The sequence below is a fragment of the Stenotrophomonas sp. STK17_22 genome (genome assembly GCF_051983905.1).
Lineage (GTDB): Bacteria > Pseudomonadota > Gammaproteobacteria > Xanthomonadales > Xanthomonadaceae > Stenotrophomonas > Stenotrophomonas maltophilia_A.
This window is the reverse complement of sequence record NZ_CP197010.1, coordinates 5180001-5236738: the sequence shown is the minus strand read 5'-3', so window position 1 is coordinate 5236738 and position 56738 is coordinate 5180001. Positions and strand designations below refer to the sequence as shown.

Below are 56738 nucleotides of genomic sequence, written 5' to 3'. Positions count from 1 at the left end.
CAGCAATAATCGTCCGGTGGCCGGGGCATGGACGCGACAAGGCGCCCAAACACAGGCCGGAAAGGGGGGAAATGGATGGCTCAGACTACCACCGAGCGCCCGCCTTCGGAATGCTTGTCCCCTACTTATTCACAAAAACATCCACAGCTATTGCACAGCCCGGTGAATTCGCGTAGCTGCCAAGGGTTGACTTGGGGCGGGGTACCTCTCTAGAATTTCCGGTTCTTTCCGTCCCATTCATACGAGAGGCCCCCAATGGCCACGAAGCGCACCTACCAGCCCAGCAACCTCAAGCGTAAGCGCGACCACGGCTTCCGTGCCCGTATGAAGACCGCTGACGGCCGCAAGATCCTGTCGCGTCGCCGCGCCAAGGGCCGCAAAGTCCTGAGCGCCTGATTGCCATGCCGCACATCGCGGCAGACGCAATCCCTTCGACAGTGAATACTGCAGACCCGCGCAAGCGATTCCCTCGCTCTGCGCGGGTTCGCACGCGTGCCGAATACTCAACGGTCTTCAACGGCGCCCGCCGTGTGTCCGATCCGCTGATGACCCTGCACTGGCTGCCGGCTGACCGGCAGGCCAGGCTGGGTCTGGCGGTTTCCCGCAAGGTTGATCCGAACGCCGTCGGGCGTAACCGGATCAAGCGCGTCCTGCGCGACATCCTGCGTCAGACACGTACCGACATCCAGCCAGGCGACTTTGTCGTCGTGGCTCGTAGTGCTGCGCGTTCCGCCAGCAACGACGAAATCCGCCAGGCCTTCCTGCGCCTGCTGCGTCGCCTGCGTGCATTGCCCACGCCGGGCGTGGACGGCACAATGCCGCCGCCTGATGGCATCGCAACTCCTTCTTTGACCGAGCCGGCATCGCGTCCCGGCCCCGCCGAGCCTGTCCGCTGATGAACCAGACCCGCGTATTCCTCATTTTTGCCTGGCTGATGGTGGCCGTGCTGCTGTGGATGGAGTGGAGCCGTGAAAAGGCTGCTCCGACCCCGGCACCAACCACCACGTCGGCCCCGGCCGCCGCACAGAGTGTTCCGGGCGCGAACCCCGGCGCCATCCCCAGCGCCCAGGTGCCGGGCGCCCCCGGCCAGGCCGCCGCACAGGCCCAGGCCAGCGCTACCCCGGCCAGCCAGCGCGTGACCGTCACCACCGACGTGCTGCGCCTGGTGCTCGACGGCGGCCGCGTGCTTGATGCCGAGCTGCTGCAGTTCCCGCAGACCAAGGACGAAGGCAGCCCGCCGGTCCGCCTGCTGACCGAAGACCCCGCGCACCCGTACAGCGCGATCAGTGGCTGGGCGAGCGAAGACAAGAACACCCCGGTCCCCGGCGCTGACGGCTTCAAGCTGGTGGGTGACACCAAGGACTTCGTGCTGGCCAAGGGCCAGAACGAGCTGCAGATCCCGTTCGTGTGGACCGCCGACAACGGCGTGACCATCAAGCGCACGCTGACCGTCTCGCGCAACGAGTATGCCGTGCGCTTCAAGGATGAAGTCAGCAACGCCGGCGCCGCGCCGTGGAACGGCTACGTCTACCGCACCCTGGACCGCACCCCGACCATCCTGTCGCGGAGCATGACCAACCCCGATTCCTTCAGCTTCAACGGTGCCACCTGGTACGACAACGACAAGAAGTACCAGCGTCGTGCGTTCAAGGACTACCTGGAAGACGGCACGCTGAACCAGAACATCACCGGCGGCTGGCTGGCGATGCTGCAGCACCACTTCTTCACCGCCTGGATCCCGCAGAAGGACCAGACCGCGCACTACGTGCTGTCGCAGGTGGCCGGTCGTGACCTGATCGAAGCGCGTGGTCCGGCCTTCACTGTGGCCCCGGGTCAGTCCACCAGCACCGAAGCCCGCCTGTGGGTCGGCCCGAAGCTGGTCAACCTGATCGCCAAGGAAGACGTGCCGGGCCTGGACCGCGTGGTCGACTACAGCCGCTTCTCGATGATGGCGGTGATCGGCCAGGGCCTGTTCTGGGTGCTGAACCAGGTGCACAAGCTGGTCGGCAACTGGGGCTGGGCGATCGTCGGCCTGGTGGTGCTGCTGAAGCTGGTGCTGTACCCGCTGTCGGCGACCCAGTACAAGAGCGGCGCCAAGATGCGTCGTTTCCAGCCGCGCATCGCGCAGCTGAAGGAACGCTATGGCGATGACCGCCAGAAGTTCCAGACCGCGATGATGGAGCTGTACAAGAAGGAAAAGATCAATCCGATGGGCGGCTGCCTGCCGATCCTCATCCAGATGCCGATCTTCTTCGCCCTGTACTGGGTGCTGGTGGAATCGGTCGAACTGCGCCAGGCGCCCTGGTTCGGCTGGATCCAGGACCTGACCGCACGCGACCCGTACTTCATCCTGCCGGTGATCAACGTGGCGGTGATGTGGTTCACGCAGAAGCTGACCCCGGCACCGGGCATGGACCCGATGCAGCAGAAGATGATGCAGTTCATGCCGCTGGTGTTCGGCGTCATGATGGCCTTCATGCCGTCCGGCCTGGTTCTGTACTGGGTGGTCAACGGCGGCCTGGGCCTGCTGCAGCAGTGGTGGATGACCAAGCGCCATGGCGGCGAGCCAGTCCCGGCCACCACCGCCCCGGCCCCGGTCAAAAAGAAGTAATCCGACCGGCAGGTCGCCGGCTTCGTAGAGTCGACCTTGGTCGACTGCCATTGAGCCCCGACCGACCCGCAGAAGCCCGCCGCAAGGCGGGCTTTTCGCATGCGGCGTTAGAATCGCCGGCACACCGTTCCTCCATCCATCGAGTCCGCCATGCCGCGTGCGTCGTCGTTCCGCCTGTTCCTGCCGTCGCTGTTGTTGACCCTGGTCGTTGCCGGCTGTGGCGACAAGGACGCGAAGGCGCCGGCGACCACGGTCACCCAGCCCAGCGCGCAGGCCGCGGCCGCCGCCGATCCTGCCGCTGCACCGTTGCTGGCCGCGCTGCAGAAGCAGCTCGACGGCTACCGCCGCATCATCGTGCTGCTGGCCGACGAGGAACAGCAGTCGGCTGCCGACCGCGGTACCTCCACGCGCGTGGGCCAGCAGCTGTTCCACGATGGCCTGGAACAGCGCAGGGCCATCGCCGCGCAGTTCGACACGCTGCTGCGCGGCTCCAGTCCGCAGCGCTTCGCCACCCTCGGCACCGTGCTGGACTACATCGAGTCGGCGCCGGAACTGTTCGACGCCGACCGCCTGGCCTTCCGTGAAGTGCTGCGTGACCTGCATGAGCGGGTCGGCACCGATTCCTCGCTGCCAGCGGTGAAGCTGCACCAGCGCATCGGTGAGGATCTGGAAGCGCTCGATGAGATCGAGCGCAACTACAACCAGGAACTGACCCGCATCTTCAGCCGCTTCGAGCGCACCCGCGCCATCGAGTTGAAGCGTGAGAAGTGGGACGACTACATCGCGCACCTGCACAAGGACTACAGCCGCGAAGCGATCCTGCGCGACTATGGCGTGATCGAGCCGTACCCGATGTCGATGAAGGACAGCGACCGCGAGATCTTCGGCCGCGACCTGCCGGCCAAGACCGTGGTGCTGACCTTCGACGATGGCCCGCACAAGGCCTACACCGATGAAGTGGTGGCCATCCTCAAGCGCTACGACGTGCCGGGCGTGTTCTTCGAAGTGGGCCGAAACCTGGGCAAGGTCGAGGCCGATGGGAAGGTCAGCCTGGGCCCGATGGCGAAGATCAGCCGCAACCTGATGGAGGAGGGCTACGCTGTGGGCAACCACAGCCTGACCCATGCCCAGCTGTCGCGCACCACCGGTGATGCGCTGCGCCAGCAGGTACTCGACACCGACACGCTGCTGAAGGACGTGGACAGCAAACGCGCGCCGCTGTTCCGCTTCCCGTACGGCGCGCGCAACGCCGAAGGCCTGCAGCTGCTCAACGAGGCCGGGCTGAAGTCGATCATGTGGAACATCGACTCGATGGACTGGGCCGACCCGGTACCGGAGTCGATCGTGCAGCGCGTGCTCGACCAGGTGAACAAGGAACAGCGCGGCATCATCCTGTTCCACGACATCCACGATCGTGCGGTGAAGGCGCTGCCGCAGATCCTCGACCGGCTGATCGCCGATGGCTACCAGTTCGCCGGCTGGAATGGCCGCGACTTCACCGTCGCCCGTGCGCGAAAGGGCGACGCCGGTGCCGCCACCGTCACCACCGGCTACGAGAAGTCGTGGGCGATCGTGGTCGGCATCGACAACTACGCCAAGTGGCCGAAGCTGGAATACGCCAGCCATGATGCTCAGGCAGTGGCCGATACCTTGACCGGGCAGTTCGGCTTCCCGTCCTCGCAGGTGATCGTGCTGAAGAACGAGCAGGCCACCCGCAACAACATCCTGGCCGCCTTCCACGACCGCCTGGCCGACGACCGCACCGGCAAGAACGATCGCGTGTTCGTGTTCTTCGCCGGTCATGGCGCGACCCGCCAGCTCGCCTCCGGGCGCGACCTCGGCTACATCATTCCGGTCGATTCGGATCCGAAGGAATTCGCCACCGACGCGATCGCGATGACCGACATCCAGAACATCGCCGAAAGCATGCAGGCCAAGCATGTGATGTTCGTGATGGATGCCTGCTACAGCGGCCTGGGCCTGACCCGTGGCGGTCCCTCGTCGTCGTCGTTCCTGCGCGAGAACGCGCGACGCAGCGCGCGGCAGATGCTGACCGCCGGTGGTGCCGACCAGCAGGTGGCCGACGCCGGCCCGAACGGCCACTCGGTGTTCACCTGGGTGCTGCTGCAGGCATTGGCCGGCAAGGGCGACCTCAACGGCGATGGCCTGATCACCGGTACCGAACTGGCCGCCTACGTGGCGCCGGCGGTCTCGGCGGTCTCGCACCAGACCCCGGCCTTCGGCAGCCTGCCCGGTTCGCAGGGCGGCGAGTTCGTGTTCCAGGTGCCGGACAGCCAGGAATTCCTCAACGCCGATACGCGCCAGCTGACCGCCGATGCGATCGCGCTGAACAACAAGGTTGATGCTGCCAGCGAAGCAAAGGGCAGCCAGGCGCCGGTGACCGTGGCCGACCTGCAGGGCGGCAAGGCCAAGCTGGTGGTGCCCACCGCCGGCCCGGCGTCCGACCGCCAGCGCGCGCAGCAGGCCAATGACCGTGGCCTGCAGCTGTACCGCGAGAAGCAGTACGACGAAGCGGTAGCCCAGTTCACCGAGGCGCTGAAGCTGCGCCCGGACTTCGCCCAGGCCGCCAACAACCTCGGCTTCGTCTACTACCGCCAGCAGCGCTATGCCGAAGCGGCGCGCTGGCTGGAGAACACACTGAAGATCGACCCCTCGCGCGCCGTGGCCTATCTCAACCTGGGCGACGCCTACTTCAACGCCGGCGACAAGGCCAAGGCCAAACAGGCCTACACCACCTACCTGGCCCTGCAGCCGCAGGGCAGCGGCGCGGCCCAGGCACGTGCGCAGCTGGAGAAACTCTGAGCCATGAACGACGCGATCCGCACCGACACCATCGTGGCCATCGCCAGTGCGCCCGGCGCGGGTGGTGTTGGCCTGCTGCGCCTGTCCGGCCCGCGTGCCGCAGCGATTGCCAATGCGCTGGGTGCACCTGCACTGCGCCCGCGCCACGCGCACTACGCGCGCCTGCGTGATGCCGACGGCGAGGTCATCGACGATGGCATCGTGCTGTGGTTCCCGGCACCGAACAGCTTCACCGGCGAAGAGGTGGTGGAACTGCAGGGCCATGGCAGCCCGGTGCTGCTGCAGCAGCTGGTCGCGCGCTGCATCGCGCTCGGTGCGCGCCAGGCGCGGCCGGGTGAGTTCAGCGAACGGGCGTTCCTCAACGGCAAGCTGGACCTGGCCCAGGCCGAGGCCATCGCCGACCTGATCGCCGCGGGCGACAACCGTGCCGCGCGCGCTGCACGCCGTTCGCTGGATGGTGTGTTCTCGCGCCGCATCGACGCGGTGGTCGAGCAGTTGGTGCTGCTGCGCATCCATGTGGAAGCAGCGATCGACTTCGCCGACGAACCGCTGGATACGCTTGGTGGGGCACAGGTGCGGCGTGGCCTGGAGCAGGCGCGCGGCGATCTTGCCCTGCTGCGGCGGGATGCCGAGCGCGGCCGCCGCCTGCGCGATGGCCTGCATGCGGTGCTGATCGGGCCGCCGAATGCCGGCAAGAGTTCATTGCTCAATGCGCTGGCCGGCAGCGAACGCGCCATCGTCACCGACATCGCCGGCACCACCCGCGACACCCTGCGCGAGACCATCCGCCTGGACGGCTTGGAGCTGACCCTGGTCGACACCGCCGGCCTGCGCGACGGCGGCGACGCCATCGAACGCGAAGGCATGCGCCGCGCGCATGTGGAAATCGAGCGTACGGACCTGGCGCTGATCGTGCTGGATGCGCGCGATCCAGCGGCCGGCAAAGCGGCGCTGGGCGATGCCGTGGCGGCGGTGCCGCACAAGGTCTACATCCACAACAAGTCAGACCTGCTGACGGCGCTGCCGACACTGGACGATCCGGATCGGGTGTTCGTTTCGGCCGCCACCGGCGCCGGGCTCGACGATCTGCATGCGCGTCTGCGTTCGATTGCTTCGGCCGGGGCAGGGGAGCAGGTGGATGGCGAGTTTTCCGCGCGCACGCGGCATGTGGATGCAATCGAGCGTGCGCAGGAGCACGCGCAGCGCGCCGACGGCGAGCTGGCGCACGAGCACCTGGAGCTGGCCGCCGAGGAACTACGGCTGGCGCATGACGCGCTGGGTGAGATCACCGGGCAGATGAGTGCCGATGACCTGCTGGGGAGGATCTTCTCCAGTTTCTGCATCGGCAAGTAAGGCGGAGCTCTGGTAGGTGCCAACCTTGGTTGGCACAGGGCGTCCGGGTCATCGACGCCCGCTGGCAGAGCGCCGACCAAGGTCGGCGACTACCAGATACATGGGTCGGAGCCCCTGCGGGGATCCGACCCCAGGTCCCCCACCTGTCACATTGCCGCCGCATACTGACGCCCATCACATACCGCTTGGGGAAGTCGCAGTGAAGTCGTGGGGTTGTGCGTTGCTGTTGTCGCTGGCCGTGGCACCATCGGTGGCCATGAGTGCTGAATCCTCCACCCCGGCCGCGCACAAGGTGTCGGTCTATGGCCACCGCGGGGCAAGCGCACTGCTGCCCGAGCACACCCTGGCGGCCTATGCGCAGGCCATCGCCGATGGCGCCGACTACATCGAGCCGGACCTGGTGATGACCAGGGACGGAGTGATGGTGGCCCGCCACGAGAACGAGATCAGTGGCACCACCGATGTCGCCTCGCATCCGGAATTCGCCAGCCGCCGCACCAGCAAGGTCATCGACGGGCAGAAGGTCGATGGCTGGTTCACCGAAGACTTCACCCTGGCCGAGCTGAAGACGCTGTACGCGCGTGAGCGCCTGCCGGAACTGCGCAGCACCGCCTACGATGGCCAGTTCCGCATCGCCAGCCTGGACGAGATCCTCGCATTCCTTGTCCAGCAGGCCGGGCGTGCCAACCGTGGCATCGGCCTGGTGCCGGAGATCAAGCACCCGACCTACTTCCAGTCGATCGGCCTGCCGATGGAAGACAAGCTCCTGACCGCGCTGCGTGGCAATGCCTATACCAACGTCGGCCCGGTCACCATCCAGTCGTTCGAGACCGCCAACCTGCGCTACCTGCGCGGCAAGATCCCGCGCGGCAGCAACATCCGCCTGCTGCAACTGCTGTGGAAGGGCGACACCCAGCCGGCCGACATCGCCAAGGCCGGTGGCACGCTGACCTACGCGCAGATGATGACGCCGGCAGGACTGAAGGACATTGCCAGCTACGCCGACAGCATCGGCCCGGAACTGCGCTCGATCATTCCGCTGGACGCCAAGGGCGCGCTGAGCACTCCGACCACGCTGGTACAGGACGCACATGCTGTGGGCCTGATGGTGATTCCGTACACCTTCCGTCCGGAGAACCACTTCCAGGCCAGCAACCTGCGCAAGGGCGCCGACAACGCGCGCAATGCCGAGGGTTCGATTGCCGAGATGCGTGCCTATCTGGCTATCGGCATCGATGCCTTCTTCACCGATGACCCGGCACTGGGCCGGCAGGCGGTGGATGGGATGGGCGCGGCAGGGAATGCGGCGAACTGACGGACTCTGGTAGGTGCCAACCTTGGTTGGCGCACAACAACCGCGCCGACCAAGGTCGGCTACTACCGGTTCATGAGGGTGCCGGCCAGCGGCCGGCACTACCGGGGCATTTTCAGCCGCGCGGCTCGTCCGGCCGGCGGAACGGGATCACCACGTAGTCCTGGCCCTCGCGCGGCTGCCACAGCACCGGCACGCGCTGCGGTGACGGCGGCTCCAGCTCGTCGTCGGCCAGCGGTTCGACGTCTTCTTCTTCGTCTTCCCAGCTGTAGCGCGGGCGCGGCGGCAGCGGGTCGGCGTTGCGGAACAGCAGCGCAGCAATGATGCCGGCGAAGGCGCCGCCCATGTGCGACTGCCAGGACACACCATCGGCGTGCGGCAGGATGGTCATCAGCATGCCGCCGTAGAACAGCATGCCGATCAGGCCGGTGGCGATGGCCGCGCGGTCGCGGCGCAGCAGGCCCAGGCTGGCCAGCAGGAACATCAGGCCGTGGGTCACGCCGCTGGCGCCCAGGTGCACGCTGCCCGGATTGCCCAGCATCCACGCACCGATGCCCGAGCCCAGCCACAGCAGGGGCAGGGCGCGCACGGTGGCTTTCGGGTAGACGCTGCCGGCCAGCGTGCCGAGGATCAGGATCGCGATGCTGTTGGCGGCGATGTGCTCGACCGAGGCATGCAGCATCGGGCCGCCGATCAGGCCAAGCAGGCCCTTGGCTTCCAGCGGCGCGACCGCCCAGGGCCGCCAGTCGAAGGTGCCCTGCAGGGCGAACACGGCCACCAGCACCAGCACGGCGGCCAGGCTGACATTGAACGCCCGCAGGATGCGCGAGCGGTCATTGCGGGGGGCCGGTACGTCGCCGGCGGGCAGGGGCGCGTTGTTGTCCATACCTCAGCAATGGCGGTGACTGGCGCGAAACCAAGGCCACCGCAACGGGAGAGTGGGTGCGGCCGGCGGGACAATCCCGCCGGCCGGCCATGATCAGGCGTGGCCGGAGCCTTCCTTCGGCGGATACTTCAGGCTCAGTACCACGGTGGCGGCGATGATCACCGCGACCACGCCCAGCGACACCGGGGTCGGGATCTTGAACAGGTCGATGATCATCATCTTGATGCCGATGAAGCCCAGCACCAGCGCCAGGCCATACGGCAGCAGGTGGAAGCGGTCGGCCATGCCGGCCAGCAGGAAGAACATCGCGCGCAGGCCCAGCACCGCGAACACGTTGGAGGTGAGCACGATGAACGGGTCGGTGGTGATCGCGAAGATCGCCGGGATGCTGTCCACGGCGAAGATCACGTCGGTGACCGCGATCAGGATCAGCACCGCGAACAGCGGGGTGAACCAGCGCACGCCGTCGCGCTTCACGCTCAGTGCGTTGCCGGCATAGTCCGGCAGCAGGCGCAGGTGCTTGCGCATCCAGCGCAGGGCGGGATTGGTTTCCAGGTCCGGCTCCTGGCCGGCGGCGAACCACATCTTCCAGCCGGTGAACAGCAGGAAGGCGCCGAACACGTAGAGCAGCCAATGGAACTGGCTGATCAGCACGCTGCCGGCGAAGATCATGATCGTACGCAGCACGATCGCACCCAGGATGCCGATGATCAGCACCTTCTGGCGCTGCTCCTCCGGCACCGCGAAGTAGCTCATGATCATCAGGAACACAAAGATGTTGTCGACCGCCAGCGCCTTCTCGACCAGGTAGCCGGTCAGGAACTCGAGGCCGACCTTGTTGGCCACCACCTGGCCGGCGGTCTCATTCAGGTAGTACCAGAGGCCCGCATTGAACAGCAGGGCCAGCGCAACCCAGCCGATGGACCACCACAGGGCCTCCTTGAAGGTGACCTTGTGCGGCCCACCATGGCGCATCAATACGAGGTCGACCAGCAGGGCGATGACCACCACCGCTGCGAAGCCGCCCCACAACCACACGTTACCGATCGTCTGCATTGGGAATGTCCGTTGGAAAGATGAATGCCAGGCCGGACGGCGAGGATCTGCAACGGAGGATCGGGAGGGGGATCCAGGGACAGAGCTTCGCCAGTACGGCGAAGGTCTCGCTCGCAGTTCCAGTCGGCTGGAACTGCCGTTGCACCGGAGCCTGCGGGCTCGAAATGACGGCGACAACGTCTGGGAGCTACTCCCCTTCTGGCGCCGATTCTGCGGCCTGGCCGGGCTGCCGTCAAATGCCGGGCGGCCGGGGCCCCCGCCCTGGTAGATGCCAACCTTGGTTGGCACGCCTTGCCCGGGCCGTTCAGCAACGCCCGTCGCGCCAGCTCGACTCTACGAAAGCGCCCCCCGGCTACAATAGGTGGATGAATACCCCCCTTCCGATTGTCCGCCTCAAGAATGCGTGGCGTTCCAGCCACCCGTGGATCTTCCAGAAACTGGTCGAGAAGCCGACCGTCCGGCCCAAGCCCGGTTCCATCGTCGACGTGGTCGGCATCGACGGCGAGTTCATTGGTCGCGGGTTCTACAACGGGCACTCGCGCATTGCCGTGCGCATCCTCGAAACCGACCAGAACGTGCCGGTCGATGCTGGCTGGTTCTCGCGCAAGATCGCCCAGGCGGTGTCGCTGCGCCGTGAGGTGCTGAAGCTCGACGCGGTGTCCGACGCCTGGCGCGTGGTGCACAGCGAGGGCGATGGCTTGTCCGGCCTGGTGGTGGACCGCTACGGCGATCTGGTGGTGGTCGAATTCTTCGCCGCCGGCATGTTCCGCCACCGCGAGTGGATCTACGACGCCCTGCGCGAGCAGTTCCCGGGCTGCCGCTTCCACAGCTTCGCCGACGAGCACGTGCAGAAGCAGGAAAGCTTCGACTTCCACGGCAACACCACCACCGAAGCGGCGGTGATCACCGAGTACGGCATCAAGTTCCGCGCTGACCCGGCCGGTGCGCACAAGACCGGCTTCTTTGCCGACCAGCGCGAGAACCGCGAGTGGCTGAGCCAGCAGGTGGAAGGCAAGAGCGTGCTCGACCTGTGCTGCAACACCGGCGGTTTCGCCGTGTACGCGGCGGCGCGTGGTGCCACTGAAGTGGTCGGCATCGACATCGATGAAGACGTCATCCAGATCGCCAAGGGCAATTCGCGCCTGAACAACGTGCGCCCGAAGTTCGTCCAGTCCGACATCTTCCCGTGGCTGCGCGACGCCGCCAACCGCGGTGAGCAGTACGACGTGGTGATCCTGGACCCTGCGAAGATGACCCGCGACCGCGACCAGGTCATCACTGCGCTGAAGAAGTACCTGGACATGAACAAGCTGGCGCTGGGCGTGGTGAAGCCGGGCGGCCTGTTCGCCACGTTCTCCTGCACCGGCCTGGTGGCCGAGGACCAGTTCCTCGACATGCTGCGCCGCGCGGCCTATTTCTCCGGCCGCACGATCCAGATCCTGAAGGTGGCCGGCGCCGGCCCGGATCATCCGTTCATGGCCCACGTGCAGGAATCGCGTTACCTCAAGGCCGTGTTCTGCCGCGTGGTGGACTGATTTCCAGATGTAGAGTCGAGCGATGCTCGACTCGCGGTGCCTGATCAGTCGAGCACAGTTCGACTCTACAAATCCGCGGTCCGCAGCGCTATGGTCGGGCTCTTCCCATTGCCGGTGAGAGCCCATGCCATCGTTGAGCCACCTGTCCGTCGTGCTTGCCCTGGCGCTGTGCGCGCCACTGTCCGCCCACGCCATCGAGTTCAGCGCGCAGGAGCTGGCCCGTGCCAAAGCGCTGCAACAGCGCCTGGTCACCCTCGACAGCCATCTGGATACGCCGGCCAACTTCGGTCGCAGCGGCTTCGACATCGAGCAGCGTCACGACCGCAACGCGCTTTCGCAGGTCGACTACCCGCGCATGGTCGAAGGTGCGCTGGACGGCGGTTTCTGGGCGATCTACACCGATCAGGGCGACCGCAGCCCCGCCGCGCACCTCGCCGAGCGTGACCATGGCCTGCAGCGGCTGCTGGAGATCCGCGAAATGCTGGCGGCCAACCCCGAGCGCTTCGCGCTGGCATTGACCGCCGATGACGCGGCGCGGATCAAGGCCGCCGGCAAGCGCGTGGTCTACATCAGCATGGAAAACGCCAGCCCGCTGGTGGAAGACCCGAGCCTGCTGTCGTTCTACCACCGCGCCGGCCTGCGCCTGCTCAGCACCGTGCACTTCGCCAACAACGAGTTCGCCGATTCGGCCACCGACCCCAAGGGTGCGGAGTGGAAAGGCCTGAGCCCGGCCGGCAAGGATCTGGTGCGGCAGGCGGTGAAGCTGGGCATCGTGATCGACCAGTCGCATGCGTCCGACGCGGTGTTCGACGACCTGCTGGCGATGATGCCGGTGCCGTTCGTGCTCTCGCACAGCTCGGCCAAGGCGGTCTACGACCATCCGCGCAATCTGGATGACGCGCGCCTGCGCAAGCTGGCCAAGGCCGGCGGTGTGATCCAGGTGAACGCCTATGGTGGCTACCTGATCGACACCGCAAAGACGCCCGAGCGCAAGCAGGCCGAGGAAGCGCTGAGCAAGCAGCTGGGTGGCTGGGAAGGCATGGGCATCGAACAGGGCGTTACCCTGCTGAAGGCCGAGCAGGCGCTGGACCACGAGCACCCGGTGCGCCATGCCAGCCTCGACGACTTCTTCGCCCACTTCGAGCACATCCTCAAGGTGGTCGGCCCCGAGCACGTGGGCATCGGCCTGGACTGGGATGGCGGCGGTGGCCTGAGCGACCTGCCCGATGTCAGCCAGCTGCCGAAGATCACCGCGTGGCTGCTGCGCAAGGGCTATACCGAGAAGCAGATTGCCGGCATCTGGGGCGGCAACCTGCTGCGCGTGATGCGCCAGGCGCAGGACTACGCTGCGAAGCAGGGCGGTTGACCGCCCGGCGGTAGTGCCGGCCGCTGGCCGGCACTGGCCGTATCAACAGGATGCGAGGTGCCGGCCAGCGGCCGGCACTACCGGTGAATCCGGTTATTTCGCGATCAGCGCGTGGCGGCGGCTGTACAGGAAGTACAGCACCAGGCCGGCCAGGTTCCACAGCAGGAAGTACAGCTGGGTGCTGTGCGGCAGGCTGAGGAACAGGTAGATGCAGCCCAGCGCGGCCAGCGGACCGACCACGAAGGCCAGCGGGGTACGGAAGGTACGTTCGCGGTTCGGCTCGCGCAGGCGCAGCACCACCAGGCAGATGCCCACGGCGGTGAACGCGGCCAGGGTGCCGGCATTGGCCAGGGCGGCGATCTCATCCAGGCGGGCCACGCCGGCCAGCGCCGACACCACTACCGCGGTGAACAGCGTGGTCGCCACCGGCGTGCCGGTGCGTGCGTTGACCTTGGACAGGCCACGCGGCAGCAGGCCATCGCGGCTCATCACGAAGAAGATGCGGCTCTGGCCGTACAGGAAGGCCAGCAGCACCGTCGGCAGCGCGATGATCGCGATCACGCCGATCACCATCGCCGCGGTCGGATGGCCCAGCTGGCGCATGATCAGGGCCAGCGGCTCGGCGCTGTGGCCGAACACCGCGTAGCTCATCGCACCGACCGCGGCCAGCGCCACCAGCACGTAGACGATGGTGCAGCCGATCATCGAACCGATGATGCCGATCGACAGGTCGCGGCCGGGGTTCTTGGTTTCCTCGGCGGCGGTGGAGATCGCATCGAAGCCGTAGAAGGCGAAGAAGATGATCGCTGCCGCCGCCATTACGCCGTGTTCGACGCCATCAGGGCCCATCGACTTGGCAAAGCCATACGGCATGAACGGCTGCAGGTTGGCGCTGTCGAAGGCGGGCAGGGCCACGGCCACGAAGATGGCCAGCGCGATCAGCTTGAACACCACCAGGATGGCATTGAGGGTGGCGCTTTCCTTGGTGCCGGCCATCAGCATGCCGGCCACCAGCCAGGTGATGACGATCGCCGGGAGGTTGATCATGCCGCCTTCCACGTGCGGGCCGGCTGCGAGCCACGCTGGCAGGTGCACGTTCCAGCCGAACTGGGTGTGGACCCATTCGAGGAAGCCGACGAAGTAGCCGGACCAGCCCACCGCCACGGTACTCACCACCAGTGAGTACTCCAGGATCAGGCTCCAGCCCACCACCCAGGCGAACACCTCGCCCAGCGCGCTGTAGCTGTAGGTGTAGGCACTGCCGGCGGCCGGCATCATCGTCGACAGCTCGGCGTAGGACAGTGCCGCGCAGGCGCAGACCGCACCGGCGATGGCGAAGGAGATCAGCACGGCCGGGCCGGCCAGGTTGGCACCGACGCCGATCAGCGTGTAGATGCCGGTACCGACGATGGCGCCAATACCCAGCGCGATCAGGTGCGGCCAGCTGAGCGTCGGGATCAGGCGCCTGCCGGCTTCGTGGACGGTGACGGAATCTAGGGACTTGCGCCGGAACAGGGACATGCAGGCCTCGGAAGGGGTGACTAAGAACGACAAGTTCCCGAGTGTGACCGAACGCAGCGCAGCATTACCACTGACGGGGGTCATGCGAGGGTCAGATGCGTCACCGGCGCGGCTGCACTCCGAGCATTCTGCCGGAATCGGCACAAATGCTGGCAGGATTCGAAATGATTCGATCCCTCAAGGCGAGCCGGGAGGCGCTTGAAGCGTGAGAGCAGGGGCCAGATCGATGCTGACCCGCTGCGGATCAACCACTGGCGCCGCACCTTGGGTTCTCAACTGGGCCACCAGCACTTCGAAGCCCTGGGCGCGGCCGAACGCATGCTCGTCCAGGGTCAATGGCAGCAGCTGCAGGAAGTCGAATCGTCCCGATGGCAGTTGCTGGGGTCCAGGAAAATGCAGTGACGGAACGAAGACGGCCGCCTGCAGCATGCTCCCTGCGTGATCCACCGGCCCCCCCAGCTTCAGCCGGTCCCATGGCGCCAACGGATTGCCGGGCATGCGTGAGTGGCACAGCAGCAGGTGGTACGCGGTGAACCAGCGCAAGGTGGTCAGTGCCCAGGTCGCTTCTTCCTGCGTCTCAAGCATCAGTTCGATGCCCAACCCCGAATCGCCATCTTCGTGCCGCCCTTCCCAGGGGTTGGACAGGTCGGAGCTGACATAGATCCAGTGCGTTCGATCACCGTGCGGAGGGCAGGCATTGACGCCGACATGCAGCCAGCGCGGGTCGATCTGGTCCTGCTTGAAGACGTTGCGCAGCAGATCCATGTCGATCGGATAGATCCCCGGCCCGGTATCGCCGAACAACCGCCGGTACAGCGTCTCCTCCCGATATTCCCAGCTGCGCTCCAGCAGGGTGTCGTCGTCCATGGTGCTCACTCGGCCACCTTGCCGGGCCAGCGGCAGCCGTCTTCCTGCCAGGCCTCGACGTCATCGTGGAAGGTGGTGCGACGTCCGTCGCGGCTACGCTCGTAGCTCAGGTCCAGCACCAGCGCGCCCTGCGTGCTCAGCAGGTAGCGGCCGTTGAGGCGTCCGTCGATGCGTTCTTCCCAGACGCTGTCGAACTGGTACGGGCGATCTTCGGCCAGCACCGTGGTCTCCATTGAAACCCGGCGCAGCAGCAGGCGTTCGCGCTGCCCGGCATAGCGAACGTCGGCCTGGCCGTCATCCAGCCAACGCCATTCCAGATGGATGCCGTCATTGCGGCCGCCGCTCAGGCAGCGATGATCCTGTGCGGTGGCCGCCGGGGCGGTCGTGTTGGCCAGAAGCAGCAGGGCGCCCATCGCCGTCGGCCAGGGTTTCATCCGTTCAACCCCAACCGGATGCCGAACCCGACAAGGAACAGGCCGGCCACCCGGCGCAGCGCATCGCTGATGCGCGGATGCTGGATCAGGCGGCGACGGGCCAGGTTGCCCACGCCGATCAGCATCGAGCAGTAGGCGATGCTGACCACCAGGATGATGCCGGCCAGGGCCGCGAAGGTAGCGATGCCCTGGTGTGCCTTCGGATCGATGAACAACGGCAGGAAGGCCATGTAGAACAGGATCGCCTTCGGGTTGAGCAGACTGACCAGGATCGCCTGCTGGAAGTAGCGCCCCGGCTGCATGCGGATCGGGCCGGCGTCGCCGCCCTCGTGCTTCGGCGTGCGCAGCAGGCTGATGCCGACCCATACCAGGTAGGCCGCACCCAGGTACTGCACCGCGTGGAACACCAGCGGGTTGGCCTTGAGCAGCGCCGCCACGCCCGCCAACGCCAGCCACATCAGGATCTGATCGCCGACCAGCAGGCCGGCCAGCGCGGTATAGCCACCACGCACGCCGCCACGGCCTGTGGCGGTCAGCAGCGTGAAGGTGCCGGGGCCGGGCAGGGCGAGAAACACCAGCACAGCGACCAGAAACGTCCACAGGTCCTGGATGCCCATCCACGGCATGGCGGCGTTCTCTTGTTACGGGGGGCCGCCATTGTCGGCCAGTGCCGCCGTTGGCGACAGGGGGCGGGTGAGGCCAGTGGGCATGCCAGACAGCAGCGGTTGCAGGTGCTGGCGCAGCTGCGCATGCAGTTGCCGTACCGCGGGCGAGAACTGCTTGCGGTGCGGACATACCAGCTGCAGCGGGATGCTGCTGCCAACACCATCGAGCAGCAGCTGCAGGCGCCCGGCCAGCACGTCCTCGCGCAGGTCCAGCCAGGACTTGTAAGTGATGCCTTCGCCGGCCACGGCCCAGCGTCGCACTACATCGGCGTCGTCGCAGACCAGCGGACCGCGCACCGGAATCACGCTGCGACGCCCGTCGACCTCGAATGACCAGCGATCGTAGGCGCGGCCGTTGAGTTGATAGACCAGGCAATCGTGCTCGCGCAGATCCTCCAGGCGGGTGGGCGTGCCACGCCGCTGCAGGTAGCCGGGCGAGGCGGCCAGCACGCGTCGATTGCCTTCCAGCAGCGGCAGGGCGACGTAGCTGGCGTCGTCGAAGTGGCCGATGCGGATGGCCACGTCGACCGGGTCGCGGAATACATCGGCCACCTCGTCGGACAGGCGCAGGTGCAGGCGCAGCCGCGGGTGCGCGGCGCGGAAGGCGCTCAGCCAGGGCAGCAGCAGGTTGCGGCCGAGGTCCGAGGGCGCCGACAGCTGCAGGGTGCCGTGCAGCTCGGTGTCCTCGCCCTGCACGCGCGCCTGGCCCTCGCGCAGGGTGGCCAGTACCTCCTGCGCATACGGCAGGTACAGCGCACCCTCGCCGGTGAGGCGCAGGCTGCGGGTGGTGCGCACGAACAGGCGCAGGTCCAGCTCGCGTTCCAGCCGCGCCACCGCCGCGGCGACCTGCCCGGGCAGCAGGTCGGCCTCGCGCGCTGCCTGCGAGAAGCTGCCCAGTGCGGCAGTGCGGACGAACAGCTGCAGATCGTCGAAGCGGATCATCTTCATTGCCAGAGTGAAAGTGCTGCCCGATTCTGCGCCTTTCTGCGGGAGCGCGTGCGGCGCAACCTGTCGCCTCCTTCCCCACTGGACCGCTACCATGCGCGCCATTGCCTACACCCAAGCCGGCCTGCCGATCGATGATGCCCAGGCCCTGATCGACATCGAACTGGAGCTGCCGCTGCCCGGCCCGCGTGACCTGCGCGTGGCGGTACGTGCGGTGGCGGTGAACCCGGTCGACACCAAGGTCCGTCGGGGCGTGGCCACCGATGGCCCGCGCGTGCTGGGCTGGGATGCGGTCGGCATCGTCGACGCGGTGGGCAGCGAGGTGACCCTGTTCCAGCCCGGCGATGCGGTCTACTACGCCGGCGTCATCGATCGCCCGGGCAGCAACGCCGAGTACCAGCTGGTGGACGAACGCAGCGTCGGCCGCAAGCCGGCCAGCCTCGACGATGCCGCCGCCGCCGCGCTGCCACTGACCGCGATCACCGCCTGGGAACTGCTGTTCGACCGCCTGCGCATCCCCGAGGGCGGTGGCGAAGGCCAGACCCTGCTGGTGATCGGCGCTGCCGGCGGTGTCGGTTCGATCCTGGTGCAGCTGGCGCGGAAGCTGACGAAACTGACGGTGATCGGCACCGCCTCGCGTCCGGATACCCAGGACTGGGCGTACGCAATGGGCGCACACCATGTGATCGACCACAGCCTGCCGCTGGCCGAGGGCCTGGCGCGGCTCGGCATCAGCGAGGTGCAGCACGTGGCCAGCCTGACCCACTCCGACCAGCACTACGCGCAGATCGTGGAACTGCTGGCGCCGCAGGGCCAGCTGGGGCTGATCGATGATCCCGGCCAGGTCGACGTGATGGCGCTCAAGCGCAAGGCGTTGTCACTGCACTGGGAGTCGATGTTCACCCGGCCGCTGTACAAGACCGCCGACATGCAGCGCCAGCATGACCTGTTGAACCGAGTGGCCGAGCTGATCGACACAGGCGTGCTGCAGACCACCCTGGGCGAGCATTTCGGGCGCATCGACGCGGCCAACCTGCGGCGTGCCCACGCGCTGCTGGAGAGCCACCGCGCCAAGGGCAAGATCGTGCTGGAAGGCTGGTAAGGCCCGGTTTTTCCTGTGGAGCCGAGCCTGCGCCCGGCTCTACAGCGCTTCATCCACGCATGGCGTGGATCAGCCGTGTCGACCAAGGTCGACACCTGCCAACAGCTGCGGAAGCCACTGCTCAGGCCACACCGTTGTCGACGTACTCGGCGAAACCGGGCTGCTGGCGCAGGCGTTCGAACCAGGCATCTACGTGTGCCAGTACCGGCTTGCTGCCCGGCGTGCTGCACCAGCGTTGGGTCGACAGCCCGAGCACGATGTCGGCCAGAGTGAAGGTGTTGCCCGCCACGTAGCCGTCGGTAGTGGCCAGCTGTGCATCAAGGACGCCCATCAGCCGGTTCCACTGCGCCAGGCTGGCCTCGGCACGGGCGTCATCCGGATAGTCCGGATGCTGGCGCACGCGTGCCATGAACACATGGCGCCATGCGCTGTTGAGGTCGCTGGCCTGCCAGTCCATCCACTGCTCCACCCGGGCCCGGTCCTTTGCTGCATGTGGCAGCAGATCCTCGCGACCGGCGCGTGCGGCCAGGTAGCGGCAGATGCTGTTGGATTCCCACAGCACGAAGTCGCCATCACGCAGCACCGGCACCTGCCGGTTGGGGTTCAGCGTGGCCAGCAGGTCCGGCGAGGGGGCCGGTTCGTGGTGCAGGGGCAGATCCAGCCCCGCGCACAGCCACAGCACTTTACGCACATTGATGGAGGTGGGCTTTCCGTAGAGGACGACCATGGTCCTGACGCAGCAGTTGAGACTCGGCCAGCCTACACTTGCCCCATGCAAACCGAATATCTGCTCATTGGCGGCCTTCTATTGGCCGTGCTCATCCTGCAGCTGGTCGCCCTGCTGCGCCGCCCGCCGCATGACCGCCTGGAACAGGCGGTGCGCGAGGAGGCGCGGGCCGGGCGCAGCGAGCTGCGCGAACAGCTCGATGGCTTCGCCCGCGCGCTGACCGATCTGTCCACCCGCACCGACCAGCGCCTGGACCTGCTGCGCGAAGCGCTGGGCGAAGATGCCCGCAAGGCGCGCGCCGAAGCGGCCGAGAGCCAGCAGCGCGGCGCGGCGTTGATGGGACAGCGGCTGCAGGAGCTGCGCGGCCAGCTGGAGACCTTCGGCCAGCAGCAGGAAGCCCGCATCCATGCGTTTGGCCAGCAGCTGCAGGAGCTCACCGGGCGTACCGATACCCAGCTCGGCGCGCTGCGGCAGACCCTGGTGGACGATGCACGCAAGGGCCGCGAGGAGGGCGCGCAGTCGCAGCAGCGCCTGACTGAAAGCCTTGGCCTGCGCCTGCAGGAACTGACCCAGCGCAACGAGCAGCGCATCGCCGAGATGCGCACGACGCTGGAAGAGCAGCTGCGCGCGCTGCAGAGCGACAATGCGCAGAAGCTGGAACAGATGCGCGTGACGGTGGATGAGAAGTTGCAGTCCACCCTGGAAACACGCCTTGGCCAGTCCTTCAAACTGGTCTCGGAGCGCCTGGAGCAGGTGCAGCGCGGCCTCGGCGAGATGCAGCAGCTGGCCACCGGCGTGGGTGACCTCAAGCGCGTGCTGACCAACGTCAAGACGCGCGGCAGCTGGGGTGAAGTACAGCTGGAGAACATCCTCGAGCAGACCCTGATCCAGGAGCAGTACGCGCGCGGGGTGAAGGTACGCCCGGATAGTGGCGAAATGGTCGACATCGCCGTGCGCCTGCCGGGTCGCAGCAGCGATGACACGCCGGTGTGGCTGCCGATCGACTCCAAGTTCCCACGCGAAGACTACGAGCGCCTGCTGGACGCACAGGAGCAGGGTGATGCCGAACTGGTACGCGTGCAGGGTGCGCAGCTGGAGCGTGCGGTGAAGGTGCAGGCCAAGTCGATCTGCGAGAAGTACATCGTGCCGCCGCACACCACCGACTTCGCGGTGATGTTCCTGCCTACCGAAGGCCTGTATGCCGAGGTGATCCGGCGCCCCGGCCTGGTCGATCTGCTGCAGCGCGACCACCGCGTGGTGGTGGCCGGGCCGACCACGATCACCGCACTGCTCAACAGCCTGCAGATGGGCTTCCGCACGCTGGCCATCGAGAAGCGGTCCAGCGAGGTGTGGAGCCTGCTGGGTGCGGTGAAGACCGAGTTCGGCAAGTTCGGTGATGTACTGGACAACGTGAAGGCCAAGCTGGACCAGGCCAGCAAGCAGATCGACCAGACCGGGGTGCGCACCCGCGCGATCGCCCGCAAGCTGAGGGATGTCGAGTCGCTGCCGGTTGAGCAGAGCCGCCAGTTGCTGCCGGACGCGCTGCCAGCAGAGGAAGGCAGTGACGGCGACGAGGCCTGAGCCACGCTGACACGCCGCCTGCATCGCCGATGCGTATGCTGGCGGCCTGTCCGCCTCGATCAGGTATCGTCATGCGCCTGCGCCGCTTCACCAGCCTTGTCCTGACCGCGCTGCTTGCCGCCTGCAGCAGCGCACCACCGGCTGCCGATACGACCGCGGCACCTGCCGCAGCCACCAGCCCTGAAGCGGCCGAGGCGTATCGCGAAGCGCGCGACGTCGACTGCCAGGCCGCCGGTGGCAGCCTGCAGCGGCTCGGCCGGCTGCAGCGCGAGCAGTGCGTGATTCCCTATGCCGATGCCGGCAAGGCCTGCAGCCGCAAAAGCGACTGCACGGGCCAGTGCCTGGCCGGTCCCGAGGTGGCCGCTGGCAGCGCCGCTACCGGTACCTGCCAGCGCGATGTGCGCCAGAACTTCGGCTGCCGCCAGCGCATTGATGACGGCAAGGCGCAGGGCACGATCTGCGTGGACTGATCGTAGTGCCGGCCGCTGGCCGGCAACCGCATGAACCCTTGCGAACAGTCGCACGATTGCCGGCCAGCGGCCGGCACTACCGCCATCGCGCGGCGCTATGCTGGTGGGCCATTCCCCGCTGTTGCCGGAGCCCCCGCGTGAGCACCCCGATCCAGGACATTTCCCTCACCACCATCGACGGCCAGCCGTCCTCGCTTGCCGACTACCAGGGCAAGGTACTGCTGCTGGTCAACGTCGCCTCCAAGTGCGGCCTGACCCCGCAGTACGAAGGCCTGCAGGCGCTGTATGCGGAAAAGCACGCGCAGGGTCTGGAAGTACTGGGCTTCCCCGCCAACAACTTCCTCGGCCAGGAGCCGGGCAGCGAGGCGGAGATCCAGCAGTTCTGCCAGCTCACCTACGACGTCAGCTTCCCGATGTTCTCCAAGATCAGCGTGGCCGGTGACGATACCCATCCGCTGTACCAGCAGCTGACCGCCGCCCAGCCGCAGTCGATCGGCGAAGGCCCGCTGCGTGAGCGCCTGGCCAGCAAGGAGATCCCGATCCACGCAGCACCGGCGGTGCTGTGGAACTTCGAGAAGTTCCTGGTTGGCCGCGACGGCAAGGTCATCGCGCGTTTCGCGCCGGACGTGGCTGCCGATGACGCGCGCCTGCGCGAGGCCATCGAGGCAGCGCTGGCAGCCTGAGGAAAGCGTGCCAACCAAGGTTGGCACCTACCGGAAAAGAAAAACCCCGCCGAGGCGGGGTTTTTCATGCGCTGCAGACCGGACTCAGTGCGTCCACTGCGGCATCGGCATCGCATCGACCGGGATCGGCGAATTGGCATCGTCGTGGCCACGGTCGCGCTTGCTGCGCAGATCGTTCTCGATCTGGTAGTTGCGGCGCTGCATCCACGCATCGCGTACCAGCGAGTACTCGTCCACGGCGGTGTCACGCAGGTCGTCGATTGCCAGCAGCTGCGCGCGGGTATCGACCAGCTGCAGGCCCTGCAGGCCGATGCGGATCTTGTCCTCTTCGATGCGGCGGATCGGCGACAGCGGAATGTCACCGGCCAGGCCGAACACATCGCGCACGGTGCGAGGGCCGAAGAACGGCAGTTCCACGTAACGCGAACGACGCCAGCCCCAGGCACCCAGGGTCTGGCCGAAGTCCTCATTGCGACGCGGCACCATCGCCTTGCTGGCCGGATCGAACAGGCCGCCGATACCCAGCGTGCTGTTCATCAGGAAGCGGCCGAGGCTGTCCCACGCATCGGCACCGCGGCCCTGCAGCAGCTGGTTGGTGATCGTCACCGGTGCGCGCAGGTTGCTGAAGAAGTTGCTGACGCCGGTGCGGGCGAAGCGCGGCACCACGTGGGTGTAAGCCGTGGCCAGCGGGCGGGCGATGCCACGGTCAACCGCGTTGTTGAACGTGTGCACCTTGCGGTTGAACGGTTCCCACGGATCGTAGGCTGCCGCGCTGCCAGTGTTGCCGGCACCGCCGTAGAGGGCATCGAAGTCGTCGTCACCACCGGGGGCGGTCGCCGCCGCGGCCCTGGCCGCATCGGTGTCGGCGCTGCGGGCCGGTGCGGATGGCGGCGTGGCCGGCGCAGGTGCGGCAACCACGGCTGTTGCCGGTGCGGCATCGACCGTAGCGGTATCGGCGGTGGCGGCAGAGGCCTCGGCGATGGTGCTGGCCGGGACCACGGTGCTGGCTGCGGGCGCATCGCTGCGTGCGGGCTTGCCGGCGCAGGCGGTCAGGGCGGTGGCCAGGACGATCAGGGGGAAAGTGCGTACGACGTTCATGTCAGCTCGCAGCAGAAGTAGCGTTGAAATCCAGGTCGGGCGACAGCCGGTAGGCTGCGCTCAGCTCGTTGTAGCCGGCCGGCGCGCCGGAGACTGCCAGCGGGTGACCGCTCTTGCGCGCACGTGCGGCCAGCTCGGCCAGCAGCGCCAGGCCGGCGCTGTCCACGCGTTCGACCTCACCCAGCTCCAGCCGTGACAGCTTTGCCGGCAGGGCCTGCAGCTGCGGCCACAGTGCGATCACCGCGGCACGGTCGAGCACCCCGCGCAGGCGCAGGGTGTCGCCTTCCAGCAGCGCCAGTGCGTTACTTGCCATTGCCCGCGGGCCCGGCCTGCATGCTGCCGCTGTGCAGTTCGTTGGCCACCTGCTTGATGCCCTTCTGGCGCAGCGGGGTGTCGAACTGGTTGCGGAAGGTCTGCACGTAGGAAATGCCTTCGATGTTGACGTCGAAGATCTTCCACTGGCCGTTCACGTTGCGCATCCAGTACTCGACCGGGGTCGGCTCGTTGCCGGCGCGGACCAGCTCGGTGCTTACGCGCACGCCGCGGTTGCCCGGCAGCGGGCTTTCACCCTTCAGGCGGAAGCTCGGCTTGCCCTGGATGTTGAGCAGGGTGGAGCCGTAGCGCTGCATCAGGCTGTCGGCCATGGCATCGGCGAACAGCTTGATGTCGGCGTCGGAGGCGCCACGGGCGTGCGGGCCCAGCACCAGGCGCGCGGCGTAGTCGCGGTCGAAGGTGCGGGTCAGCTCGCTGTCGATGTAGCTGCGCAGGCTGGCCGGGTTGCTGGTGAACTCGCTCTTGCGCTGCTGCAGCGTGGACAGGATGCGGCTGCTGGCATCGATCACCACCTTGCCGGCCTGGCCCTGCGTCGCGGCAGCGGCGGGAGCGGCGGCCTGGGCCTGGGCAAGGAACGGAGTGGCTGCCAGCAGCGCCGAGGCGAGCAGGGCCGGGATCAGTTTCATCTTCATGGTTGCGGTTCCGTTGCAGGCGCCTGCGCGCCATCGTTGGGCTTCTGAGCAGCGCCGCCACCGGCGCCGCCACTGAACATGTACTTGCCGACCAGCTGGATCAGGTCCACCGCCGGCTGGGTGAAGACGATCTCGTCGCCGGCCTTCAGCACGTCCGGATCACCGCCCGGCTGCAGACCGATATAGCTCTCGCCGAGCAAACCACTGGTGAAGATGCCGGCCGAGGTATCCGCCGGCAGGTCCTTGACCTTGTTGTCCATGCGCAGGGTGACGATGGACTCGAACTTCACCGGGTCCAGGTCGATCGCGGCGACCTGGCCGACAGTGACGCCGCCGATCTTCACCGGCGCCTGCTTGCGCAGCTGGCCGACCTGGGAGAAGCGTGCCTTCAGCTCGTAGCCTTCGCTGCCCCAGCTCCAGCGCTGGTTGGTCGAGGCCACGGCCAGCACCATCAGCGAGGCCAGGGCCAGCAGCAGGAAGGCGCCGACGGAAAATTCGAGTCTGGGACCGCGGATGGCCATGTGGATTACCTGATCGAGTCGTTGTGGCCGCGCGCGCCTGCGCACCGCCGGTGGAGGGGTTAGGTGAACAACATTGCCGACAGCACGAAGTTGAACATCAGCACCAGCAGCGAAGCATTGACCACCGCACGGGTGGTCGCCACCGAAGTGCCTTCAATGGTGGGCTCGGCGTGGAAACCCACATAGGCGGCAACCAGCGCGGCAGTGCCGCCGAAGATCGCCGACTTCAGCATTGCCACGCCGAAGTCGTCCCAGAAGTCCACGCTGTTGCGCAGCGCCGACCAGAACACGCCGTTGTCCAGGCCCAGCACGTGCACCGCTTCGAAGTAGCTGGCACTGATCGCCAGCGAACAGAAGATGCCGGTCAGCAGCGGCACGGTCAGCACCGCCGCCCAGAAGCGCGGCGCCACCGCCTTGGCCACCGGGTCGATCGCCATCAGCTCAAGCGCCTTGATCTGGTCGGTGGCACGCATCAGGCCCAGCTCGGCGGCGATCGAACTGCCGGCGCGGCCGATGAACAGCAGCGCGGTCAGCACCGGCGCCAGCTCGCGGTACAGCGACAGCCCGAGCAGGGTCGACAGCGCGTCGGCCGCACCGAAGGTGGTCAGCGTGCGGTAGCCCTGCAGGGTCAGCACCAGGCCGACGAAGGCACCGCCGACGGCGATGATCGGCAGCGAGCGCGCACCGATCTTGTAGATCTCGCGGGTCAGCTCGGCCAGGAAATCACGGGTCGGCAGCGAACCGCGCAGCACGGTCAGCGAGAACAGGCCGGCGCGACCCAGCGAGCGGGTGGCTTGGACGAACGGCATCAGGCGACCCTCGCGCGCGGCGCGGCATCGAACGGGATGGGGCCATCGGGCTGGCCGTGCAGGAACTGCCGCAGCAGCGGGTCCTGGCTGGACTGCAGCGCCTCGGGCGTGCCCTGGAACACGATGCCGCCATTGGCGATCGCGATCACCTGGTCGCAGATCGGCAGGGTCTCGTGCACGTGGTGGCTGACGATGATGCTGGTCAGGCCCAGGCTGTGGTTGAGGCGCTGGATCAGGCTCATGATCACGCCGGAGGCGATCGGGTCCAGCCCGGTCAGCGGCTCGTCGTAGATCATCAGCGGCGGGTCCAGTGCCAGTGCACGGGCCAGCGCCACGCGGCGCGCCATGCCACCGGACAGCTCGCGCGGCCAGGCGTCGGCGGCGGCCAGCAGGCCCACCGCATGCAGCTTCATCTGCACCAGCCGGCGCAGCACGGCGGCCGGCAGGCGGGTGTGCGTACGCAGCGGCAGCGCGACGTTCTCCGCCACGGTCAGGTCGGTCAGCAGCCCATTGCCCTGCAGCAGCACGCCCACGCTCTTGCGCATTTCAAGCAGCGCGGTGCTGTCATGCGGGATCGGCTTGCCGAACAGGGTGACCTCGCCAGCGACCGGGCGCAGTTCGCCGGTCAGCGCCGCCAGCAGGGTCGACTTGCCGCTGCCGGACGGACCGAGCACGGCGGTGATGCTGCCCTTGGGCACCTGCAGCGACACGTCGCGCAGGATCGTGCGCCCGCTCCGGTCGATGCGGACGTTGGATAACTGCACCAGACTGGAGGAGGAAGCCGACATGGGCACCATTAACGTTTTTTAGACATCGAAGGATCGGGCCAGCCGGCTGAACATAAGCAGACTGGACGGTGCAGTATTGTTGCACGACACGTCCTGGCGCAGGCCGGGACAATCGGCCGGCATCCCGGAACAATCCGTACCGCTGGCGGGCCAACCATTGAATACTGCCTGCCGTCCTGCACACTGTGCATGATGAGTGACCCAGGCAGCGATTTCCGCCTCTACCATTCCAATTCCCTGGACGTGCTGGCCGCGCTGCTGGCACGCAACGTGCGCGCGCCCGTTCCTGGCCAGCCGCTGCTGGCACCGGAAGTGGTGCTGATCCCGCAGGTGGCGATGCGGCGCTGGCTGCAAGCGACACTGGCTGCGGAATTCGGTGTCGCCGCCAACCTCGAATTCCTGACCCCGGGCGAGTTCGTGGCCCGCGCACTGAAGGCCAACGTCAGCGGCGAGCAGGATGACCTGGACGCGGCCGGCCTGCACTGGAAGCTGTACCAGGCCCTGCGCGACCCGGCGTTGCTGGCGCAGCCACCGATGCGTGCGCTGCAGTCCTATCTTGCCGGCGATGACGCATTGAAGCCGTGGGCGCTGGCCGGCGAGCTGGCCTCGGTGTTCGAGAAGTACCAGGCCTGGCGCCGCGATTGGCTGCTGCGCTGGGCGGCCGGTGCCGATCCGGCCGATCCGCAGGCGATCCTGTGGCGCACCATCACCCACGGCCACGACTATCGCGCGCGCCGCATCCAGGAATACCTGGACCGTTTCGAAGGGGCCGGCCAGCCGTTGCCACAGGGCTTGCCGCCGCGCATGTCTGCGTTCGCGACGCTCAACATCTCGCCCGACGTGCTGCGGGTGATGGCCACCCAGGCGCGGGTGGGCGAGCTGCACTTCTATATGCCCACCCCGGTGCAGTCGTACTGGGGTGACCTGCAGACCCTGGCCGAGCGCCTGCGCAGCGGCGCGCCCGATCCCTTCGGCGAAGCAGCCGGCGAGAACCGCCTGCTGGAAGCCTGGGGCGCGGCCGGGCGCGACTTCATGGCGGTGCTGGGCAGCTACGAGGTGGTGCACCCGGCCGGCGAGATTGCGGCCTATTCCGATCCGGAGGACGACACCCGGCCGACCCTGGACGAAGGCGGCCTGTCCGACAGCCTGCTGCATCGCCTGCAGCGTGACCTGTTCCACCGCCGCGCACTGCCCTCGGGTGAGCTGCGTGACGGGCTTCGCAGCGACGACCCCAGCCTGCAGGTGCACGCCTGCCACACCCGCCTGCGCGAGTTGCAGGTGCTGCACGACCAGCTGCGCAGCCTGCTGCAGGACCCGCGCTTCGACCCGCCGCTGCAGGCGCGCGAGATCGCGGTGCTGGCGCCGGACATCGATCCCTACGTGCCGTACCTGGAAGCGGTGTTCGGCGGCCGTGGTGGCGAGGAGGAGCACATCCCCTATGCGCTGGCCGACAGCAGCCCGCTGGCCGGTGAACCGCTGGCTGATGTGTTCGTGCACCTGCTGGGCCTGCCGGTCTCGCGCTTTGGCCTGAATGAAGTGCTGGACCTGCTGGCCAGCGCGCCGCTGGCCGAAGCGGCCGGGCTGGAAGCGGTGGACTTCGACCGCCTGCATGGCTGGCTGCAGCAGGCCGGTGCACGCTGGGGCCTGGATGCGAAGCACCGCCACCAGCACCAGGCGCCGGCCGACGACGCCTACACCTGGCAGTTCGCGCTGGATCGCCTGGTGCTCGGCCATGCCACCGGCAGCGAGGCCGACCTGGCGGGTGTCGCACCGTGGATCGAACTGGAAGGCGGCGCGCTGGACGCGCTGGACCGGCTGCTGCGCCTGTTGCGCGTGCTGGCGGTCTACCAGCGTCGCCTCGGTGAGCTGCTGACCCCGGCGCAATGGCGACAGCGCCTGCTGTCGTTGCTGGATGCACTGCTGCCCACCGCGCCCAGCTCGCCCAACAGCCAGCGCGCGCTGGAGCGCCTGCGCAAGCTGCTCAACCAGTTCGCCGAGGATGCTGCCAAGGCCGGCTTCGCGGAAGGCGTGCCGCCGGAGGTGGTACGTGCGCACTTCGCCGGTGCGCTGGGCGAGGCCGATACGCGCGCACCGCTGCTGACCGGTGGCATCAGTTTCGGCCGCATGGTGCCGATGCGACTGCTGCCATTCCGGGTGATCTGCGTGCTGGGCCTCAATGATGGCGATTTCCCGCGCCGTGACCCGGCGGCCGGTCTCAACCAGCTCACCGCCGAACTGGACACGCCGCGCCGCCGACCGGGCGACCGCTCCACCCGCGAAGACGACCGTTTCCTGTTCCTGCAGCTGTTCGCCGCCGCGCAGGAGGTGTTCTACCTCAGCTACCTCGGTGCCGATCCGCGCGATGGCAGCGTGCGCGAGCCGTCGGTGCTGGTCAGTGAACTGATCGATGCCGCCGCCGCGTATCACCTCGATCCGCCTGCGGCGGTCCGCGACTTCACCGTGCGCCATGCCTTGCAGCCGTTCTCGCCCGCCGCGTTCGGTGACGGCGACCCCCGCCGCTTCAGCTATCGCCGCCAGTGGCATCCGGCGGCCGGTCGCCTCACTGGCCAGCGCGGTGGACTGCAGCCGTGGTTCGACGCACCGCTGCCACCGCCGCTCGACGATGCGGTGGAGGACGACGTCGCACTCGATACCCTGCGCCGTTTCCTGTGCGACCCGGCCGGACAGTTCCTCGCACAGTCGCTGGGCCTGCGCCTGGCCGACGATGTCGAGGAGGTCGATGACCTGGAACCGCTGGTGCTGTCATCGCGCGGCCCGGAAAAGCGCAGCGTGCAGGCGGCGGTGGTGCGTGCCACGCTCAGCGGCGATACCGAGCCGTTGTACCCGCGGCTGCGCGCGCGCGGCCTGCTGCCGTCCGGCCCATTGGGCGAGCGCCAGTTCGAGGGGGAGCAGTTGAAGACGCGCCCGTATGCCAGTGCGTTGCTGGGCTGGATGCAAGGCGAACCGCTGGAAAGCCGTCGCTACGAAGTGGACATCGACGGCGTGCGCCTGCATGGCCGCGTGGCCGATCGGCATCCCGAGGGCCTGGTGCGCCTGCGCGCCGGTACCCTCAATGGCAATGCAGTGATCCGCCAGGGCCTGGACTGGCTGCTGGCCAACGCCGCCGGCGATGCGTTGCCGCTGGTGCAGTTCCACGATGGCGGTGACGCCGGGCCCGGCCCGCATGTGCTGCCAGCACTGAGCGCCCCCGCTGCACGCGCCGCGCTGCACGCGCTGCTGCAATTGCGCCAGCGCGGCCTGCGTGAGCCGCTGCGCTTTGCCCCGTATACCGGTTGGGTGCTGTACAACGCGCCAGCAGAAAAACAGCGTAGCGAAGGCTGGAAGCAGTGGCATGGCAGCGACCGCAGTTGGGGTGAATCCAGCAGCGACGCCTGGCAGCTGCTGCTGCGCGGTGCCGACCCGTTTGCCACCGATGCCAGCTATACCGAGCTGCTGCGCAACAGCCAGGTGGTCTTCAGCGCGGTGCGCGAAGGCCGCACTCTCGGTACCGAAACACGCCAGGAGGGCAACGCATGAACACCGCCATCGCTGATCAGGAAACCCAGCGTATGGCGGGCGATCCCTACCTGGCCCTGCCGCTGGACGGCATCCGCCTGATTGAAGCCAGCGCAGGCACCGGCAAGACCTTCACCCTGGCCACGCTGTTCACCCGCCTGGTGGTGGAGCAGGGCCTGCGTATCGGCCAGATCCTGGCAGTGACCTTCACCGATGCCGCCACCCAGGAACTGCGCAAGCGCATCCGCGAGCGCCTGGCGCTGGCCGCGCGCCTGGTCGATCTGGAACCGGCCGAGGGTGAAGCGCCAGACCTGCGGTTGACCCGCGAGGTACTGCAGCGCCATCTACAGGGCGGAACCGAGAGCGCGGTCGCACTGAAACGCCGCCTGCAGGTGGCTGCCGACGAGATCGATCTGGCGTCCATCTTCACCATCCATGGCTTCTGCACCCGCGTGCTGCGCGAGCATGCACTGGAAAGCGGCCATACCTTTGATCCGCCGGAACTGCTGGCCAGCGATCGTGAACTGTTGGAGGAGCTGGCCGCTGATCTGTGGCGCGTGCATGCCAATGACCCGGCCACATTGGAGCCGCTGACCTGGCTGTGGTCCAACCCGGACGCGCTGGCCGCCGATCTGCGCGCGCTGCTGGGCACGCCGCCCCTGCACCCGTTGCCACAGCCGGTGACGCTGGCTGATCCACACCCGGCCTTGCAGGCCACCGCCGCCGAACTGCAGCAGGCGCTTCGCGAGCATGGCGAGCAGTTCTTCATCGACCTCTGCGATGCCGTCGACAACAAGTGGATCAACGGCGTGTCCTACAAGCTGGGCTGGCTGCACCCGCTGGGCCGACAGCTGCTGGCCTGGGCTGAGCGCGGCGACCCGCGCGAGATGCTGGCCAGCGAGCGCCTGCCGGCACTGCTGCCGGAGGTGCTGGCCGACAAGACCAACAAGAAATTCCCCGATCGCACGCCATCGTCGCCATTGCAGGCGCCGTTGGCGCGCTATGTCGCGCTGCTGGCCGAACGCGATGCCTGGTTGCGTGGTACCGCGCTGAATTTCCTGCACACGCTTCGCGCCGAAGCCACGCAGCGCCTGCAGGCGCTGAAGCGCACGCGCCGGGTACAGACCTACGACGACCTGATCGATGGCGTGGCGTTGGCACTGGAAGGCCCGCAACGGTTGACGCTGGTGAAACAACTGCGTGCGCAGTACCGCATCGCGCTGGTCGATGAGTTCCAGGACACCGACGATCGCCAGTGGGGCATCTTCCACACCGTGTTCGGCGATTCGCCGGAGGTGCGTGAACTCGGCCTGCCACCGGCGCTGTTCCTGATCGGCGACCCCAAGCAGGCGATCTACGGCTTCCGCGGCGGTGATATCCACACCTACCTGAAGGCCAAGCAGGTGGCACAGCAGGCGCCGGTGCTGGACCAGAACTTCCGCTCGCGACCGGCTGTGCTGCGTGCGTTGCAGGCGCTGTACGACAACGGTGGCGAAGACGCCTTCCTCGAACGCGACATCCAGTTCGAGCCGGTGCGCCCCGGTGGCGTGCGCATCGACGAGGACTACCAGCGTGATGGCCATGCCGCCACGGCACTCACCCTGCGCGTGCTGCGCAGTGGCGGTGACAAGGCGATGAGTGCGGACGCCTCGCGTGATGCCGCGACCCAGGCCTGCGTGGCTGCGATTCACCAGATCCTGGTCGAGGCGCGTGCGGGCAATGCCGTGTTGCGTGGGCGCCCGGTTCAACCCGGTGATATCGCGGTGCTGGTGCGCTCGCATCGCGAGGCCACGCTGGTGCAGCGCGCGCTGGCGGCGGTCGGCATTCCCGCGGTGGCAGCCGGCAAGCAGAGCCTGTTCGCCACCGCTGAAGCGCGCGATCTTCGTGCGCTGCTGCTGGCGCTGCTGCAACCGGCTGACGAAGGCCGCCTGCGTGCAGCGTTGGCCACTGTCCTGCTCGGTCAACGCGCCAGCGCGATCGCGGCGATGGAGCGCGAGGGCGACCTGCAACGCGAGTTCCAGGCACAGCTGCTGCACTGGCGCGAGCGCTGGCAGCGCGGCGGACCGTTCGCGGTGATCGCCGATGTCTGTGCCGCACAGGGCGAACGCCTGCTGGCGCTGATCGACGGCGAGCGCCGCCTGACCAATTACCTGCAGCTGGGCGAACTGCTGCAGGAAGCCTCGGCGCAGGCGCTGGGCATGCACGGCCTGCTGGATTGGCTGCAGGGGCAGATGGCCAGCGCCGATCAGGATGACGAGCAACAGCTGCTGCGCCTGGAATCGGATGCGCGCCGGGTACAGATCATCACCCTGCACAAGAGCAAGGGCCTGGAGTACCCGCTGGTGTTCCTGCCGTTCGTCGGCATCGACGGCGGCGCACCGAACACGTCGTCGCACTGCACGGTGCATGTGGATGGCCAGCGCCAGCTGCACTGGAAGCTGGACAAGGACGAAGCCTGGGAAGCGGCCAGCAACCAACGTGAGCGCGAGCAGCGCGCCGAGGATGCGCGCCTGCTGTATGTGGGACTGACCCGTGCCGAGCATGCGCTGTGGATCGCCGTGGGTGATCTGGCCGGGCTCGGCAAGACGCGGCTGGCGTCGCTGCTGGGTGACCTGCAGGCGCTGCGCGCGCACGCCGATGTGCACATCGATGACAGTGAGGCAGCGGCCGCGCTGCCGCAGCTGGCGGCCGAAGTGGAAGGCGACCTTCCGGCGGTGCGTGCCCTGACCCGGCGCGTCCCGCACGACTGGTGGGTGTACAGCTTCACCCAGCTGGCCCACGCCGATGCCGGCGCGGGCAGTGATATCGAAGCCGCCGCCACCGAGCTGCCGGCGCCCGCTGCCGACGAACCCGCTGGCCCGGAACTGCCACTGGAACCGGCGTTGCCGGAACCCGCCGCGGCGGCCGAAGACAGCACACCGATCGACCCGCGCTTCATGGGCAGTCGCTTCGGCAACGTGCTGCACGAAGCGATGGAGAACGTCGACTTCGCCGCATGGGGTGATTGGCAGCCAGGTCTGCAAGCCCCTGAGGGACAGGCCGAGGTACTGCGCAAGGCACTGCACGACGAAGGATATGCTGACGTCGATCTGGATGATGGCGTGTCCGTACTGGTGCCGCTGGTCGGCCACACGCTCACCGTGCCGCTGCCCGAAGGCGGTGCGCTGCACAGCCTGGGTGAAGGCGAGCGCCGCGCGGAAATCGACTTCCATTTCGCCATCGAGCCGACCACGGTGCCGGCGCTGCTGCAGGTGCTGCATGCGCACGGTGTTTCCAGCACGCGACGCGGCTTCGGCCAGCGCCGCCGGTTGGAAGGGCTGATGACCGGCATGATCGACCTGACCTATGTGCGCGATGGGCGCTGGTACGTGCTCGACTACAAGTCCAACCGCCTGCCTGGTTACAGCCCGGACCTGCTGGCCATTGCCATGCGCCACAGCGAGTACGACCTGCAGGCGCTGATCTACACCGTGGCCCTGCATCGCTGGCTGCGTTTCCGCCTGGGCGCGGCCTATGACTACGAGCGCGACATGGGCGGCATCCGCTACCTGTTCTGTCGCGGCCTGGATGCTGCCGGCAACGGCGTGCATGTGGACCGCTTCCCGCTGGCGCTGGTGGATGCGCTGGATGCATTGTTCGCCGGTGGCGAACAGGCCCAGGCCGAACTGGCCGCACGTGCCCGCGGAGCCAGCGCATGAGCCTGCTGCAGGAGCTGTATCGCAACGGCCAGCTGCGCACTCTCGATCACGCACTGGCGACCAGCCTGCAACGCTTGCGGGAGGACACCCCGGACAGCGTGGCAGTGGCGGCCGCACTCGCCTCGCTGGCGGTGTCGCAGGGCCACGCCGGTTTCGATCCGGCGCAACCGCAGCGACTGCTGGAAGGCGTACCCGAGTGGCCTGCCGCACAGGACTGGCTGGCACAGCTGCGTGCATCGCCATGGGTCGCGACGCCGGAGCAGGCCGACGCCATCGCCGAGGATGCGCCGCTGGTGTTGGAGAACGGCCTGCTCTACCTGCGCCGCTATCGCGAGTACGAGCGTCAGCTGGCGGCTGGGCTGCAGCGCATCGGCCGGCATCCGCTGCCGGCGCCGGACATGGCAGCGTTGGCGCCTTTGTTCGCGCAGCTGTTCCCGCAGGCACTGGGCGGCGAAGATCATCAGGCACGCGCCGCCGGCGTGACCCTGCGCCATCCGCTGGCGTTGGTCACCGGCGGCCCCGGCACCGGCAAGACCACCACCATCGCGCGCCTGTTGCTGCTGCTGGCCGCGCAGGCCCGGCACGTCGGCCAGCCGCTGCCCGAGGTGGCGCTGGCCGCTCCCACCGGGCGTGCCGCCGAGCGCATGGCCGAGAGCCTTCGCGTCGCCGTGCAACGGCTGCAGGAACAAGGACTGGACCCGGCGTTGTGCACGGCGCTGCCCAGTACCGGCACCACTCTGCATCGCCTGCTCGGCGTGATTCCCGATTCACCGCGCTTCCGCCACCACGCCGACAATCCGCTGCCGGTGGATGTGGTCGTGGTCGACGAAGCCTCGATGATCGATCTGCCGATGATGGCCAAGCTGGTCGATGCGATCGCCAGCGGCACCCGGCTGATCCTGCTCGGCGATCCCGATCAGTTGCCCTCGGTCGAGGCCGGCGACGTGCTCAGTGCGATCCTGCGCGCCAGCGGTGATGGCATCGGCTCCCGCGCCGATGACGCGCAGGCACTGCATGATCTGCTGCTTCCGGCCACGCTGCAGCCGCAGGCGGCACCACGCGCCTTCGCCGGGCGCCGCGTGCAGCTGCAGCGCGGCTACCGGCAGAGCAATGCGCTGTACCTGGCACCGCTGGCCCATGCCGTGCGCGAGGGCGACAGCAGCACCGCGCTGCAGCTGCTGCGCAGTGGTGAACTGGCCGGCGTGCATTTCCACGAAGGCGAAGCCGATCCGCTGCGTGGCCAGCGCGAGCACCTGCTGGGCCACTGGCGCGCGCTGGCCGACGCCGCCGATCCGGTACTTGCCCTGCAGCAGGCCGGACGCCTGCGCGTGCTGACCGCACTGCGCGAAGGCCCGCAGGGCGCGCGCGGGCTCAACAGCCGCATCGAACAGCTGCTGGCCGGCAACACCCCCGGCTACTTCCAGGGTCGCCTGCTGCTGGTAACCGAGAACAGCTACCGTCATCGCCTGTTCAACGGCGATATCGGTATCTGCCTGCGCGATGGCAGCGGCGCGATGGTGGCCTGGTTCCCCGGAGACAGCGTCGACCAGCCACGCGCCTTCCACCCGGCCGCACTGCCCGCGCACGAAAGCGCCTTCGCGATGACCGTGCACAAGGCACAGGGCTCGGAGTTCGATGAAGTGTGGTTGCAGCTGCCGCGCCAGGACAGCCGCGTGCTGTCGCGCGAACTGGTCTACACCGGCCTGACCCGCGCCCGCCAGGTGCTGCATGTGGCGGGCAGCGCCGACGTGCTGCAGGCCGCATTGAAGCGCCATGCCAGCCGGTTGGGTGGTCTGGCCTGGCGGCTGGGTGCGGAGGCAGTGGCCGAAGCACCGGCGCACATCGAACTGCCCACCGTGCAGGGCACGTTGTTCTGAAACGGGCGCGATGCGCCCCTGTAGAGTCGAGCCATGCTCGACTGCGCTGCAATAATGCAGTGCCGAGCCATGCTCGGCTGATGGGCCATGGAGTCGAGCATGGCTCGACTCTACAAAAGAGCGTCCTGATCGCTTCGGCGTTCATCCACGCATGGCGTGGATCTACGCGATCAGTACCAGGCCATCGGGGAAAACGATCGCCGCTTCATCAGCGCTCACGTCGAAGAAGCCCACACCGTGCTTCTCGGCCAGGTCCTGCACGCGGCCGTGCGCACGTTCGGCCACCGAATAGGCGAACGCGCCGTAGATCACCTGACTACCGATGCTGTACTCGGTCACCTCGGCACGTTCGTCATCGTCGTTGCTCAATGGGCCGTTCAACGGCGGGAATTCCTGCGCCATCTCCGCGAACCACGCCTGCAGCGCCGGGCTGCTCACCGCCGGGTCGTCGTACTCGTGGCGCTCGTTCCACTGCGTCTGCTTCTCGAACCAGGCGATGAAGGCCGCCGCTTCACGCGGGGCGGCGCTGGCCTCGAACACCATCATGTCGTAACTCATTGAACCGTCCTGTTGCAGCGCCAGGGTCGGATCCCTCTCCGCAGGAGAGGGCTCTGACCCCTGTGCGGAGTCTGTGGACGCACAGGGTAGCGCGCTACGGCTGCGTCGCTGTGCGCATCGCCAGCCCCGGCGCCAATGCCTTCGCCTCCGGGAACAGCGCGAAGCGCAGGCCGATCAGGCCCATCAGGGCTTCATCGCGGGCCTTGCAGGCGGCCACACTGCCGACCCGTCCCAGCGAGGTATCCAGCCGCTCGCGCAGCGCCTCGGCCGCCACAATCGGTTTGCGCGCGGCGATCTGCCGGCGGTAGTGCACGGCGACCTCTTCCAGGATGTGCTCGACCGCTTCGCGGCTGCGCTCGGGCAGTTCCAGCCGGGCGCGGCGCAGCTGCAGGATGTTCAGGCCGATGCGTGCTTCATTGAGCATGTCCACCGACGCGATGTCGCTGCCCTCCGGCGTCGCCGCCAGGCGCGGCGCGAGCAGGCCCAGCAGATCGAGCATGCGCGCGGCGAAGCGCTGGCGGTCCTGCTGGCCACGACCTTCGGCGGCTTCGGCCAGCGTGGTCCAGCCCTGCCGCACCAGCCGGCGCGCGGTCCACTCGGCGCCCACCGAACGGAACAGGCGGGTCATCACCACCGCAAAGCCAATGCCGATGAACATCGCGATGGACGAGTTGAGGAAGGTCTGGATGTTGGCGCTGTAGGTGTTCTGCAGGCTCAGCAGCGCGGCCAGGTTCACCGTCAACGGCAACGCGAACAGCGCGCTCTTGGGGTGGTGCAGCATCAAGCCCAGCGGCAGGAACGCCACCGCCAGCACCAATGCCAGCAGGCCGAAGTCGTGCACCGCCGGGAACACGCCGAACAGGTACACACCGGCCACCACCGAGGCGACCATCGCCCACACCAGGAACGACACCATGCTCGGTGCCGGGTCGTCCTGTGCAGCGAAGAATGCAGCGGTCACCGCGGCCATCATCGCGCCGTTGCCACCACCTTCCCAACCCAGCGCGATCCACAGCACGCAGTAGCTCATCAGCGCCACGCCGGCACTGAGCGCGGAGAACAGCGCCATGCCGTAGTCGACGTGCTTGTCGGCGGCCACGCGTTCGGTTCGGATGCGGTAGTGCGCGCGGTCCAGCGGCGCGGTGCCGTGGTCGATCGCGTGCTGCAGCGTGCGGCAGTCCTGCCACAGGTCCACCAGTTCCTCCAGGCGCAGCAGCAGGCTGGCCAGCTGCAGGTGCTGCAGGTCGCGGTCCACCTGCGGCTTCAGTGCGCTGATGCGCGCGCGCAGGCGGGCGTACTCGCTGGCGTTGGTCGGCCCGTCCAGCCAGTCGTGGATATCGTCGACCAGTGCCGGCAGCCCTTCCGGCAGGGCCTGTCCGTCGCTGCGCAGCGCACTCAGGCGGTCGGCAATCGAGGACAGCACCGGCAACAGCAGCAGCATGCGCTCGCGCAGGCGCTCCATCGACACCGCCGAACCGGTGTGGCGTGGATCATCGCGGCGCAGGAACTCGATCAGCGCCTCGAACTGCACCAGGTCGGCGGCCAGCCGGTTGCGCGGCGCATGCGCGCGGCCACGTTCAAGGATCTGCCGGCACCACTGCGCGGCGTCCTCCATCCAGTTGCCGATGCGCGCGCGCAGCATCGGACGTACCGAGGCCGGGAACAGCAGCGACGCGAACAGCACCGCCACCACCGTGCCGAGGATGATCTCCTCGCTGCGTGCCACCACCGTGTCGAAGATGGTTTCCGGCGAGGTCACCGCCGGGAAGCCGATGAAGGCGGTGGTGTAGCCGGCCAGCAGGAACGCGTAGCCGCGCGGCCCGCGGTTGAGCAGGGCCATGAACAGGCAGCCGGCCAGCCAGATCGACATTGCCGCGCTCAGCACCAGCGGCGTCTCCACCAGAGCCGGCAGCACCAGCAGGGTGGCCAGGCCGGCCACCAGGGTGCCGACGATGCGGTACACGCCCTTGGCCCGGGTTGGGCCCAGCAGCGGCTGGCTGACGATGTACACCGTGCCCATCGCCCAGTACGGGCGCGACAGGTTGCCGGCCATGGCGATGTACAGCGCGGCCACCGCGGCCAGGTAGGTCTTGATCGAGAACAGCCAGGCCTGGCGGTCGGTCAGCGCGTTCATGGCTTACTTCGCTGCGGTCGAGGCGTTGGGCGCGGCGGCGCTGGCCTGCCAGCCACCACCCAGCACCAGGAACAGGTGGATCTGGTCGCGCGAGACCTGCGCTTCGGCGGCGGCCAGGGTGGCATCGCTGGTGGCCAGGCTGCGGTCGGCATCCAGGCTGGACAGGTACGGCGTGCGGCCGCCCTGGTACAGCCGACGGTTCTGCTCGGCGGCCAGTGCGGCCTGCTCCTGCGCGATGCGCAGCGACTGCAGCCGCCGCAGATCCTGCGCATAGCGGTCCAGCGCGGTCTGGGTCTCGCGCAGCGCCTGCAGCACGGTGTGGTCAAACTCGGCCAGCGCGGCATCAGCACCGGCTTCGGCGGCGTGGATGCGCGCGTGGGTGCCCGAGGACGGCAGCGTCCACGAGATCAGCGGGCCAATCGACCACTGCTGGGTCATCGGCGTGCCGAAGTCTTCCAGCAGGCCGGCGGCACCGAGCGAGGCACCCAGGCGGATGTCCGGGTACAGCTCGGCGGTGGCGACACCAATCCGCGCCGTGGCCGAGGCCAGCTTGCGCTCGGCCTGGCGCACGTCCGGGCGACGCTGCAGCAGTGCACGGCCATCACCGACCGGCAGCGGCTGCGCCAGGCTGGGGGCATGTGCACAGTCGATCACACCGGCCGGCAGCTGGCCCGGGGTCTGCCCCAGCAGCGCGGCCAGCGAATAGGCGGCGGCCGAGCGCTGCGCCTGCAGCGGCGGGAGTGCAGCTTCCAGCAGCGCCACCTGGGCATTGGCGCGGGCCAGTTCCGGCGGCGTGCCGCGGCCGGCCGCGATCAGGCGCTCGGTGACCGTGCGGCTGCGCTGCTGCAGCTGCAGCGAATGCTCGGCCACGTGCAGCTCGTGGTTGGCGTGGCAGATTTCCAGATAGCTGTCGGCGACCTGCGCGACCACGCTGACCTGGGCCAGGTCGCGCGCCGCAGCGACCGACTGCTCGTCGGCACGCGCCGCTTCGGCGCCGCGCTTGAGCTTGCCGAACAGGTCGAACTGGTAGCTGACCGCGAACTTGCCATCGGCCAGGTTGATCACCGGCAGCTCGTGTTCCTGCAGGAACGATTCGGCCGACAGCTGCGCGCGGCTGACGCCGGCCTCGGCCTCGTACTCGAAGCCACCGGCGTCCAGCGCCTGTTCGTACACCGCCGCCGCACGACGCAGGTGCGCATCGGCGGCTTTCAGTTCAACGTTGTCGCGCAGCGCCTGGGTGATCAGGCCATCCAGCATCGGGTCGTTGTACAGCGACCACCAGCGGTCGGGCAGCGCCTGGTGGGCGGCGATCTGCGGGTTCTGGGTATCGATGAAGGCGGCATTGGCCTCCGGGCGCTTGAACGCCGAGCCCTCCGGCAATGCATAGTCCGGGCCGACGGTCCTGCACGCGGCCAGGCTGGCCAGCGCGACGATCAGGCCGAGACGGGGCAGGGCGGCGTTCACAGGCCCGCCTGTGTCGGCGCGGTGCCGGCCTTGTTGTTGTGCGGATGGCGGCCGGTGTCCACGGTCACCGTGGCGGTGCGGCCGGCGATCAGTTCCACGCCCTTGGGCACCTCGTCGATGGCGATGCGCACCGGGATGCGCTGGGCCAGGCGCACCCAATCGAAGGCCGGGGTCACGTTCGGCAGCAGGGTGCTGCCATTGCTGCGGTAACGGTCCTCGATGCCGGCGGCGATGCTTTCGACATGGCCACGCAGCGGGGTCGATTCGCCCATCAGGCGGATGTCCACGGCTTGTCCCGGGGCCACGCCACGCAGGCGGGTTTCCTCGAAGTAACCATCGATGCGGAACGAGCCGGTATCCAGCAGCGCCAGCACCGGCTTGCCGGCCACCACGTAGTCGCCCACGCGCATGGTGCGGTCGTTGACCCGGCCATCGGCCGGTGCGCGCACCTCGGTGCGCCCCAGGTTGAGCTCGGCCAGGTCGACCGCCGCCTGTGCGGTGGCCAGCGCGGCCTGTGCGGCCTGCAGCTTGGCGCGGCGCACTTCGGCGTCCTCGGCGGCGACCAGGTCCTGCAGGCTGCGGTCACGGCCGATCTCGCGGCGCAGCTGTGCCACCGAGGCCTGGCGCTCGCCCAGGCTGGCCTTGGCCTGCTCCAGCGCGATGCGGTAACGGGCACGGTCGACCACGAACAGCAGGTCGCCCTTCTTCACCGCCTGGTTGTCGGCCACCTGCACCGTTTCCACCAGTCCGGATACGTCCGGCGCCACCTGCACCACGTCGGCGCCGACATGGGCATCGCGGGTCCACGGCTCATCCATGTAATAGACCCACAGCTGGCGCAGCACCAGCAGGGCGACGATCACGGCTGCGCTGGTGAGCAGCACCGGCAGGGTCTTCTTCACGATCTTGTTCACGATTGCATCCAACGCAGGAGGTGGAACAGCAGGCCCAGCACGATTCCGTACAGCGCCAGGTTGAACAGCGCCGGGTGCCATACATGGCGATAGGCGCCGGCACGCTGCAGCAGCGCGTGCAGGCCGCTGTTGACCAGATAGGCCAACAACATCAACCCGAGCAGGGTCGGGACGAACACTCCGTGGAGACTGAATTCACCGGGCATCGGTAGGGGCGGGGGCGAGGTGGGGGAGGGGAGGAGCAAAGAAACAGCAGCAACGGGTAAAAGCCGCTGGCGTGTGCACGGCAGCGGCGGTATTCGGGGGCAGCGGTCTTACGTGATGCGGTCGGCAGCCTCGGCCAGCAGGCGCCATGCCTTCAGCACGGCGTGCAGTTCATCCATGGAAAGCTCGCCGAACACGTCCTGGCGCAGTCCGATCAACTGGTCTTCCAGCTCGCTGACCAGCGCGTGTCCCGCGTCGGTCAGCCACAGCAGGTTGGCGCGGCGGTCGCTGGCGTCGCTCTCGCGGCGGACCAGGTCGCTGGCGCACAGCTTGTCCAGCAGGCGCACCAGGGAAGGACCCTCCATGCCCAGCTGCTGGGCCAGCGCCACCTGGCGGATGCCACCGCCGGAGCGGCCGATCATCAGCAGGGGCATGGTGCAGGCGGTGGAGATGCCGTAGCTGCCGAGCCGGCTGTCGGCCAGGCGCTGCCACTGCCGCCCTGCGTACAGCAGGCCGGAGCTGAGCTGCATCTGCAGCACGGTGCGCTCGTCGAGGGGTCGGTCCATAAGAGATAGATAGGATACTACTAATTTCATTCCTATCAATGGGTTTTTCTGAATGGGCGGGGTGTAGTGAGGAAAGCGTTGCGCCTGCTGGCTATCGGCTGGGGTGGCGGAGGGCCGGACGGGGCAGGGCACGCTGCAAGTACCCTCCGGGGCCCGGCCCAGCCGCTGGCGGCTGGGCGTTCGGTCGCTTGCGAAGCAGTGCTTCGCAAGCTAAGCGCCCTCACCCATGTAAGCTCGATCGGCGCATCCATGCGCCTCACGGCCCTGCCCCGTCCGGCCCTCCGCCACCCCGCCACATCCCGCGAGCGCGGTGGGTTGGCTCTTTAAAGGCAGAAGCAGATGCAGTGCGGACCAAGGTCCGCACCCACCAAAGCAGGAAAAACCACAGCAGCGGCGCGCCGCTTCCGAAGCCATGAACCCCCGCTTTTGACCCGCTTTCGGGCGGTCCGGCCGCGCCCGCAGGAAACCGTCAAGGAGGGGGAGAGGGGGCTGCGCAGGACCGTTGGCGCCATGGATGGCGCCATCGAGCCCCCAAGGACGGGTTTACGGCGTGTCCTGCGCAGCCCCCTCTCCCCCTCCAGGCCGACAGCAACGACGCGCCAACAACGACCCCCCGATGAACCGTCCCAACAGGACGACCCACCCCCCGGTCGGGTACGATGCTCGCCCCCCGTTCGGGACGCTGTACGCAATGAGCAAGAACAACGAAAAGGCCGCCCCGCAGGGCGACGTGACCCAGGACCAGGCCGAGGATGCCGTGCGCACCCTGCTGCGCTGGGCCGGTGAGGACCCGTCCCGTGAAGGCCTGCTGGATACCCCCCGCCGTGTCGCCGAAGCCTATGGCGACTGGTTCAGCGGTTACCGCGACGACCCGCGCGCCTACATGGAGCGGACCTTCGAGGAAGTGGCCGGCTACGACGAACTGATCGTCCTGCGCGACATCGAGTACGAAAGCCACTGCGAACACCACATGGCGCCGATCATCGGCCGCGTGCACGTCGGCTACCTGCCGGCCGGCAAGGTGGTGGGCATCAGCAAGCTGGCCCGCGTCGTTGAAGCCTACGCCCGCCGTTTCCAGGTGCAGGAGAAGATGACCGCGCAGATCGCCCAGTGCATCCAGGATGTGCTGCAGCCAATCGGTGTCGGCGTGGTCGTCGAAGGCGCCCACGAATGCATGACCACCCGTGGCATCCACAAGCGCGGCGTCAGCATGGTCACCTCGAAGATGCTGGGCAGCTTCCGCGACGACGCGCGTACCCGCGCCGAGTTCCTGCGCTTCATCGAAGTGGGCGGCAAGCGCTGAGCCGCTTGCCCGCACCACGCCGGCCCCTGCGGGCCGGCATGCCCACGGCTGCCCGCGCGGCCGCCGTGCGTGGCTGCTCGTCCCCGCCAGCCCTCATGACTCCTTTCGCTGCATGAAGCATCGCGAACGCATCTCCCGTTACCGCCATCTGCGCGAACAGCCCCAGTGGAAGCTGCTCGCCGCCGACCACGCTCCGGAAATCATCGGCCTGCTGCAGGGGCTGCTGATGGACGGCGAGCGCACGCTGTCGTCGTCGGTGCTCAACGAGCGCCTGCAACGTGCGCTGGACCAGCTCAACGGCGACGAACTGTCGCGCGACCTGCCGCGTACCGCGCAGGCCTACATCGCGCACTGGCTGGCCCAGGGTTGGCTGGAACGCCGCCTGCCCGAAGGTGCCGACCAGGAGCAGTACGAGCTGTCGACCGCGGCACTGCAGGCGATCCGCTTCGCCGACGGCCTGGAGCAGGCCCGCGTGGCCGCCACCGAAAGCCGGCTGGCGCTGGTCATCGAACAGCTCTCGCAGCTGGCCGCGCAGACCGAGTCCGATCCGGATGCGCGCCTGTCGGCGCTGCGCGACGAGCGCGACCGCATCGACGCCGAGATCGCCCGCGTCGGCGCTGGCCGCGTGATCGCGCTGGATGGCAAGCGCGCACTGGAACGTGCGCGCCAGATCATCGGCCTGGCCGACGAGCTGACCGAGGACTTCCGCCGCGTGCGCGACGACTTCGAGCAGCTCAACCGCGATTTCCGCGAACGCATCATCGACGATGAGGGCGAGCGCGGCGATGTGCTGTCGCAGCTGTTCGAAGGCGTGGATGTGATCGGCGAGAGCGATGCCGGCCGCAGCTTCCAGGCGTTCTGGCGACTGCTCAACGACGCCGAACAGAGCGCACAGCTTGATGCTGCGCTGGAAGCGGTGCTGGCGCGTGGCTTTGCGCGCCGCCTGGACCGCAACGAGCGCAACTTCCTGCGCGGCTTCACCAGCACCATGCTCGAGCGCGGTGGCCAGGTGCACGATGTGCTGCAGAACTTCGCGCGCAGCCTGCGTGGCTTCGTGCAGAGCCGTGGCTACCTGGAACAGCGCCGCCTCAACCAGCTGCTGAAGCAGGCGCAGTCCGAAGCACTGGCCCTGCGCGACGAGTTCCCCGCACAGCGCGGCATCGGCCGTGACCTGCAGCTGACCACCAGCCGCCTGCGCTCGTGGTCGCAGTGGAGGCTGCACGATCCACGCAGCGCCCAGGTCGATGGCAACGTCGAGTACAACGACGCGGCCGCGATCAGCCTGGAAAGCGTCGGCGATCTGGTCGCTTCGTCCGAAATCGACTTCCGCACCCTGCGCCGCGACCTGCACGACCTGCTCGATGCACAGCCGCGGCTCAGCATCGCCCAAGCCCTGTCGCAGCGCGAGGCGCCGCAGGGTCTTGGCAGCGTCATCGGCTATCTGTCGCTGGGCACGCGCTTCGGCAACGTGGTCGCCGGCGAGCAGGAGCTTGCGCAATGGCGTGGTGGCGACGGCCAGGTCCGTCGCGCCCGCATCCCGCTGGTTTGGTTCACCCAGGAGAGACGCCATGAGCTGGCATGAAGATCCCATCGACGCAGCGCAGGCCGACGTGGCGGAAGACGCCTACGAAGCCGAGCCGGTGGCGGCCGTGGCGCAGCCCCGCCGTGGCAACGACGTGTACTACCTCGGCGATACCGGGCGCCTGCCGCTGGATGCGCGCCGTGCGCTGTGCCAGCTGCTGATCGGCCCCAGCATCGACCAGCTGCGCCACGCCAAGCTGTGGCCGGCGCTGATCCGCAGCGAGGCGGCCATCCGCTCGTCGCTGGCGGACCTGTTCCTGGAACTGGTGCTCGACCGTGACAGCGGCGTGGCGTTCACCCGCCAGGCCGATACCGAAGACGTGGATGCGCCGGTGCTGCTGCGCACCTCGCCGCTGACCTTCATCGATTCAGTGCTGCTGCTGTACCTGCGCCAGCAGCTGGCCGAGGCCGATGCGCGCGGAAACCGCGCAGTGGTCGCCGACGCCGAGATGGCCGAAGCGCTGGCCATCTACGAGAAGAACCTGTCCACCGACCGCGCCGGCTTCAACCGCCGCGTCGCCTCGGCGGTGCAGAAGATGAAGGACAACCACATCCTGACCCGCCTCAGCGGCCAGGAAGACCGCCACGAAGTCTCGCCGGCGCTGAAGCTGCTGTTCTCCGCCGAAGACGTGTCCCAGCTTTCGGCGGTGTACCGCCAGCTGCGCGAAACCCCGGCCGCCGAGGCCTGAGAGACCCGACCATCGCATGGCTATCTCCAAGCACACTCCCGCACTGTTCAACGAAGGCCTGCCGGACCCGCGCCTGCAGCAGTTCCGCATGCGCCGCCTGCAGGTGCACAACTGGGGCACCTTCAACGGCCTGACCGAAGTGCCGATCGCCGAGCGCGGCTTCCTGTTCGTCGGCCGTTCCGGCTCGGGCAAGTCGACCCTGCTCGATGCCATGTCCGCGCTGCTGACGCCGCCGGCCATCGTCGACTTCAACGCCGCCGCGCGTGAAGCCGAGCGCAGCGGCCGCGACCGCAACCTGGTGTCCTACGTGCGTGGCGCGTGGGCTGACCAGCAGGACAGCGGCACCGGCGAAATCGCTACCCAGTACCTGCGCAAGGGCGCGACCTGGACCGCACTGGTGCTGGAATACCGCGCCGGCGATGGCCGCGTGGTCAGCCTGGTGCGCCTGCTGTGGATCTCCGGCAATGGCACCTCGGCTGGCGACGTGCGCAAGCACTACATGATCGCCGAGCGCCCGTTCGACATCGCCAAGGATCTCGGCGGCTTCGACCTGGACCTGCGCAAGCTCAAGCAGAAGCTGTCCGACCTGCACCACTTCGACACCTTCTCCGGCTACGCCGAGCGCTTCCGCGACCTGCTCGGTATCGACAACGAAATGGCGCTGCGCCTGCTGCACAAGACGCAGTCGGCGAAGAACCTGGGCGACCTCAACGTCTTCCTGCGCGACTTCATGCTCGACACGCCGAAGACCTTCGACGCCGCCGAGCGCCTGGTCAGCGACTTCGCCGAGCTGGATGGCGCGCACCAGGCAGTGGTCACCGCCCGCCGCCAGGTGGAAACCCTGCTGCCGGCACGCGCCTACTACAACGATCTGAAAGAGATGCACCGCCAGCGTGGCGACGACGAAGCACTGAAGCTCGGCGTCGACAGCTTCCGCGAAAGCCGCCGCCAGGCGCTGATCGAAGCGCGCCTGCGCGAGATGGACGTGCGTGACCGTGGCCTGCTCGGCGAAGAGGCCCAGCGCCGCGCCGCGCTCGACAACCACACCGAGCGCCTGGCCGAACTGGAACTGCAGCGCCGCCAGCAGGGCGGTGAGCGCATCGAGGAACTGGAACGCGAGCAGGGCCGCGCCGAAGCCGAGCGCGACCGGCGCAAGGCCAAGCGTGACCAGGCCCAGGAAGCGGCACAGCAGCTGCAGGCCGAACTGCCCGACGATGCCCATGGTTTCGCCGAGCTGGTCGAGCGCGCGCAGAACGAACTGCAGGACCGCCAGCGTGCCTCGGCGGCACTGGACGATGCGATCAGCGATCGCCTCGGCGGCAAGCGCGACGACGAGCGCCGCTTCGGTGAAGTGCGCAGCGAACTCGAAGCGATGCAGCGCACGCCGTCCAACATTCCGGCGCCGATGCAGAAGCTGCGCGCGCGCCTGGCCGAGGAAACCGGCATCGCCGAAGCGGCGCTGCCGTTCGTCGGCGAGCTGATCCAGGTCCGCTCGGAAGAGCAGGGCTGGCAGGGCGCCATCGAACGTGTGCTGGGCGGCTTCGCGCTGTCGCTGCTGGTCGATGACAAGCACTACAACGACGTCGCCGAGTGGGTGAACCGTACCCACCTGGGCATGCGCTTCACCTACTACCGCGTGCGCCGCAACGATGATGCGTTCGCGCGCGAGCCGTCGGCGAAGTCGCTGCTGCACAAGCTGGAGCTGCGCGAGCATGTGTTCGAAAGCTGGCTGCGGCGCGAGCTCGGCAAGCGCTTCGACTACGAGTGCGTGGATGCCAAACAGCTGCGCAACGTCGACCGCGGCATCACCCGCGAAGGCCAGGTCAAGCATCCGGGCGACCGTTTCGAGAAGGACGACCGCAGCGCGGTAGGCGACCGCCGCCGCTGGATCCTGGGCTTCAACAACCACGACAAGGTGGGCGCCTTCGAGCGCGAAGCACAGGAACTGGCCAAGCGCATCGCCAGCTGCGAGACCGACATCGCGCGCCTGCGCGGCCAGCGTGACCGCGACAACGAACGCCGCCTGGCCTGCCACGAACTGGTCAGCATCAGCTGGAACGAGATCGACATCGCCGCTCCGCAGCAACGCCTGAGCGACATCGAGGCCACCCTGCGCGACCTGCGCGAAGGCAATGCCGATCTGGCCAAGCTGGCCAAGCAGATCGACGCCGTGCGCGCCGACATCGAGCAGTCCCGCCGCACCTATGAGGACGTCCGCGTCGAGCGCGGCCAGCTGGTCAAGGAGCGCGATCGCCTCGACCGCGCCCGCCAGCAGAGCCGTGCGCTGGTGCTGCCGAGCCTGGCCCAGGAGCAGGAAGCCGGGCTGGCCGAGCGCCTGCAGGAGCAGGGCCCGCTCAGCCTGGAAACGCTGGAAGCGCACATGCGTCAGGTCAGCAACGCGCTGAACGAGCAGCTGTCGTCCTCGCAGCAGGACCTCAACCGCATCGAGAACCAGCTGATCGGCTGCTTCCGTCGCTTCATCCAGCAGTGGCCGGAGGAATCGGGCGACTTCACCGTCTCGGTGGCCTCGGCCGAGGACTTCCTCGCCCGCCTCGAACGCCTGGAGCGCGACGGCCTGCCGCAGCACGAAGAGCGCTTCTTCGATCTGCTGCAGAACCAGAGCAAGAACAACCTGCTGGCCCTGCAGCGCCACAGCGCCGAGGCCCGCAAGTCGATCGGCCAGCGCCTGGACGAGGTGAACGCCAGCCTGGAACAGGTGCCGTTCAACCGTGGCACGCTGCTGACCATTGAACTGAGCGACCGCCGCCTGCCCGAAGTCGGCGAGTTCCACCTGCAGCTGCGCGAGGTGCTGTCGCAGCAGCAGACCGAGCAGCGCGAGCTGGCCGAATCGCAGTTCACCGTGCTGCGCCAGCTGGTCAACCGCCTCGGTTCGCAGGAAGGTGAGGACAAGCGCTGGCGCGAGCTGGTGCTGGACGTGCGCATGCACGTGGAGTTCATCGGCGTCGAGCTGGATGCGGAAACGCGCCAACAGGTCGAGATCTACCGCAGCGGTGCCGGCAAGTCCGGCGGCCAGCGCCAGAAGCTGGCCACTACCTGCCTGGCTGCGGCACTGCGCTACCAGCTCGGCGGTGCCGACAGCCAGCTGCCCAGCTACGCCGCCGTCGTGCTCGACGAAGCCTTCGACAAGGCCGACAACGAGTTCACCGCACTGGCGATGAACATCTTCGACAACTTCGGCTTCCAGATGGTGGTCGCCACCCCGCTGAAGTCGGTGATGACGCTGGAGCCGTTCATCGGTGGCGCCTGCTTCGTCGAAATCAGCGGCCGCCACGACTCCGGCGTGCTGCTGATCGAGTACGACGAAGAAGGCAAGCGCCTGAAGCTGCCCGAGCGCAGCCGCCAGCAGGCCAACGAACCGGAAGAAGCCGAGGCCTGACCCGGCCGATTGAATGGGAATGCCGGCCAGCGGCCGGCACTACCCATGGGCGGGGTTCATGACCCGGTAGTGCCGGCCGCTGGCCGGCAACCACACTCACGCTCCGCGCAACGTATCCCACGCCATCCGCGCGATCAGCACCACCACCAGCCCCACGAACAGCTTGCGGATGAACGGCGTGCCGCCCTTCAGCGCCAACCGCGTGCCCACCACCGAACCGATGATGTTGGCCGCCGCCATCGGCAGCGCGAACAGCCACAGGATGTTGCCGGTCGGCACGAAGAACGAGATCGCCGCCACATTGGTCGCCAGGTTCACCACCTTCGACGCGGCCGATGCGCGCAGGAAATCCAGTCCGAAGAAGCGCACGAACAGGAAGATCAGGAAGCTGCCCGTACCCGGCCCGAAGAAGCCATCGTAGAAGCCGATCGCCGCACCAATGGCCAGTGCGATGGTCAGCTCGCGGCGGCCGATCTCCTGCGGCCGGTGCAGCGCGCCGAAGTCCTTTTTCCACAACGTGTAGGCCAGCATCGCGATCAGCAGCACCAGCACCAGTGGGCGCACCGCGTCCTTGGGCAGCAGGCTCACCGCGGTGGCCCCGGCGAAGGAGAAGATGAAGGCGGTGCCGGCCGCGAACAGCACCGGCTTCCACGGGAAGCGCACGTTGCGCGCATAGCGCCAGGCAGCCGCACCGGTGCCGAACATCGAACTGAACTTGTTGGTACCGAACAGCATCGCCGGCGTCTGCTGCGGCAGCACCGTGAACAGGCCGGGCAGCTGCACCAGGCCACCGCCACCCACGGCGGCATCCACAAGACCGGCGATGAAGGCGATCACCACCAGCCACCACAACTCAGGGGGAACCAGTTCCAGCACGGCGATCAATCAAGGTGGGGGCGCGACAGCATACGCCTGTCCTGCTTCAGCTGGCCCGTGCCGCGCGTGGATCAATCCGCGCAACCCGGCGACAATGCCGGCATGAGCCGAAAACCCGCCGATCCCTGTCCCTGTGGCCTTCCCGCCGACTATGCCGCCTGCTGCGGCCGTTTCCACGCCGGTGAAGCCGCGCCCGATGCCGAGCGCCTGATGCGTTCGCGATACAGCGCCTACGTGCGCGGTCTGGCTGATTACCTGCGCCAGAGCTGGCATCCGGACACGCGTCCGGCCGAGTTGACGCTGGATGATGCACCCGGCCAGCGTACCCATTGGCTGGGCCTGACCGTGCACGAGCACACCGTCACCGGTGCTGACAGCGCCGATGTCCGCTTCACCGCGCGCTATCGCGTCGGCGGCGGCAGTGCGGTCAAGATGACCGAGCACAGCCGCTTCCAGCGCATCGACGGCCGCTGGTACTACTTCGACGCGGCCTGAGCCCTACGCGCTGCGCGCAGCCAGCACGCGCTGGCCGCCGTGCGCGCGCACCTGGTTGCGGCCGCCGTCCTTGGCCACATACAGGGCCTGGTCGGCGGCCTTGACCACTGCCATCGGGCGCGGATCCACATGGCTGTCGGCCAGGCCGATGCTCACTGTCACCTGTACCACCTGGCCGCTGCCACCGCGTCCGCGCTGCTGGCGGCCGGCTTCGTCATCACGGCTGCGGGTGCTGCGGTCGCGCAGCTGCATGCGGGTCTCCTCGATGCTCTGCCGCAGCGCCTCCACGGCATCCATGCAGGCCGCCGCAGGGCGGTCCAGGAACACCACCGCGAACTCCTCACCGCCATAGCGGAATGCACGGCCACCGTCGCCCACCCGCGCCAGCCGCGAGGCCACCAGGCGCAGTACATCGTCGCCGGTGTCGTGGCCATGGGTGTCGTTGAATGACTTGAAGTGGTCCACGTCCACCATCGCGATGCTGTAGGTGCCGTGTGCCCGCTGCAGGGTCTCGTTGAATGCCCGTCGCCCCGGCAGGCCGGTCAACTCATCGCGGAAGGCCATGTGGAAGGACTCCTGCAGCATCGCACCCAGCATCAACAGCAGGGCGGCGCTGCTCAGCGCCGGCAGCAGTACCGGGTGCAGGAAGATCCGCGGCAGCATCCACCACAGGCACAGCAGGGCCAGCAGCATCGCCGTGTGCAGTGGCCGAGGATGCCGCCACGCCTGCCAGCCCAACGCTGCGGTCGCCAGCAGGAACAGCAGCGCCGGCAGCTGCGCCAGCGCGTTCCAGTCGGCGGGAATCCAGGCCCAGTGACGGTTCGACAGCAGATCGTGCATGCCGCGCGGCTGCTGTGTGGCTAGCAGCAGGAAGATCATCACCGCGGTGCCGATGGCAATACCGCGCAGCAGCAGGTCCTGGCGCCGCCGTCCGCGCTCCGGCCACAACGCAAGGCCGGCAGACAACAGCGGCAACCAGGCCGAGATGGCGTGGAAGCGCAGCGGTGTCAGCGTGGTGACATGGCCATTGCGCAGGTAGCCAGCGACGTCCTGGTGCAGCAGCGCGAACATCACCGCCACAACCATCAGCAGGCACAACGTGCGCACCTGGTGGTAGAGCAGGGCCAGGCCGGCACCGAGGCAGGCCAGCAGCCAGGGCAGGATGCGCTGCGCCGGGCTGGCCACGTCTGCGGTATCCAATGCGGTCCACACCACCACGGCAACCAGCACGGCAGGCAGCACGAACAGGTAATGCGCAGGCTGGCGGAGCGGATGCAGGGGCAAGCAGGAATTCCAGCGCGGTGACGACGCGGCCGCAGCATTGCCGTTAGCGGCGTTCGTGGTGGCTTCTTGAATGCGGCAGGCTCATCCATGTGAACGAAGTGACGCCGAACCATGACGTCGCACTCACCGTCCAGCGCCGATGCTGCCCACATGGACAGCGTACCCGCCGCCGTCGCTGCCCCGCAGCACGATCTCGCCCGCCAGTTCGCCCATGTACGGACGCGCAGCCTGCAGCTGGCCGCGCCGCTCAGCGCCGAGGACGCCATGCTGCAGAGCATGGCTGACGCCAGCCCGAGCAAATGGCACCTGGCCCACACCACCTGGTTCTTCGAACGCTTCGTGCTGGCGGGTTTCGCCACCGCGCCAGCGCATGACCCGGGCTGGGACTACCTGTTCAACAGCTACTACAAGAGCATCGGCCCGGCGCATGCGCGGCCACAGCGCGGGTTGCTGTCGCGGCCGTCGCTGCAGCAGGTGCGCGACTATCGCCAGCAGGTCGATGCGCAGGTGCAATCGCGGTTGGCGGCGGGCGATCTCGATGAACAGGCACTGCAGCATTTGCAGCTGGGCCTGCAGCACGAGCAGCAGCACCAGGAACTGCTGCTCACCGACATCAAGCATGCGTTCTGGTGCAACCCGCTGCAGCCCACCTACCGCGAGGACCTGCAGCCTGCCACCAGCGCTGCCAGTGCGCAGGGCTGGATCGAATCACCCGAGCGCATCGTCACCGTCGGCGCCGCGGCATGGCCGCAGCAGGCCGCGTTCGCCTACGACAACGAATCGCCAGCGCACCGCGTGCTGCTCCCCGCGCACGCATTGGCCGAGCGTCCCGTCAGCAATGCCGAGTATCGGGCCTTCATCGACGCCGGCGGCTACCGTGAACCGCGCTGGTGGCTCAGCGAGGGCTGGGCGCTGCGCGAAGCCGAGGGCTGGCAGCACCCGCTGTACTGGGATGACGCCCTGCAGCGCGAGTACACCCTGGGCGGTTGGCGCGAACTGGATCCGCACGCGCCGGTCTGCCACCTCAGCTACTACGAGGCCGATGCCTGCGCCCGCTGGTCCGGCGCGCGCCTGCCCAGCGAGTACGAATGGGAAGCCGCCGCTGCGTCGCAGCCGCTGCGCGGCCATTTCGCTGACGACGACCGGCTGCACCCGCTGGCAGCGCAGGGCAGTGGAATACGGCAGCTGTTCGGCGATGTCTGGGAGTGGACCCACAGCGCGTATGGCGCCTATCCGGGCTTCCGTCCCTTCGCCGGCAACCTCGGTGAGTACAACGGCAAGTTCATGTGCGGGCAGTGGGTGCTGCGTGGCGGCAGCTGCGCGACACCCCGCGGCCATGTGCGCGCCAGCTACCGCAACTTCTTCATGCCGCCGGCGCGCTGGCAGTTCTCCGGGCTGCGCCTGGCCAGGGACCTCACATGAGCACCGTGCATGACGCGCTGCAGGCATTGACCGATCTCACCCCCGGGCGGCAGCAGATCCTCTCCGACGTAGTGGCCGGACTCTCACGTACGCCGCGCCAGCTGCCGTCCAAGTACTTCTACGATGCGCGTGGCTCGCGACTGTTCGAGCAGATCACGCAGACCCCCGAGTACTACCCCACGCGCACCGAGCTGGCCCTGCTGAAGCGTGTGCTGCCGGACATCGCCCGCAGCGTTGGCCCGCGTCTGCACGTGGTGGAGCTGGGCAGCGGCAGCGGACGCAAGACCGCGCTGCTGCTGGCCGCACTTCACGGCCCGGTGGCCTATACGCCGATTGAAATCTCGCGGGCCGCGCTGCTGTCCAGCATCGATCATCTGGCGCCGGCGTTGCCGGAGGTGGAGATGCTGCCGGTCTGTGCCGACTTCACCCGCCCCGTCGCCGTTCCCATGCCCGAGCGCGAACCCGCGCGACGGCTGCTGTTCTTCCCCGGTTCCACGCTGGGCAACTTTGAAGGCGAAGACGCGGTCGCACTGCTGCGGGCGATGCGCCAGACCATGGGCCGCGACGGCCTGGCCCTGGTCGGCATCGACCTGCACAAGGACCCGGCGCTGATCGAAGCGGCCTACAACGATGCGCAGGGCGTCACTGCCGCATTCACCCTCAACCTGCTGGCCCGGCTCAACCGCGAGATCGGCAGCGACTTCGACCTCGACGGCTTCCGCCACCGTGCCCGTTACAGCACCGCGCGGCTGCGCATCGAAACCGATCTGGTCAGCCGCTGGGCGCAGGATGTGCATCTGGATGGCCGCAGCTTCCACGTTGCCGCCGACGAACCGATCCGCGTGGAGTACAGCCACAAGTACACCGACGGCAGCTTCGAAGCGCTGCTGCAGCAGGCGGGCCTGCAGGTCACGCAGCGCTGGAATGCCGACAGTCCCGCCTACGGCCTGCGCCTGCTGCGTGCCATCTAGGGCGGCCGGCCAGCCGGTCCCCTTCAGGTTCTGCAGCACCGCTACCCCTAAGATGGCTGTGCAACGGCAACACGGAGGACGCCATGCCCATTCTGACCACCCTCGGCCTGGCGGCCGCTCTCGCCTCGCCTCCCGCGCTGCCTGCAGCACCGGATGCCAGCGTCGATCCGGCCTTCAGCCGCTGCCTTTCGGGCCTGCAGGCCACGGCCGCCAGCCAGGGCATCAGCGCCGAGCGCTTCAACGAAATCACCGCCGGCCTCACCCCGGACCCCAGCGTGCTCGGCCTGCTCGACGCGCAGCCGGAATTCACCACGCCGATCTGGGACTACCTGGCCGCGCTGGTCGATCGCCAGCGCGTGGCTGATGGTCGCGCCATGCTGGAGCAGCATCGCGACCTGCTCGATCGGGTGTCGGCGCAGTACGGTGTCGATGCCGCCACCATCGTCGCGGTCTGGGGCGTGGAGAGCGACTACGGCCGCGTGTTCGGCAAACGTCCCCTGCTGCAGTCACTGGCCACGCTGTCCTGCGCCGGCCGTCGCCAGCCGTTCTTCCGCGGTGAACTGCTGGCGCTGCTCAAGCTGATCGACCGCGGAGACCTGCAGGCACAGGGGCTCACCGGTTCCTGGGCCGGTGCCTTCGGGCACACCCAGTTCATGCCCAGCACCTATGCACGCATTGCCGTGGACGGGGATGGCGATGGCCGCCGCGATCTGGTCGGTAGCATTCCCGATGCACTGGCCTCCACTGCCAACTACCTCAAGCGCGCCGGCTGGCGCAGTGGCGAGCCGTGGGGCATGGAAGTTCGCGTTCCCGCTGGCTTCAACGCCAGCCAGGCCGGACGTACCCAGCGTCGTGCCCTGGCCGACTGGCGTGCGCAGGGCCTGACCGCGCTGGATGGCAGTGCGCTGGCTCCGGCCAACCTGCCGGCGGATGCGCGCGCCGCCCTGCTGCTGCCGGCAGGGATCAAGGGTCCGGCGCTGCTGGTGTTCCGCAACTATGACGCGATCTACAGCTACAACGCCGCCGAAAGCTATGCGCTGGCGATCGCCACGCTGGCCGACCAGCTGCGTGGCGGCAACGGGCTGGCTACCGCCTGGCCGACGGATGATCCCGGCATCGGCCGCGATGAACGCCGTCAGCTGCAGACCCTGCTGCTGGCGCGTGGCCACGACATCGGTACCGCCGACGGCATGATCGGTACCGCCACCCGTCGCGCGATCCAGTCCGAGCAGCAGCGCCTGGGCTGGGCCAATGCCGATGGGCGTGCCGGCCAGCGCATCCTGCGCGCGCTGCAGGAAGAGGCGGCCGCCATCGCACCCGCTGCGCAGAAGGCCTTGCCCCAGGCACGCTGACCGCGACATCATCGCCGCGGTCTTCAAGGAGCGTCATCGCATGCAGTCGGATCCGGACATCAGCAGCGGCCTGTATCACGGGCTGGAGGCCTGGCACGTGCGCACCCCCAGCGCGACGGCGGTCATCAGCGTGTTCGGCGGACAGCTGCTGTCGTTCATTCCCGATGGGCAGCCCGATGTACTGTGGCTTTCACCCACGCGCGCCGAGCTGCCCACGCCCATCCGCGGTGGCGTCCCGGTGTGCTGGCCGTGGTTCGGCCGCCAGGGCCAGAACAATGATGTGCCCGCGCATGGCCTGGTGCGCACCGCGCGTTGGGAGCTTCTGCAGGCCAGCCAGAGCGATGACGGTGAGGTCGAGCTGCAGTTGGCACCTGCACCCTGCGCCGATCCCGGCCTGCGCCTGCAGATGCAGTTGCGCATCGGCCGCCAGCTGCGTCAGCAGCTCGTCACCGAGAACACCGGAACCTCGCCGGTGACCTTCACCCAGGCCCTGCACAGCTATTTCCGGGTGGGCGATGCCAACCAGGTCGAGGTCGAGGGCCTTGATGGCCTGCAGTACCTGGACAAGTACGAGGACTATGCGCAGCTTCGCCTGCAACAGGGACCGTGGTCATTGCGCGATCCGCGTGACCCCGGTCGCAGCGATCGCATCTATACCGGTGCCGGCGGCCATTACGTGCTGCGTGATCCCGTACTGCAGCGGCGGATCGAGATCCGCAGCGAAGGCAGCCAGACGCTGGTGGCCTGGAATCCCGGTGCGGAGGCGGCAGCGAAAATGGCCGATGTCGGCGATGGCTGGCACGATTACGTTTGCCTGGAAGTGGCCAACGCAGGCCCGGAGCAGATTACGCTTGCGCCGGGTGAGCGCCATCAGCTGGTGCAGACCCTGGCCAGTACCGCGCTGTAGGCGCTGGCAGCGGTTTCAGTTTGTCGATGCAGTAGCAAGGACGGAAAACATGCAGGAAGCACAATGGTGGTACGCCAATGGCAGGCAGAGCAGTGGGCCGGTGGATCTGGCCGGTCTTCGCCAGCTGCAGCGGGAAGGGACGGTCACGGCGCGAACGCTGCTCTGGTGCGAGGGCATGCCCTCGTGGCGGCCGTTGGCGGAGCTGGATCAGGCCTCAACGCAGGTCGAGGTGGCTCCGGTCCTGGATATCGACGCAGCGCCCGCGGCCGAGGGCATTGCGCCGAGCGTCGGCGATCCGTCCGATCCCTATCGTGCGCCGGTCGCTGCACCGGATGTGGCTGCGGCTGGGCTGGAGGGCGAAATGGCCTTGTACGCCAGCGTGGTCGGTGGCAACTTCCCGATCTATCGCCAGCGCTGGCGGCTGGATCAGGGCATCGCCACGGGCAGTGGCACCTGGCACTGGCCGGCATTCCTGCTCGGCCTGATCTGGATGATGTACCGCAAGATGTACCGCCTGGCGGCGATGTGGGCTGGCCTGCTGCTGTTGATCAGTGTGGTGGAGACCTTGCTGGATGTGCCGGATGGCCTGTCACTGGTCATCACCTTTGCGCTCAGCATCACCACCGGCATCTTCGGCAACAGCTGGTACCTGGCACACTGCCAGCGCCTGATCGCCCAGGCCCGTGCCGTCACCGGCGGCGATGACGCACGGCTGCGCAGCGAGCTGACCGCGCGCGGCGGCACCAGCGTGGTCGCCACACTGATCGCCATCGTCATCGCGGTGGTGCTGAGCACCGTCGGCGCCGCATTGGCGGGGTAGGGCAGGTCAGCGTCCCTGGCGGGGCCGCAGCACCAGCAGGCACAGCGCACCGGCCACCAGGCCCCAGAACGCCGAGCCGATGCCGGCCAGTGAGACGCCCGAGGCGGTCACCAGGAAGGTGACCAGTGCCGCCTCGCGGTCCCGCTCTACTGCCAGCGCACTGGCCAGGCTGTTGGCGATGGTGCCGAACAGCGCGATACCGGCCACGCAGGCCACCAGCTCTTTCGGGAACGCCGCGAACAGTGCGGCCACCGTGGCGCCGAACAGCCCGACGACAATGTAGAAGGCGCCGGCCGCCATCGCGGCGGTATAGCGTCGTGCCGGGTCCTCATGCGCATCGCGGCCCATGCAGATCGCTGCGGTGATTGCCGCCAGGTTCAGTGCGTATGCACCGAACGGTGCCAGCAGCGTATTGACCACACCGATCCAGCCGATCAGCGGCGACACCGGGGCGTCGTAGCCGGATGCGCGCATCACCGCCACGCCCGGAATGTTCTGCGAGGCCATGGTGACCACGAACAGGGGCAGGGCGATGCCAGCCACTGCAGTCCAGGACAGGGATGGGGTCACCCATTGCGGTACCGCCAGTTGC

Annotated in this window: 48 protein-coding genes (1 of these 48 only partly in view); 25 read left to right on the top strand and 23 right to left on the bottom strand. The window is 67.9% G+C overall.

What is annotated here, in order from left to right; translation table 11 throughout:
• The first annotated feature begins 255 nt into the window (after positions 1-255).
• The 6 genes from rpmH to ACSYS9_RS24255 all read left to right on the top strand — a co-directional run bounded on the left by rpmH (position 256) and on the right by ACSYS9_RS24255 (position 8102).
• Complete coding sequence (gene rpmH, locus ACSYS9_RS24280) at positions 256-396, top strand: 50S ribosomal protein L34 (protein ID WP_005411729.1); 141 nt, start codon at positions 256-258, stop codon at positions 394-396.
• Positions 397-401: 5 nt separating this feature from the next.
• On the top strand, positions 402-896 hold the full coding sequence (rnpA, locus tag ACSYS9_RS24275; protein WP_081352321.1) for a ribonuclease P protein component: 495 nt from the start codon (positions 402-404) through the stop codon (positions 894-896).
• Positions 896-2611 (top strand): membrane protein insertase YidC, encoded by a 1716-nt coding sequence (gene yidC, locus ACSYS9_RS24270; protein WP_005414969.1) that lies wholly within the window; start codon positions 896-898, stop codon positions 2609-2611. The genes rnpA and yidC overlap by 1 nt, the downstream gene beginning before the upstream one ends.
• A gap of 150 nt (positions 2612-2761) precedes the next feature.
• On the top strand, positions 2762-5434 hold the full coding sequence (locus tag ACSYS9_RS24265; protein WP_071228669.1) for a polysaccharide deacetylase family protein: 2673 nt from the start codon (positions 2762-2764) through the stop codon (positions 5432-5434).
• A gap of 3 nt (positions 5435-5437) precedes the next feature.
• Positions 5438-6787, top strand: a complete 1350-nt coding sequence (gene mnmE, locus ACSYS9_RS24260) for a tRNA uridine-5-carboxymethylaminomethyl(34) synthesis GTPase MnmE (protein WP_071228670.1) — start codon at positions 5438-5440, stop codon at positions 6785-6787.
• 199 nt (positions 6788-6986) lie between these two features.
• Entirely contained in the window at positions 6987-8102 is a 1116-nt protein-coding gene (locus ACSYS9_RS24255) for a glycerophosphodiester phosphodiesterase (RefSeq protein WP_071228671.1), read from the top strand.
• A 112-nt stretch (positions 8103-8214) separates the two neighbouring features.
• On the opposite strand, the gene ACSYS9_RS24250 is transcribed toward ACSYS9_RS24255, so the two are convergent.
• A complete protein-coding gene (locus ACSYS9_RS24250; RefSeq protein ID WP_071228672.1) occupies positions 8215-8985 on the bottom strand; it encodes a rhomboid family intramembrane serine protease in 771 nt (256 codons plus the stop codon).
• Between the two features lie 93 nt (positions 8986-9078).
• The gene (locus ACSYS9_RS24245; RefSeq protein WP_005411722.1) at positions 9079-10041 is read right to left on the bottom strand and encodes a TerC family protein; all 963 of its coding nucleotides are present in this window, start codon (positions 10039-10041) and stop codon (positions 9079-9081) included.
• A 365-nt stretch (positions 10042-10406) separates the two neighbouring features.
• Between ACSYS9_RS24245 and ACSYS9_RS24240 the strand changes: the two genes are divergently transcribed.
• Together ACSYS9_RS24240 and ACSYS9_RS24235 are read left to right on the top strand one after the other, a co-directional pair.
• Positions 10407-11576 (top strand): class I SAM-dependent rRNA methyltransferase, encoded by a 1170-nt coding sequence (locus ACSYS9_RS24240; protein WP_032128500.1) that lies wholly within the window; start codon positions 10407-10409, stop codon positions 11574-11576.
• Positions 11577-11700: 124 nt separating this feature from the next.
• The gene (locus ACSYS9_RS24235; RefSeq protein WP_071228673.1) at positions 11701-12942 is read left to right on the top strand and encodes a dipeptidase; all 1242 of its coding nucleotides are present in this window, start codon (positions 11701-11703) and stop codon (positions 12940-12942) included.
• A gap of 93 nt (positions 12943-13035) precedes the next feature.
• On the opposite strand, the gene ACSYS9_RS24230 is transcribed toward ACSYS9_RS24235, so the two are convergent.
• From ACSYS9_RS24230 to ACSYS9_RS24210, 5 genes are all read right to left on the bottom strand, one after another.
• Positions 13036-14463, bottom strand: coding sequence for an amino acid permease (locus ACSYS9_RS24230; protein WP_032128498.1), 1428 nt, complete (start codon positions 14461-14463; stop codon positions 13036-13038).
• 177 nt (positions 14464-14640) lie between these two features.
• Positions 14641-15330 (bottom strand): suppressor of fused domain protein, encoded by a 690-nt coding sequence (locus ACSYS9_RS24225; protein WP_256201316.1) that lies wholly within the window; start codon positions 15328-15330, stop codon positions 14641-14643.
• Between the two features lie 5 nt (positions 15331-15335).
• The gene (locus ACSYS9_RS24220; RefSeq protein WP_071228675.1) at positions 15336-15764 is read right to left on the bottom strand and encodes a hypothetical protein; all 429 of its coding nucleotides are present in this window, start codon (positions 15762-15764) and stop codon (positions 15336-15338) included.
• The gene (gene leuE / locus ACSYS9_RS24215) at positions 15761-16390 is read right to left on the bottom strand and encodes a leucine efflux protein LeuE (protein ID WP_005411716.1); all 630 of its coding nucleotides are present in this window, start codon (positions 16388-16390) and stop codon (positions 15761-15763) included. Before leuE ends, ACSYS9_RS24220 begins: the two co-directional genes overlap by 4 nt.
• A gap of 15 nt (positions 16391-16405) precedes the next feature.
• Positions 16406-17377: a LysR family transcriptional regulator gene (locus ACSYS9_RS24210; RefSeq protein WP_032128494.1), complete on the bottom strand. Its 972-nt coding sequence runs from the start codon at positions 17375-17377 to the stop codon at positions 16406-16408.
• Between the two features lie 91 nt (positions 17378-17468).
• Here ACSYS9_RS24210 and ACSYS9_RS24205 point away from each other — a divergent pair, with 91 nt between their 5' ends.
• Positions 17469-18476, top strand: a complete 1008-nt coding sequence (locus ACSYS9_RS24205) for a zinc-binding alcohol dehydrogenase family protein (protein WP_049400347.1) — start codon at positions 17469-17471, stop codon at positions 18474-18476.
• 121 nt (positions 18477-18597) lie between these two features.
• Here the strand turns inward: ACSYS9_RS24205 and ACSYS9_RS24200 are convergent, their stop codons facing one another.
• Positions 18598-19203 (bottom strand): glutathione S-transferase family protein, encoded by a 606-nt coding sequence (locus tag ACSYS9_RS24200; protein WP_071228676.1) that lies wholly within the window; start codon positions 19201-19203, stop codon positions 18598-18600.
• 45 nt (positions 19204-19248) lie between these two features.
• Here ACSYS9_RS24200 and rmuC point away from each other — a divergent pair, with 45 nt between their 5' ends.
• The 3 genes from rmuC to ACSYS9_RS24185 all read left to right on the top strand — a co-directional run bounded on the left by rmuC (position 19249) and on the right by ACSYS9_RS24185 (position 21937).
• Positions 19249-20784: a DNA recombination protein RmuC gene (rmuC, locus tag ACSYS9_RS24195; protein ID WP_049400349.1), complete on the top strand. Its 1536-nt coding sequence runs from the start codon at positions 19249-19251 to the stop codon at positions 20782-20784.
• 71 nt (positions 20785-20855) lie between these two features.
• Positions 20856-21254 carry a hypothetical protein gene (locus ACSYS9_RS24190; protein ID WP_071228677.1) on the top strand — a complete coding sequence of 133 codons (399 nt, stop codon included), beginning with the start codon at positions 20856-20858 and terminating at the stop codon, positions 21252-21254.
• A gap of 137 nt (positions 21255-21391) precedes the next feature.
• The gene (locus ACSYS9_RS24185) at positions 21392-21937 is read left to right on the top strand and encodes a glutathione peroxidase (protein WP_010487473.1); all 546 of its coding nucleotides are present in this window, start codon (positions 21392-21394) and stop codon (positions 21935-21937) included.
• An 84-nt stretch (positions 21938-22021) separates the two neighbouring features.
• Here ACSYS9_RS24185 and ACSYS9_RS24180 read toward each other — a convergent pair whose 3' ends face one another.
• From ACSYS9_RS24180 to ACSYS9_RS24155, 6 genes are read right to left on the bottom strand one after another with little or no spacing between them, the layout of a single operon-like run.
• Entirely contained in the window at positions 22022-23035 is a 1014-nt protein-coding gene (locus ACSYS9_RS24180) for an MlaA family lipoprotein (protein ID WP_071228678.1), read from the bottom strand.
• A 1-nt stretch (position 23036) separates the two neighbouring features.
• On the bottom strand, positions 23037-23348 hold the full coding sequence (locus ACSYS9_RS24175; protein ID WP_032128488.1) for an STAS domain-containing protein: 312 nt from the start codon (positions 23346-23348) through the stop codon (positions 23037-23039).
• Positions 23338-24000: an MlaC/ttg2D family ABC transporter substrate-binding protein gene (locus tag ACSYS9_RS24170; protein WP_071228679.1), complete on the bottom strand. Its 663-nt coding sequence runs from the start codon at positions 23998-24000 to the stop codon at positions 23338-23340. Before ACSYS9_RS24170 ends, ACSYS9_RS24175 begins: the two co-directional genes overlap by 11 nt.
• Positions 23997-24521, bottom strand: a complete 525-nt coding sequence (gene mlaD / locus ACSYS9_RS24165; RefSeq protein ID WP_071228680.1) for an outer membrane lipid asymmetry maintenance protein MlaD — start codon at positions 24519-24521, stop codon at positions 23997-23999. Before mlaD ends, ACSYS9_RS24170 begins: the two co-directional genes overlap by 4 nt.
• 59 nt (positions 24522-24580) lie before the next feature.
• Positions 24581-25330, bottom strand: coding sequence for an MlaE family lipid ABC transporter permease subunit (locus ACSYS9_RS24160; protein WP_005414955.1), 750 nt, complete (start codon positions 25328-25330; stop codon positions 24581-24583).
• Positions 25330-26118, bottom strand: coding sequence for an ABC transporter ATP-binding protein (locus tag ACSYS9_RS24155; RefSeq protein WP_071228693.1), 789 nt, complete (start codon positions 26116-26118; stop codon positions 25330-25332). The genes ACSYS9_RS24160 and ACSYS9_RS24155 overlap by 1 nt, the downstream gene beginning before the upstream one ends.
• A 189-nt stretch (positions 26119-26307) precedes the next feature.
• Here ACSYS9_RS24155 and recC point away from each other — a divergent pair, with 189 nt between their 5' ends.
• From recC to recD, 3 genes are read left to right on the top strand one after another with little or no spacing between them, the layout of a single operon-like run.
• Positions 26308-29655 (top strand): exodeoxyribonuclease V subunit gamma, encoded by a 3348-nt coding sequence (gene recC, locus ACSYS9_RS24150; protein WP_071228681.1) that lies wholly within the window; start codon positions 26308-26310, stop codon positions 29653-29655.
• A complete protein-coding gene (recB, locus tag ACSYS9_RS24145; RefSeq protein WP_071228682.1) occupies positions 29652-33332 on the top strand; it encodes an exodeoxyribonuclease V subunit beta in 3681 nt (1226 codons plus the stop codon). Before recC ends, recB begins: the two co-directional genes overlap by 4 nt.
• Positions 33329-35209 carry an exodeoxyribonuclease V subunit alpha gene (gene recD, locus ACSYS9_RS24140; protein WP_071228683.1) on the top strand — a complete coding sequence of 627 codons (1881 nt, stop codon included), beginning with the start codon at positions 33329-33331 and terminating at the stop codon, positions 35207-35209. Before recB ends, recD begins: the two co-directional genes overlap by 4 nt.
• A 162-nt stretch (positions 35210-35371) precedes the next feature.
• On the opposite strand, the gene ACSYS9_RS24135 is transcribed toward recD, so the two are convergent.
• From ACSYS9_RS24135 to ACSYS9_RS24110, 6 genes are all read right to left on the bottom strand, one after another.
• Positions 35372-35767 carry a hypothetical protein gene (locus tag ACSYS9_RS24135; RefSeq protein WP_071228684.1) on the bottom strand — a complete coding sequence of 132 codons (396 nt, stop codon included), beginning with the start codon at positions 35765-35767 and terminating at the stop codon, positions 35372-35374.
• A gap of 94 nt (positions 35768-35861) precedes the next feature.
• Positions 35862-37901 (bottom strand): FUSC family protein, encoded by a 2040-nt coding sequence (locus ACSYS9_RS24130; protein ID WP_071228685.1) that lies wholly within the window; start codon positions 37899-37901, stop codon positions 35862-35864.
• 3 nt (positions 37902-37904) lie between these two features.
• Complete coding sequence (locus ACSYS9_RS24125; RefSeq protein ID WP_071228686.1) at positions 37905-39365, bottom strand: efflux transporter outer membrane subunit; 1461 nt, start codon at positions 39363-39365, stop codon at positions 37905-37907.
• The gene (locus ACSYS9_RS24120; protein ID WP_071228687.1) at positions 39362-40279 is read right to left on the bottom strand and encodes an efflux RND transporter periplasmic adaptor subunit; all 918 of its coding nucleotides are present in this window, start codon (positions 40277-40279) and stop codon (positions 39362-39364) included. Before ACSYS9_RS24120 ends, ACSYS9_RS24125 begins: the two co-directional genes overlap by 4 nt.
• The gene (locus tag ACSYS9_RS24115) at positions 40276-40485 is read right to left on the bottom strand and encodes a DUF1656 domain-containing protein (RefSeq protein ID WP_010487502.1); all 210 of its coding nucleotides are present in this window, start codon (positions 40483-40485) and stop codon (positions 40276-40278) included. Before ACSYS9_RS24115 ends, ACSYS9_RS24120 begins: the two co-directional genes overlap by 4 nt.
• Before the next feature lie 108 nt (positions 40486-40593).
• Positions 40594-41049 carry a MarR family winged helix-turn-helix transcriptional regulator gene (locus ACSYS9_RS24110; RefSeq protein ID WP_012481667.1) on the bottom strand — a complete coding sequence of 152 codons (456 nt, stop codon included), beginning with the start codon at positions 41047-41049 and terminating at the stop codon, positions 40594-40596.
• A 691-nt stretch (positions 41050-41740) separates the two neighbouring features.
• On the opposite strand from ACSYS9_RS24110, the gene folE reads away from it, so the two are divergent.
• The 4 genes from folE (at position 41741) to ACSYS9_RS24090 (ending at position 48019) form a co-directional block, all read left to right on the top strand.
• On the top strand, positions 41741-42352 hold the full coding sequence (gene folE / locus ACSYS9_RS24105) for a GTP cyclohydrolase I FolE (RefSeq protein ID WP_004141296.1): 612 nt from the start codon (positions 41741-41743) through the stop codon (positions 42350-42352).
• Positions 42353-42464: 112 nt separating this feature from the next.
• Positions 42465-43934: a DUF3375 domain-containing protein gene (locus tag ACSYS9_RS24100; protein ID WP_071229493.1), complete on the top strand. Its 1470-nt coding sequence runs from the start codon at positions 42465-42467 to the stop codon at positions 43932-43934.
• A complete protein-coding gene (locus ACSYS9_RS24095) occupies positions 43921-44622 on the top strand; it encodes a DUF4194 domain-containing protein (protein WP_005411692.1) in 702 nt (233 codons plus the stop codon). The genes ACSYS9_RS24100 and ACSYS9_RS24095 overlap by 14 nt, the downstream gene beginning before the upstream one ends.
• 16 nt (positions 44623-44638) lie before the next feature.
• Complete coding sequence (locus ACSYS9_RS24090; protein WP_049446864.1) at positions 44639-48019, top strand: ATP-binding protein; 3381 nt, start codon at positions 44639-44641, stop codon at positions 48017-48019.
• Between the two features lie 96 nt (positions 48020-48115).
• Here the strand turns inward: ACSYS9_RS24090 and ACSYS9_RS24085 are convergent, their stop codons facing one another.
• Positions 48116-48895, bottom strand: a complete 780-nt coding sequence (locus ACSYS9_RS24085; protein ID WP_071229494.1) for a sulfite exporter TauE/SafE family protein — start codon at positions 48893-48895, stop codon at positions 48116-48118.
• A 102-nt stretch (positions 48896-48997) separates the two neighbouring features.
• Between ACSYS9_RS24085 and ACSYS9_RS24080 the strand changes: the two genes are divergently transcribed.
• Entirely contained in the window at positions 48998-49390 is a 393-nt protein-coding gene (locus ACSYS9_RS24080; RefSeq protein ID WP_049400368.1) for a YchJ family protein, read from the top strand.
• Between the two features lie 3 nt (positions 49391-49393).
• On the opposite strand, the gene ACSYS9_RS24075 is transcribed toward ACSYS9_RS24080, so the two are convergent.
• Entirely contained in the window at positions 49394-50674 is a 1281-nt protein-coding gene (locus tag ACSYS9_RS24075; protein WP_071229492.1) for a GGDEF domain-containing protein, read from the bottom strand.
• 150 nt (positions 50675-50824) lie between these two features.
• Here ACSYS9_RS24075 and egtB point away from each other — a divergent pair, with 150 nt between their 5' ends.
• From egtB to ACSYS9_RS24050, 5 genes are all read left to right on the top strand, one after another.
• The gene (gene egtB / locus ACSYS9_RS24070) at positions 50825-52096 is read left to right on the top strand and encodes an ergothioneine biosynthesis protein EgtB (protein WP_032130220.1); all 1272 of its coding nucleotides are present in this window, start codon (positions 50825-50827) and stop codon (positions 52094-52096) included.
• Positions 52093-53067: an L-histidine N(alpha)-methyltransferase gene (gene egtD / locus ACSYS9_RS24065; protein WP_071229491.1), complete on the top strand. Its 975-nt coding sequence runs from the start codon at positions 52093-52095 to the stop codon at positions 53065-53067. Before egtB ends, egtD begins: the two co-directional genes overlap by 4 nt.
• An 83-nt stretch (positions 53068-53150) precedes the next feature.
• Entirely contained in the window at positions 53151-54419 is a 1269-nt protein-coding gene (locus ACSYS9_RS24060) for a lytic murein transglycosylase (RefSeq protein WP_071229490.1), read from the top strand.
• Positions 54420-54459: 40 nt separating this feature from the next.
• Entirely contained in the window at positions 54460-55326 is an 867-nt protein-coding gene (locus tag ACSYS9_RS24055) for a D-hexose-6-phosphate mutarotase (RefSeq protein WP_071229489.1), read from the top strand.
• A 49-nt stretch (positions 55327-55375) separates the two neighbouring features.
• Positions 55376-56146, top strand: coding sequence for a DUF2628 domain-containing protein (locus tag ACSYS9_RS24050; RefSeq protein ID WP_071229488.1), 771 nt, complete (start codon positions 55376-55378; stop codon positions 56144-56146).
• Between the two features lie 6 nt (positions 56147-56152).
• On the opposite strand, the gene ACSYS9_RS24045 is transcribed toward ACSYS9_RS24050, so the two are convergent.
• On the bottom strand, positions 56153-56738 hold the 3' end of the coding sequence (locus ACSYS9_RS24045) for a benzoate/H(+) symporter BenE family transporter (RefSeq protein WP_440568694.1). It continues 602 nt past the right edge of the window; only the last 586 of its 1188 coding nucleotides appear in the window; its start codon lies beyond the right edge, outside the window; its stop codon occupies positions 56153-56155.

Coding starts and splice junctions, on each gene's coding strand:
- rpmH (WP_005411729.1), top strand. CDS start 256: ATGGCCACGAAGCGCACCTACCAGCCCAGCAACCTCAAGCGTAAGCGC.
- rnpA (WP_081352321.1), top strand. CDS start 402: ATGCCGCACATCGCGGCAGACGCAATCCCTTCGACAGTGAATACTGCA.
- yidC (WP_005414969.1), top strand. CDS start 896: ATGAACCAGACCCGCGTATTCCTCATTTTTGCCTGGCTGATGGTGGCC.
- ACSYS9_RS24265 (WP_071228669.1), top strand. CDS start 2,762: ATGCCGCGTGCGTCGTCGTTCCGCCTGTTCCTGCCGTCGCTGTTGTTG.
- mnmE (WP_071228670.1), top strand. CDS start 5,438: ATGAACGACGCGATCCGCACCGACACCATCGTGGCCATCGCCAGTGCG.
- ACSYS9_RS24250 (WP_071228672.1), bottom strand. CDS start 8,985: ATGGACAACAACGCGCCCCTGCCCGCCGGCGACGTACCGGCCCCCCGC.
- ACSYS9_RS24245 (WP_005411722.1), bottom strand. CDS start 10,041: ATGCAGACGATCGGTAACGTGTGGTTGTGGGGCGGCTTCGCAGCGGTG.
- ACSYS9_RS24240 (WP_032128500.1), top strand. CDS start 10,407: ATGAATACCCCCCTTCCGATTGTCCGCCTCAAGAATGCGTGGCGTTCC.
- ACSYS9_RS24235 (WP_071228673.1), top strand. CDS start 11,701: ATGCCATCGTTGAGCCACCTGTCCGTCGTGCTTGCCCTGGCGCTGTGC.
- ACSYS9_RS24230 (WP_032128498.1), bottom strand. CDS start 14,463: ATGTCCCTGTTCCGGCGCAAGTCCCTAGATTCCGTCACCGTCCACGAA.
- ACSYS9_RS24225 (WP_256201316.1), bottom strand. CDS start 15,330: ATGGACGACGACACCCTGCTGGAGCGCAGCTGGGAATATCGGGAGGAG.
- ACSYS9_RS24220 (WP_071228675.1), bottom strand. CDS start 15,764: ATGAAACCCTGGCCGACGGCGATGGGCGCCCTGCTGCTTCTGGCCAAC.
- leuE (WP_005411716.1), bottom strand. CDS start 16,390: ATGCCGTGGATGGGCATCCAGGACCTGTGGACGTTTCTGGTCGCTGTG.
- ACSYS9_RS24210 (WP_032128494.1), bottom strand. CDS start 17,377: ATGAAGATGATCCGCTTCGACGATCTGCAGCTGTTCGTCCGCACTGCC.
- ACSYS9_RS24205 (WP_049400347.1), top strand. CDS start 17,469: ATGCGCGCCATTGCCTACACCCAAGCCGGCCTGCCGATCGATGATGCC.
- ACSYS9_RS24200 (WP_071228676.1), bottom strand. CDS start 19,203: ATGGTCGTCCTCTACGGAAAGCCCACCTCCATCAATGTGCGTAAAGTG.
- rmuC (WP_049400349.1), top strand. CDS start 19,249: ATGCAAACCGAATATCTGCTCATTGGCGGCCTTCTATTGGCCGTGCTC.
- ACSYS9_RS24190 (WP_071228677.1), top strand. CDS start 20,856: ATGCGCCTGCGCCGCTTCACCAGCCTTGTCCTGACCGCGCTGCTTGCC.
- ACSYS9_RS24180 (WP_071228678.1), bottom strand. CDS start 23,035: ATGAACGTCGTACGCACTTTCCCCCTGATCGTCCTGGCCACCGCCCTG.
- ACSYS9_RS24175 (WP_032128488.1), bottom strand. CDS start 23,348: ATGGCAAGTAACGCACTGGCGCTGCTGGAAGGCGACACCCTGCGCCTG.
- ACSYS9_RS24170 (WP_071228679.1), bottom strand. CDS start 24,000: ATGAAGATGAAACTGATCCCGGCCCTGCTCGCCTCGGCGCTGCTGGCA.
- mlaD (WP_071228680.1), bottom strand. CDS start 24,521: ATGGCCATCCGCGGTCCCAGACTCGAATTTTCCGTCGGCGCCTTCCTG.
- ACSYS9_RS24160 (WP_005414955.1), bottom strand. CDS start 25,330: ATGCCGTTCGTCCAAGCCACCCGCTCGCTGGGTCGCGCCGGCCTGTTC.
- ACSYS9_RS24155 (WP_071228693.1), bottom strand. CDS start 26,118: ATGTCGGCTTCCTCCTCCAGTCTGGTGCAGTTATCCAACGTCCGCATC.
- recC (WP_071228681.1), top strand. CDS start 26,308: ATGATGAGTGACCCAGGCAGCGATTTCCGCCTCTACCATTCCAATTCC.
- recB (WP_071228682.1), top strand. CDS start 29,652: ATGAACACCGCCATCGCTGATCAGGAAACCCAGCGTATGGCGGGCGAT.
- recD (WP_071228683.1), top strand. CDS start 33,329: ATGAGCCTGCTGCAGGAGCTGTATCGCAACGGCCAGCTGCGCACTCTC.
- ACSYS9_RS24135 (WP_071228684.1), bottom strand. CDS start 35,767: ATGAGTTACGACATGATGGTGTTCGAGGCCAGCGCCGCCCCGCGTGAA.
- ACSYS9_RS24130 (WP_071228685.1), bottom strand. CDS start 37,901: ATGAACGCGCTGACCGACCGCCAGGCCTGGCTGTTCTCGATCAAGACC.
- ACSYS9_RS24115 (WP_010487502.1), bottom strand. CDS start 40,485: ATGCCCGGTGAATTCAGTCTCCACGGAGTGTTCGTCCCGACCCTGCTC.
- ACSYS9_RS24110 (WP_012481667.1), bottom strand. CDS start 41,049: ATGGACCGACCCCTCGACGAGCGCACCGTGCTGCAGATGCAGCTCAGC.
- folE (WP_004141296.1), top strand. CDS start 41,741: ATGAGCAAGAACAACGAAAAGGCCGCCCCGCAGGGCGACGTGACCCAG.
- ACSYS9_RS24100 (WP_071229493.1), top strand. CDS start 42,465: ATGAAGCATCGCGAACGCATCTCCCGTTACCGCCATCTGCGCGAACAG.
- ACSYS9_RS24095 (WP_005411692.1), top strand. CDS start 43,921: ATGAGCTGGCATGAAGATCCCATCGACGCAGCGCAGGCCGACGTGGCG.
- ACSYS9_RS24090 (WP_049446864.1), top strand. CDS start 44,639: ATGGCTATCTCCAAGCACACTCCCGCACTGTTCAACGAAGGCCTGCCG.
- ACSYS9_RS24080 (WP_049400368.1), top strand. CDS start 48,998: ATGAGCCGAAAACCCGCCGATCCCTGTCCCTGTGGCCTTCCCGCCGAC.
- egtB (WP_032130220.1), top strand. CDS start 50,825: ATGGACAGCGTACCCGCCGCCGTCGCTGCCCCGCAGCACGATCTCGCC.
- egtD (WP_071229491.1), top strand. CDS start 52,093: ATGAGCACCGTGCATGACGCGCTGCAGGCATTGACCGATCTCACCCCC.
- ACSYS9_RS24060 (WP_071229490.1), top strand. CDS start 53,151: ATGCCCATTCTGACCACCCTCGGCCTGGCGGCCGCTCTCGCCTCGCCT.
- ACSYS9_RS24055 (WP_071229489.1), top strand. CDS start 54,460: ATGCAGTCGGATCCGGACATCAGCAGCGGCCTGTATCACGGGCTGGAG.
- ACSYS9_RS24050 (WP_071229488.1), top strand. CDS start 55,376: ATGCAGGAAGCACAATGGTGGTACGCCAATGGCAGGCAGAGCAGTGGG.